This window comes from Kosakonia sp. PSU_27 (assembly GCF_039409795.1).
Taxonomy (GTDB): domain Bacteria; phylum Pseudomonadota; class Gammaproteobacteria; order Enterobacterales; family Enterobacteriaceae; genus Kosakonia.
The window spans coordinates 112872-169811 of record NZ_JBCIVK010000007.1 but is presented as its reverse complement, the minus strand read 5'-3'; the positions used below and the strand labels follow the sequence as shown (position 1 = coordinate 169811).

Sequence of the window (56940 nt, the reverse complement as noted above, 5' to 3'; positions counted from 1 at the left end):
CAGAAAATCGAAGATATCGATGAGGAGATCGCTCAGTTGCAGGAAAAACGTGCTCGCCTGGTGCAGCAACATCCAAAAATCAACGAGTAATGCCAATCCCGGATGGCGCGGTCATCCGGGATTTTTAGCATCCCGCCGCAATATAATCTCCGTTTGCACTCACCGGAATAACCGTTAAAAACAGCACCAGCGCGAACAGGATCAGCGCCACGCCACCGGCGATTTTCAGCACCGGAACGAACTTGTGTAATGTGCTTGCCTCACCGCCAAAAAACGCCGCCGTGCTGTTACGCGCATAGCGCACCGCCAGCGACAATCCGGCGATCGACAGTGCCGTGCCGACCGCCATGGTCATCACCGCCGCAATGCCCCAACTCACGATGCCGAGCGCATTGGCGAAGAGCAAAATCATGATCGCACCGCTGCACGGGCGTGCGCCAATAGCGAGGATCACACCAAGACGCGTTTTCCAGTCGCCTTGCGTGCTCATGCCAACGCCGTGATGGCCGCAGCCGCAATGATCGTCGTGCTGATGTGCGGGAGCCAGTGAGCGGATTGCCAGTTTTCGTGGCTGCAGGGTTTTGAGTGCATTCCAGACGACATACGCACCGAAACCGCCAATCATCACCGCGCTTATTTTCTCAACGTACCAGCGGCTTTCACTGAGATCGCCTGCGGCAAGGTTGAAACCGACCGCCAGAATAAAGACGAACAGAATAGCGCTGACGCCTTGCATCAGGCTGCCCAGCACGGGAACGACGCGCGCCGCAATCTGGCTTTCGTTGTTAGTGCTAAGCCAGGTGGTAACGATGAATTTGCCGTGGCCTGGGCCAATCGCGTGCAGCACGCCATAAAAGAACGCGCCGGTCAGCAGCCATAAGCCGCCGCTGTACTGGTGGTTGTTCAGTTGCAGCAAATACATCACCAGATAGCGGTGCAGGGTGATTTGCGTTGCCAGGCACCATTGCAAAAAGGCCGCCCAGTGCGCATGTAAAACGAAGGCAGCAGCCAGCACCACCGCCAGTAGGGCAACGGCGGCGGGTAAGCGCCAGTCACGGGTGAGAAGTTGCGTGGTCATAGGTGTGCGGGCGTTGGGGGGAATCTCCGGAGTATAGGCGGCGAATACCGTTGGCTCCAGTCTTCGCCGCGCTTTGTCTTACACGTTGAGCTGGCGTTTGTGCCAGCGCCCCAGAACCAGCACCGTAGTCAGCGCGCCAAGCAGGGCGCAGAACATATCCGACTGGGTATCCCACGGATCGCCCTGGGTGCCGAGAAACTCATCTGCGCCCTGGCCCATAGCCAGCGCCGCCCACCATTCAATTAATTCATAGGTGGCGCTAATCGCCAGCGCAATGCAGCAGACGATAAAGTCGAGCATCTTCCCGCCCCGCACATATTGCCCGCGCAGCAGTATTTCTCTGGCAGCAAGCGCCGGCACCAGCCCCTGAAAGAAGTGGCCGAGTTTGTCATACGGGTTACGGCTCAGCCCCAAAAGATGTTGCACATCAAAACCAACCGGGACTTTCGCGTAGGTATACATGCCGCCGACCATCAGAATAATGGCGTGGAAAAAGATCAGCACATACAGCAGCGATGTCAGCGGATAACGGCGCCAGGTGACGAGCAACAATGGCACGACAACCATTACCGGAACCACTTCCATCAGCCAGGTCACCCGGTCTTTGGCAAACCAGCCGGTATAGATAAGGATCACTAACAGCACCAGCGCCGCCGCAGACAGCGAGGCGCGATTCACGCTCTTAACCATAGGAATATCCGTTTCAGGAAAAACGACACTATTGACGCCATCGCATGGAAAAACAAGGTGCTGCGATTTTCAGTAGAACAATGTGGCGGGAAAGGAGAGAGCAATGAAAGGTCGGGTGCGCTGAAGAGGATTCCAGCGCGGCGAAGAGCCGCATGGTGCAGGGTCGGTTAACGAACATGCACGGCGAATAATCGAACGCAGTTTGATGAAGGGTCCGCATTTCCGAAAGCAAAAACCCGCCTTTGGGGCGAGTTCTTTAAAATAGTGGTGCCCGGACCCGGACTAACGCCGTCAGGCGTTGAACAGCGCGCTTGTCGCGCTGGCCCCGAAGGGGGGAGCCGCTTGCGGCGAATAATCGAACGCAGTTTGATGAAGGGTCCGCATTTCCAAAAGCAAAAACCCGCCTTTTGGGCGGGTTCTTTAAAATAGTGGTGCCCGGACCCGGACTAACGCCGTCAGGCGTTGAACAGCGCGCTTGTCGCGCTGGCCCCGAAGGGGGGAGCCGCTTGCGGCGAATAATCGAACGCAGTTCGATGGAGAGTCCATATCTCCAAAAGCAAAAACCCGCCTTTTGGGCGGGTTCTTTAAATAGTGGTGCCCGGACTCGGAATCGAACCAAGGACACGGGGATTTTCAATCCCCTGCTCTACCGACTGAGCTATCCGGGCAACGGGGCGCATTAAACCTTAATCGTCTTAAGGCGTCAACTTTATTTCCTTCAATTCTATCCAGTTGCTCAACTTTGCGGCAATCTGAGCAATTGCGCGGCACAAATCGACCATTGCACAAATCTTCCAGACTTTTACCTTAAAGATATGAATGCTAACTTCCGGTGGCACGTTGGAGGCGATATGGCGAAAGACTGGCTGGAACTGCGGCAACATGCGGACACGGGAATTGAAACCATCCGCGCGCATTTTGAAGGGCACGCTTACGATCCGCACTGGCACGATAGCTACCTGGTGGGCATTACGCTTTCCGGTACGCAGCAGTTTCACTGTCGGCGGGAGCGCCACCGCAGCACGCCGGGCGATGCCTTTCTACTGGAGCCGGGTGAGATCCACGATGGGGATGCCCCGGTAGAAGGCGGGTTTACCTATCTGACCTTTTACCTTGATGATCGCTGGCTCAGCGACACATTACGCGGCCTGTATGAATCGGTGCCGTCGAGCTATTCACTGCATTTTTCCCACACTATCGCCAGGGAACCGCAATTGATCCGCGCGATTGCCCGGACCTTTTACGCACTGCATTGCGAAGAGATGCGCATCATCCAGCAAAGCGCCATGGATGGGCTGCTCAGCCAGCTTACGCACCATTGCCAGTGGCGCAAACGGCTGCCGTCGCAATTGCAAAGCACAGCCATTGCCCACCGTGCGCGTGATTATCTGCATGCGCACATTGGCGATAACGTTGGCCTTTCGGATCTGGCGCGCGAAACGGGAACCGATCGCTTTACACTGACGCGCTGTTTTAAACGCGAGTTCCATTTAAGCCCGCACGCCTGGCTGATCCAACTGCGGCTCGCCACCGCACGTTCGCAGCTGGCGAAAGGGGAGACGCCAGCAAGCGTTGCTGCCGCGCTGGGATTTGCCGATCAAAGCCATCTTGGGCGCTGGTTTCAGCGCGCATATCGCCTCTCGCCCGCCCACTACCGCAGGCTGTGCACAAATCTTCCAGACGACGACAGCAAATAACGCGACAGTCTAAGGCTCATTAATAAGGAGCCTGCCTGTGAACCTGTTTTATAGCTATCTGCCGTTTTTACTCTTCGCGTTTGTGGCGTCGATTACTCCTGGCCCAACCAACATTTTGATCCTGACCAGCAGCCAGCGCTTTGGCATCAAAGCGACGTTGCCTGCGGTGGTGAGCGCCTGCGTGGCGGCCAGCCTGATTGTCTTTATCTCCGGCGCGGGCGCGGGTGAAGTGCTGCGCAGCTATCCGCTGGTACGTGAGGTGATGAGCTGGGCAGGGGCGTTGTGGTTAAGCTGGCTGAGCTGGCAATTATTTACCGCGCCCGCGGCCGATTTGCAGGGCGAAGTGCAGCGACCGTTTAGCGGCCGTGCGGCGGCGATGCTGCAACTGATTAACCCGAAAACCTGGATGATGGCGCTGGCGGTGGTAAGCCTGTTTGCCCCGCACGGCGCGCATCCTTTGCGCGAGGTGTCGTTACTGTCACTGTGGTTTTTGTTGATCTCTCTGCTGTGCCTGAGCGCGTGGACGCTGCTCGGCAAGGCGGTCAACCGGCTGTTTCGCACCACCACATCGCTACTCTGGTTTCAGCGTGTGATGGCACTGTGCCTGTTGCTTTCCGCCTGGGCGGGATTTCTGGGCGCTTAGGTCAGCGCACCGCCCTGGCGGCAGCGGGCAAAACGCAGAATATCTTCCGCCAGCCGCTGGGCCGTATCGACATCGGCCTGGCTGCGGTTAACCAGCATCCGGCTCAGACAGCCCTCCAGCACCAGCTCCATCTGCTTCGCCACCATCGCTGGATCGTCCACTTCTAACTGCGTCAGCAGCTGATGGGTGAAATCATGCGCGTCGCGCTTTTGCTGATCCGCAAGCTGGTGGATCGGGTGCGCCGGATCAGGGAAGAAGGTGCAGGCGGCAATAAACAAGCAACCCGGATAGCGGTTATTGCTCACACATTCGGTGAGCGCCCCGTAGCGCGCCAGCAGTTTTTGCTCATTGCTGAGCGTTTCGTCCAGCAGCAGTTGCCTGCGCCAGACATCTACCTGCTGGCTGAGATAACGCAGCGCGTCATACAGCAGCGCCTCTTTGTCTGGCCAGAAACGGCGGAACTCATCGATGGGATAGTCGATGCGCTCGGCAACCATTTCAAGAGTGGTGTCCGCAATCCCTCTTAATTCAAGTAATTGCAAAGTTTGACTCAAAACGTCTTCGCGTTGCACGGTGATATCCTCCGTTATCTGAAGCGAGTTCCCCCACACAGTGTTGTTTACGGGGCGCGATTGCGCAAATGCGCGGCGAACGCGGCGGCGTCCATAAACCCGGTCACCCGGGCTGCCGGTTGCTCACGGCCTTGCGCGTCGAAAAACAGGATCGTCGGCAGACCCAGCACATTGAGCTGGCGCAGCAGCGCAGCGTCCTGCGCGTTGTTGGCCGTTACGTTGGCCTGCAATAACACGGTATCTTTCAGCGCCGCCTGTACGCGGGCGTCGCTAAAGGTGTACTTCTCAAACTCTTTGCACGCCACGCACCAGTCGGCATAGAGATCCAGCATCACCGGGCGGCCGTTGGCCTGCGCCAGCGCCTGGTTCAGATCGTCGACGGTGGAAATGGACGTGAAGGCCAGCGGCGAGTGTGTCTGCGCGGCGGGGGTGCCAAACGCCCAATCCTGTAACGGACGCGCACAGACCAGCGCCGCGCCGAGCAGGGCGATTTGCAGCACGCGGACAAACGCACGCTTCGCACCCAGACTGGTGATAAATGCCCAGCCGAAAAACGCCACGCCGAGCAGCGACCACAGCCGCAGCCCCCAGGTTTCACCGAGCACGCGCTCCAGCAGAAAGATCGGCAGGGCGAGGATCACAAAACCAAAAGCGGTTTTGACCTGCTCCATCCACGGCCCGCTTTTGGGTAGCAGCCGGTTACCGAACACCGTCACGAGGATCAGCGGCAGGCCCATGCCCAGCGCGTAAAGATAGAGCGTACCGCCGCCGAGCCACAGGTTACCGCTTTGCGCAATATAGAGCAGGATGGCGCTTAACGGCGCGGTAGTGCAGGGCGAACAAATCAGCCCGGCTATCGCGCCCATGGCAAACACCCCGCCCACGGAGCCGCCCTGCTGGCGGTTGCTCCACAGGGTTAAGCGGGTCTGCAGTGCAGAAGGAAGCTGTAAGGTAAACAGGCCGAACATCGACAGCGCCAGCAGCGTGAACAGCACCGACAAGCCAATCAGCACATACGGGTGTTGCAGCGCCGCCTGGAATGATAACCCTGCCGCTGCGACCACCAGCCCCAGCGCCGTATAGGTGAGCGCCATTCCTTGCACGTAGATAAACGCCAGCAGCAGCGCGCGCGGCGTGGCAAGGCGCTGTTTCCCGCCAAGTACAATGCCGGAAATCAGCGGGTACATTGGCAGCACACAGGGCGTAAAGGCGATACCAATACCGATCAACAGCGCCCATAGTGCAGAGAAGGGGAGTTGTTTTTCCGTGGTGTCCTGCGTTGCGGCTGGCGGTGTATTCACCGGTGCCTGTGTCGTTGCCGCCGCGACTTCTATCAGCGGCACCACTTTGGTTTCAGGCGGGTAACAGAAGCCGGCATCGGCGCAGCCCTGGTAAGTGACGGTCAGCGTTGCGCCTTTTGCCGCCGCGTTGATATCGAGCGGCAGGTTCAGGCGCTGGCGGTAGATTTCCGTTTTGCCGTAGAACTCATCTTCATGCATCTCCCCTTTTGGCAGCGTTAACGCGCCAATAGTTGCTTGCGCCGGGGTGACGTGAATTTGCTGGCGATAAAGGTAGTAACCCTCTTTAACCTGCCAGTTGAGCGTTAAGTCATGCTGATGCTGCTGAAAATCAAAGATAAACGCCTGGTCGGCGGGCACAAAACTGGAGCGACCGGGCGCGTCGAATAAGCCCGCAAAAGCGGTTGTGCTGCACAGCAGCAGGATCAGCGTAAAGATGCGTTGAGCCATGAGAGGTAATCGTAATCTCCGTGGGTGACGGGTAAAGCCAGTAATTCCGGGGTTTGGTACGGATGGTGCGCTTTGATGCTGGCGAAGAGGTCTTCCAGATGTGCGACATCGGTTTTGAGCAGCAGTTGCACTTCATACTCTTGTTCGAGTTTGCCTTCCCAGTAATAGAGCGAGGTCGCGCCCGGCAAAATGGTGACACAGGCAGCGAGCTTATCTGCCAGCACTTTGGCCGCCAGATCCTGGGCGGTGGCTTCATCCGGGGCGGTGCAGAGTACAACAACGGCGTCAGGCGTGTTCATCGTCAACCTCGTAAGCGCGAAAGCCACGACTATACCACGCGAAGTGAGAGGATCGGGCCGCCGGGCGACCCGATTTTAAGACCTTTACAACAAGATACCGCCGAAGATAAAGCCCAGCATGACGCACAGGGCAATGGCGATCACGCCGGGAACGAGGAACGCGTGGTTAAAAACAAACTTGCCGATGCGCGTTGAGCCGGTGTCATCCATTTCGACCGCTGCCAGCAGAGTTGGGTACGTTGGCAGCACAAACAGCGCGGAAACGGCGGCAAACGACGCAATTGCCGTCAGCGGGGTGACACCGAGCAGCAGCGCAGCAGGCATCAGCGCTTTGGTGGTTGCGGCTTGCGAATAGAGCAGCGTTGCGGCGAAGAACAGCACCACCGCCAGCAGCCACGGGTAGCTATGGAGCAGATCGCCCGCCACCGTCTGGATATCTTCAATATGGTGTTTCACGAAGGTATCGCCGAGCCACGCCACGCCGAGCACACAAATACAGGCGCTCATACCAGATTTAAAAGTGCTGGCATTCAGGATTTCGCCGGTGTCGATTTTGCAGGTCAGGCAAATCAGCGTGGCGATGGTCAGCATAAACACCACGATCGCTTCGTTACGCGGTAGCACCGGGTTGGTGATTAAGCCAACGGTTGGGCTGATGGCGGTGGCGTAGAGCATCACGGCGACAATACCAATCAGGAACAGCAATACCGAGCGTTTGGCATGCGGCTTCATGGCAAAAACCTGGCTGCCGCGCAGCTTCACTTCGCCTTTCGCCAGGCGTTCCTGATAGACCGGATCATCTTTCAGCTCGCAACCGAGGAAGTTACAGACCACCGCCGTCAACATGACCGCAATCAGCGTCACCGGAATACAAATTGCCAACAGCGTTAGATAGCTCACGCCAAGTGGTTCAAGGATGCCAGCAAAAAAGACTACTGCCGCAGAGATGGGCGACGCGGTAATCGCAATTTGCGAGGCGACGACAGCAATCGACAGCGGACGCGACGGGCGAATACCTTGCTCTTTCGCCACTTCGGTAATTACCGGCAGCGTGGAAAACGCGGTGTGCCCGGTACCGGCGAGAATGGTCATAAACCAGGTGACCAGCGGCGCGAGAAAGGTGATGTACTTCGGATGGCGGCGCAGCATTTTTTCCGCCAGGCTCACCAGATAATCCATCCCGCCCGCTACCTGCATGGCGGCGATAGCGGCGATAACCGCCATAATAATTTCTATGACATCAAAGGGAATTGCCCCGGGTTTGATTTGAAAGAACAGGGTGAGAACCAGTACACCAAGGCCACCGGCAAAACCAATGCCGATGCTGCCTAATCTGGCGCCAAGGTAGATAGCAATCAGGACGAGGACAAGCTCTGCAGCAAACATAGTTGGCTTCCTTGTTTAACTAAGTGATATCGAATTGTTATAGTTTAGTAACCATCCAAAAGAAAAAGGCACGTCGCTCAGGACGTGCCTTTTGTCTTTCTAACCGTCGGAATTACTGTTCGCTTTCATCGGTATAACGCTTCGCTTTATAAGCCGGGTGCATCAGGTTTTGCGCCGAGAAGATGTCGTCCAGCTCCGCTTCCGTCAGCAGGCCGCGCTCCAGCACCACTTCACGCACGCTCTTACCGGTTTCGGCGCAAATCTTGCCAACGATGTCGCCGTTGTGGTGGCCGATGAACGGGTTGAGGTAAGTAACGATGCCGATGGAGTTATAGACATAGCCTTCGCACACTGCTTTGTTGGCGGTAATGCCGTTGATGCATTTTTCCAGCAGGTTGTAGCAGGCGTTGGTCAGAATATGCACCGACTCAAACATGGCCTGGCCAATCACCGGTTCCATCACGTTCAACTGCAACTGGCCCGCTTCGGACGCCATGGTGACGGTGGTGTCGTTGCCGATCACTTTAAAGCACACCTGGTTCACCACTTCCGGCACAACCGGGTTCACTTTTGCTGGCATGATGGACGAGCCCGCCTGCAACTCCGGCAGGTTGATCTCATTCAGCCCGGCTCGCGGCCCGGAGGAGAGCAGGCGCAAGTCGTTACAGATTTTAGAAAGTTTTACCGCCAGGCGTTTCAGCGAGCTGTGCACCATCACGTAGGCGCCGCAGTCGGAGGTCGCTTCAATCAGGTCTTCCGCCGGAACCACCGGCAGATTGCTCACTTCCGCCAGTTTTTGCACGGCCAGTTGTTGATAGCCGTCCGGGGTGTTGAGGCGCGTACCGATTGCCGTTGCACCAAGGTTCACTTCCAGCAGCAGTTCGGCGGTACGCAGCAGGTTTTTGGTTTCTTCATTCAGCAGCACGTTGAAAGCGTGGAACTCCTGACCGAGGGTCATCGGCACCGCGTCCTGCAACTGGGTGCGGCCCATTTTCAGGATATCCTTGAACTCCACGGCTTTGTTTTCGAAGCCTTCGCCGAGCTGTTTGATGGCATCAACCAGTTTGACGATGGAGGCGTACACCGCGATGCGGAACCCGGTCGGGTAGGCGTCGTTGGTGGACTGGCATTTGTTAACATGATCGTTCGGGTTGAGGAACTGATATTCACCTTTCTGATGGCCCATCAGCTCAAGACCGATGTTCGCCAGCACTTCGTTAGTGTTCATGTTCACGGAGGTGCCCGCACCGCCCTGATAGACGTCTACCGGGAACTGGTCCATGCATTTGCCATTGTTGAGGACCTCATCACATGCGGCAACGATAGCGTTGGCGATACTTTTCGGGATGGTTTGCAGCTCTTTGTTCGCCAGCGCTGCCGCCTTTTTCACCATCACCATGCCACGGACAAACTCAGGAATATCGCTGATTTTGCTGTTGCTGATATAAAAGTTTTCAATCGCTCTCAGAGTATGCACGCCGTAGTAGGCATCCGCTGGCACTTCCCTGGTACCTAACAAGTCTTCTTCGATACGAATGTTGTTTAACATGTGAACCTTCTTTTTCAAGCTACGAATGAATACACCAAACACACAAAATTAATGTGGTTATGTGTCTTTTTCGACCGACGATTATCCCCTTAATCGGCCGGATGACTGAAATTATATGCTGAAGGAAAGGAAATGCCGTAATCGGGATCACTTATTATCCCCGTCAATGCATCATAATTAATAATATGTGAAATAAGTCACCGCTTCGTAACAGACAAAAATTTACAACCGCCGCGAAATTGAATTTTCCGCATTTGCCACCATCTGATCAGGATGCGATTTGCAAACCCATTTCGACAGACGCTCTGACGCGGCTGTTCATTGACAGGAGAAGCCAGTGCGCTGGATACCGTTTATTGCAGTCTTTTTATACGTTTACATCGAGATCTCGATCTTTATTCAGGTCGCGCATGTTTTTGGCGTGCTGATGACACTGATTCTGGTGATCTTCACTTCGGTGATTGGCATGTCGCTGGTGCGCAACCAGGGATTTAAGAACTTTTTGCTGATGCAGCAGAAGATGGCGGCGGGCGAAAGCCCGGCGGCGGAGATGATCAAAAGCGTTTCGCTGATTATCGCTGGCTTGTTGCTGGTACTGCCGGGATTCTTTACCGACTTCCTTGGCCTGCTGTTGCTGTTGCCGCCGGTGCAAAAACACCTGACGCTGAAACTGATGCCGCATTTACGTTTTTCGCGGATGCCGGGCGGCGGGTTTGGCGCGGGCAGCGCTGACGGGCAGACATTTGAGGGCGAATATCAGCGCAAAGACAATCCGCGCGATCGTCTGGATAACAAAGACGATCGCTAATTTCTGACGCCCGGCAATGCCGGGCTTCTTTTTATGGCTGAGTGGAATGAATGGAGGTTGTGCGGCGCTTTGGCAGCAGCAACCACAATGCCAACAGCATGAAAACCGCGTAAAGACTCTTCCAGCCGGGGATCACCAACAGCAGCAAACATAGCGCGCTGCCGAGTACCGCCAGCGCCTTGAACCGCCCTTTCAACAAACGACAGCCCGCCAGCATGCACAGCAGATAAATCATGATGAAAATGCCGTTCGCGTAAATGATCAACGTATCAAGATTCACGCTGAAGGCGTAAATCGCGAGGGTGCAGAACATGCAGCAGATAATTACCGCGTTCAGCGCATTTAAGGGCAACTGGCGTCTGGAGAGCTTCGCCAGTGCGCTATCCGGCTTGTATGCCGCCTGCGACCATACCAGCCGGGCAAAACTCTGGATATAGATATTCAGGCTGGCGAAACAGGCCAGATAACCAATAATGCAGGCAATCCACAGCGCGTGTTTACCAAACAACTCAACGACAATCACCGGCAGCGACGCCGCTGCGCCCTGAGTTCGCCAGACATCGAAGTGCAGCACCACAACGGTACAGGCCCAGTAAACCGAGCCAGCCAGCAGCAGGCCAATCATCAGTGCGCGCGGGAAATCCCGCTCGGGGTTTTTGAATTCAGAGGCCAGATGGGCGAAAGCTTCAAGCCCGACGAAACACCAGAACATCACCGCCAGCGAAGCCGACATCGCCGAAACGTGCACTTCTGAGATTGGCGGAAAAGGGATATCGCTGAAACTTATGCCGCCGCGCCACCAGATCGCCACAATTAACGCCACAATCAGCCCGGCGATAATCGATTGCAGGTTCGCGCTGGAACCCGCGCCTCGTGTACCCAGCAGCCAAATCAGCGCCAGCGTACCCAACTCAGTCATCAACAATTGCGGCCCCTGCCAGCCAAACATGCCTTGCCAGAAACCCGCAGCAATGTGCAGCGCGGCGGGCAATCCAACCGGGATAACAGAGAGAAACAACCAGCCCGTTACGCGTTCAAGACGCGGGCCGAAGGCCATACCGACGAAATACGCTACGCCGCCCGCGCTGGGAAAGTGGCGGCCCAGCGCGGCAAAAACAATGGCGACCGGGAAGACGAGCACGATCAGTAATGGCCATGCCCACAGGCTGCTGTTACCCGCCGCCAGTGCGGCCAGCGCCGGAACGGCGAACACGCCGGTGCCCAGTAAAGAGGTGGAAAGTAACCCAATGCCCTGAGCCAACCCCAGCTCTTGTTTTAATCCGCTCATTGTCTTTTGTCTGCTTATCGTCAGGTGCGTCGATGTTATCACAATCAGTTTTGCTGATGGCTGCCGCAGCCCCTGCCAGCAATAGTGGTTTATCTACGGATAAATTTTCGCAAATTTTTTTTGCTGTTCCCCCTTGAAGGGGGAAAAAGCCAACCCCATCTCTCAGGTCACCAGCCGGATAACCGTTTGTGGCCCGGCGTCATCCATAACTGATAAAGACTTTCTCAAAGGAGAGCTATCAATGAGTATTCGTCCGTTACATGATCGTGTGATCGTCAAACGTAAAGAAGTTGAGTCTAAATCTGCTGGCGGTATCGTTCTGACCGGTTCTGCGGCAGGCAAATCAACTCGTGGCGAAATCATCGCTGTCGGTAAGGGCCGCATCCTGGAAAACGGTACTGTGCAACCGCTGGACGTGAAAGTGGGTGATATCGTGATTTTCAACGATGGTTACGGTGTGAAAGCTGAGAAGATCGACAACGAAGAAGTGTTGATCATGTCCGAAAGCGACATTCTGGCAATTGTGGAAGCGTAACAGCGCGCGCGAACGAACCTGAACGAATTTAAGGAATAAAGAAAATGGCAGCTAAAGACGTAAAATTCGGTAATGACGCTCGTGTAAAAATGCTGCGCGGCGTGAATGTTCTGGCAGATGCAGTGAAAGTTACCCTCGGTCCGAAAGGCCGTAATGTGGTTCTGGATAAATCTTTCGGTGCACCGACCATCACCAAAGATGGTGTTTCCGTAGCACGTGAAATCGAACTGGAAGATAAGTTCGAAAACATGGGCGCGCAGATGGTGAAAGAAGTGGCTTCCAAAGCGAACGACGCTGCGGGCGACGGTACCACCACTGCAACCGTACTGGCGCAGTCCATCATCACTGAAGGCCTGAAAGCTGTTGCTGCGGGCATGAACCCGATGGATCTGAAACGTGGTATCGACAAAGCTGTCTCTGCTGCGGTCGAAGAGCTGAAAGCCCTGTCTGTACCGTGCTCTGACTCTAAAGCGATTGCACAGGTTGGTACTATCTCCGCTAACTCCGACGAAACCGTAGGTAAACTGATCGCTGAAGCGATGGATAAAGTCGGTAAAGAAGGCGTGATCACCGTTGAAGACGGTACCGGTCTGCAGGACGAACTGGACGTGGTTGAAGGTATGCAGTTTGACCGCGGCTACCTCTCTCCTTATTTCATCAACAAGCCGGAAACTGGCGCAGTAGAACTGGAAAGCCCGTTCATCCTGCTGGCTGATAAAAAAGTTTCCAACATCCGCGAAATGCTGCCGGTTCTGGAAGCCGTTGCGAAAGCAGGCAAACCGCTGCTGATTATCGCTGAAGATGTTGAAGGCGAAGCGCTGGCAACGCTGGTGGTGAACACCATGCGCGGCATCGTGAAAGTGGCTGCGGTTAAAGCACCTGGCTTCGGCGACCGTCGTAAAGCCATGCTGCAGGACATCGCTACCCTGACCGGTGGTACCGTGATTTCTGAAGAAATCGGTATGGAACTGGAAAAAGCGACCCTGGAAGATCTGGGCCAGGCTAAACGTGTTGTGATCAACAAAGACACCACCACCATCATTGATGGTGTGGGCGAAGAAGCGGCAATTCAGGGTCGTGTGACTCAGATTCGTCAGCAGATCGAAGAAGCCACTTCCGATTACGACCGTGAAAAACTGCAGGAGCGCGTAGCGAAACTGGCTGGCGGCGTTGCCGTTATCAAAGTTGGCGCAGCAACTGAAGTTGAAATGAAAGAGAAAAAAGCCCGCGTTGAAGATGCGCTGCACGCGACCCGTGCTGCCGTTGAAGAAGGCGTTGTGGCTGGCGGCGGCGTTGCGCTGATCCGCGTAGCAAGCAAACTTGCCGAGCTGAAAGGCCAGAACGAAGACCAGAACGTGGGTATCAAAGTTGCGCTGCGCGCAATGGAAGCTCCGCTGCGTCAGATCGTGCTGAACTGCGGTGAAGAGCCGTCTGTTGTGGCTAACTCTGTGAAAGCAGGCGACGGTAACTACGGTTACAACGCGGCTACCGAAGAGTACGGCAACATGATCGACATGGGTATCCTGGATCCGACTAAAGTGACTCGTTCTGCTCTGCAGTACGCGGCCTCTGTAGCTGGCCTGATGATCACCACCGAGTGCATGGTGACTGACCTGCCGAAAGGCGATGCGCCGGACTTAGGTGCTGCTGGTGGTATGGGCGGCATGGGCGGTATGGGCGGCATGATGTAATCGCTGCCGGACGCGCGTTCAGGGCGACCTGGCGCGAGTTCAACGAAAAAGAGCGGGCTTCGGCCCGCTCTTTTTTTGTTAACTGAAAACCATGTTCTGCGGGTGCGCTCATTATCAGGTCGTGGCTCTGTCTTATTGTTTTGGCGTTAAACGCGACTGGCGGCGGCATCTTTTTAAGACGTTGGTACGCCTTTTCGCAGCGTAATCACTGCCGCTTTCTATGACGTCGGATGTTTATACTTCGCACCGTATCTTTTTTCATTATTTTCCCCAATTTGTGCGGCCTGAGATGGCGGCATTTTTCTTTTGGTCATCTTTTTAGTATAAGGTTTACACACGGGCGACATGCGTCCAGCTCATTGATTATGGGGAATAACATGTACGTAAAACATTTAGCAGGGATTATTGGCGCCTCGCTGTTGCTGGCAGGGTGTAGCAGCAATAATGAATTGACCGCCGGCGGGCAGAACGTTCGCTTTGTCGAGGAGAAACCGGCGGCAACCTGCCAGTACCTCGGTACCGCCACGGGTTCGCAGAGCAACTGGCTCTCAGGTCAGCATGGTGAGGAAGGCGGCTCGCTGCGCGGCGCAGCGAATGCATTGCGTAACCAGGCTGCAGCCATGGGCGGTAACGTGTTGTACAGCGTCTCAAGCCCGACGCAAGGCTTCTTATCCAGCTTCGTGCCGACCGCCAGCGAAATGAATGCGCAAGTGTATAAATGCCCGAACTGAGATATTTAATAGCGCCCCGCCAGTAATGGCGGGGCGCAACTATTTAAAATAACCTCTCTTTTATTTTTAACAGGTTGCTTCTGATTATTTAAGTATGAATAAGCGTGAATATAATTCCTCTGCTAATTAACCTTGCTATCTTCCTGAATATTAAGTTTTCTTAAGATTTATCTAGTGTGATTATATTCACAGCTTTGGATGAATTTTTCTCTAAAAAATGCGTTGGCGACTAAAGTAATATTACGACTTGCCGATACCTACCTCAGGACAAAAAACGAGGGACTGTATAATCTAACAATATATTTTATGCATGATGGTGTCGGGAGTTACGAATGAATATTACAAAGAGATTGTTACTTGCTTTCTCATTACTGATCTTAAGCCTCATCGGCACTAATGTTATCGCTATAATTTCACTGTCTAAAATTGGTGAGTCACAAAATTACTTTCAGGAAAACACCTTACCCAGCCTGGATGCAATGAATAAAGAGACACTGCAGATCTTAAAAGTTCGCGGGCAGCTCTTTTTACATGGTCTGACGGACGATCCCGCCGGGATGGCCGAAATAAAACAGAATGCAACAAAATTGTATGACGAACTCTACGCCATGCACCAGGGTTACCTTAAAGATCTTGTTTCTGACCAACATGATCAGGATTTATCTAATAAAACATTAAGTGATTTAGAAAAATTCCGTTCTGTAATGGACCAGTATTTTAAAGTCTCAGAAAGTAATGACCGCGTTGCCATTATTAAGTCAATGCAGAAAGGTGGGTTTGTCGCAGATAATATTGCGCTGTTAATTAATGATTTTGCTGAGCAAGTGGCGTACAACTCATCATTAGTGACCAAGGCTGTTCAGGACAGCGACAATTTAATTTCCCGGGCAATGATTCTCTCCTTAACGGCGACGATTGCCGCAACACTCATTCTGGGTTTGTTCGGATTGTTCACCGTGCTGAATATCAAACGTCGTCTGAACGGCATGAAAGACGGCATGGTCACAATTAGCGAAAAACTCGATCTCAGCCATGCGTTACCGACCGGACGTCTGGACGAAATCGGCCAGGCAGTAAGTGCCTTTAATAATCTTGTTGAGCGAGTGGCCGAATCGCTGGCCATGGTGCGTGCCGCTTCCGGTTCGGTGAACACTGCCGCGAATGAGATAGCGCTGGGCAACAACGAACTCTCTGCCCGTACTGAGCAGCAATCCGCCGCTGTGGTTGAAACCGCCGCCAGTATGGAAGAGCTAAGCTCCACGGTAAAACAGAACGCAGAGAACGCGCATCAGGCCAGCCAGCTAGCCCTTACCGCCTCTGATACCGCTTCTCAGGGCGGGAGCGTCGTCGGAGCTGCGGTCAGCCGCATGAAAGATATTATGGATAGTTCCAAACGTATTTCGGAAATTACGTCGGTTATCAACGGCATCGCTTTTCAGACTAACATTCTGGCGCTCAATGCGGCCGTTGAAGCCGCAAGAGCCGGGGATCAAGGGCGAGGTTTCGCCGTGGTGGCCGGTGAGGTGCGCTCATTAGCTCAGCGTAGTGCTCAGGCGGCAAAAGAGATTGAAGCGTTGATCAGTGAATCAGTCACGTTTGTTGAAGAGGGTTCACGGCAGGTTGACCTGGCGGGTGAAACCATGAGCGGTATCGTCAACTCGGTGCTGCAGGTGAAAGATTTGATGCAGGAAATTGCCGCTGCGTCCGACGAACAAAACCGCGGCATTTCGCAGATTGCCCAGGCGATGTCCGAGATGGATACCACCACTCAGCAGAACGCCGCGCTAGTTCAGGAATCGTCTGCGGCGGCCGGTAGCCTCGAAGATCAAGCCACCAAACTGCAACAGCTGGTTGATGTCTTCCGTTTGCCTGGTCAACAACCGGCTGTCGTGAGGTCTTCCGTGTTGCCAGTCAGACAGCCGCGCCCGGCAGTGGCGGGTGGCGGAGATGATGGATGGGAAACCTTTTAAGTTTTAGCGACGAGCCGCTGTAGGCTCGTCTGTTTCGCGGCTACGTTTGCTCTCATCGCGTAGCCGTTTTTTTTTAACTCTGACGAAGCTGCAAATCCAGCGGCGTTTTACTGGGTTCCCCACCAATCTCACGCGCCAGTTTCGGCACCATATAACCCGATACCAGCGTCAGCAGTTCGCGCATAATCGTGCGCGCCTCGTCATCACTGACCATAAAGTGCGCCGCACCCTGCACTTTATCCAGCACATGCAGGTAATAAGGCATTACACCCGCATCGAACAACGCATTACTTAAATCCGCCAGCGTTTGCGCATTATCATTCACGCCGCGCAGCAACACGCTCTGGTTCAGCAGCGTGACATTGGCCTGACGCAGTTGCGCCATGGCATGACGAAAATCATCACCGATTTCCTGGGCGTGGTTGATGTGGTTCACCAGCAAAATTTGCAGCGATGAGCGGGCAAAACGCGCGCTTAGCGTATCGGTGATCCGCGCCGGAATCACAATCGGCAGACGGCTGTGAATGCGCAGGCGTTTGATATGTGGGATTGCTTCCAGTTGGGCAAGCAGCCAGTCCAGCTCATGATCTTTTGCCATTAGCGGATCGCCGCCGGAAAAAATGATCTCATCCAGTTCCGGGTGCTCTGCAATATAGTCCAGCGCGCCTTGCCAGTTGCGTTTGTTGCCCTGGTTATCGGCATAAGGAAAGTGGCGACGGAAGCAATAACGACAATTTACCGCGCAGCCGCCTTTAACCAGCAGCAGCGCACGATTGCGATATTTGTGCAGTAAACCGGGTACCACGCTGCTCTGTTCGTCCAGCGGATCGGTGCTGAAACCTGGCGCGGCAATAAACTCTTCCTGTGAAGTAAGTACCTGACGCAGAAGCGGATCATGCGGATTTCCCGGCTGCATGCGCGCTGCGAATGCGCGGGGAACGCGTAGCGGGAACAAGCGCTTTGCCGCCCCGCCAGCGATTAAATTTTCATCTGTGTCTATCTTTAGAAGACGTAACAGTTCATCCGGATCGGTGATTACATCGGCAAGTTGTATTAACCAATCTTCTCTGGATGGGGTTTTTAGGGTTACAATATGCGCCATTTTGTGGCTTAGCTACCAGTTAACAATTTCAGAGGGCCTTATGGCGACTTACTATAGCAACGATTTTCGTGCCGGTCTTAAAATCATGATGGACGGCGAACCTTATGCGGTTGAAGCCAGCGAATTCGTTAAACCAGGCAAAGGCCAGGCTTTCGCACGCGTTAAACTGCGTCGTCTGCTGACCGGTACGCGTGTAGAAAAAACTTTCAAATCTACTGATTCCGCAGAAGGCGCGGACGTTGTCGATATGAACCTGACTTACCTGTACAACGACGGTGAGTTCTGGCACTTCATGAACAACGAAACCTTCGAACAGCTTTCCGCTGACGCAAAAGCGATTGGCGATAGCGAAAAATGGCTGCTGGATCAGGCTGAGTGCATCGTAACGCTGTGGAACGGCCAGCCGATCGCCGTTACCCCGCCGAACTTCGTTGAGCTGGAAGTTATTGAAACCGATCCAGGTCTGAAAGGTGACACCGCAGGTACCGGCGGTAAACCGGCTACCCTGAGCACTGGCGCAGTGGTTAAAGTTCCGCTGTTCGTGCAGATTGGTGAAGTGATTAAAGTAGATACTCGCTCTGGCGAATACGTATCTCGCGTGAAATAATCCTCACGACGTCGGCGTAGCGCCGTGCTACGCCGTCGAACTTTGCAGGCAGGGATGATATGAAACGTCTGACGAAATTCTTCTCTCTACTTCTTATCAGTTGCGCACTGCTTTCCGGTTGCAATACCGCCCGTGGCGTTGGCGAAGACATCCAAAGTCTGGGCCATGTCATTTCCCGCGCAGCGAACTAAAACTTCCTCTCTTCCTAAAAATGCTTCCGTTCCGCTAACCTTCCCGGATTTTGTCTATGCTTAAGTGGCTATACACAAACAATATTGGCTACAAAAGGAAGATATTATGGTTAAGAAGACAATTGCTGCGATCTTTTCTGTTCTGGTTCTTTCCTCAGTCCTGACGGCCTGTAACACCACGCGTGGTGTGGGAGAGGATATCTCCGATGGCGGTAACGCGATTTCTGGCGCGGCGTCAAAAGCGCAACAGTAATCACTGTCGGTACGGCGCTTGCCGTACCGTTAGTTTGAGTTTTCCGGCAGTGATAAGAACGGCGTAAAACGGTTTCCCATCCCCAGCTTCATTCTGATATTGCGCTTGTAGGTGTAAACGGTCTTACCGTTAATGCTGAGATTACTGGCAATCGCCTGGTTATTATTCCCTTCCATCCATAGCGTCAGCACTTTCTCTTCCTGCTTTGTCAGCAGCGGAGTGGCGATTTTCGGTATCGCACGGATCGGGCGCGCCAGCACCATTGCGTCGATAATTTTCGCCAGTTTTTCCAGCGGTTCTGTTTTCAACAGCGTCGCCTGAATAGCAAACTGCGCGCAAAATTCTGACAGTTGCGCATCTTCGCCAGACTCTAACAACATCACCTGCGTGGGGTCGCTACAAACAGAGAAAAAAGACGCAAGCTGTTGAATATGATGTATTTCATTCTTGAATCCGTGAAGGTCGGCAATCACCAGGTCCGGTTGCCACTGCACAATATGTTCTTTGGCGAGCATCAAGTTATGCAACGCGGTTACCAGGAAGGAAGCGGGGAACAAATCGGGTTGATTGAGCCAGGATTCCATCCCTGTGCGGGTGAAGTAACAGCGGTCAATCACGAGAATCTTGAACATATTTTTCTTCGCAGTCAGAGAGTGTCGCACAACGTCCTGAATTCAGGAGAGCGGATTTATCATAGGGGGTAGATATGGTGAATAAATGCCGGAATTCCGCTGCGAACAGTGGCTATTTCTCGCTTTAAAACGCCTAAAATTGAGCAAGAACAAAAATATTGAAATAACGAGCCTAAAACGTCAAAATTTCCCTCTCTAACACGCCAAACGGGACGACCCGTTTGCGCTCATTCACAATGGGGACGGCCCCACACTGGAGCCAAAAATGTCCTGGTTAATTCTTCTTATTGCAGGTCTTCTTGAAGTGGTTTGGGCTATCGGCCTGAAATATACCCACGGTTTTACCCGGTTAATGCCAAGCCTGATTACCGTGACGGCGATGGTCGCAAGCGTCGTGCTGCTGTCATGGGCAATGAAAACATTGCCGGTGGGAACGGCATACGCCATCTGGACCGGTATTGGTGCAGTCGGCGCCGCCGTCGCCGGCATTGTGCTGCTCGGCGAATCGGCAAGCGTGGCGCGGATCCTCAGCCTCTGTCTGATTGTCGCCGGGATTATCGGATTGAAACTGAGCGCCCATTAATGGGGCTGGTTAATCCATAGCAGTTTGTCCACGGCAAACCCCTGTCGGGCCGCGATGTCCAGCATCTGCTGTTTTACGTCTGCCGGCAGGGTGGGCGTGCGGGACAATATCCAGAGATAGTCGCGGTCCGGCCCGCAAACCAGCGCGTAGCGGTAATCTTTGTCCAGTGCAAGGATGTTATAGCCGCCATAGAAGGGGCCGAAAAAGGAGACTTTCAGCGCAGTGGTGCGTGGGTCACCGGTAAAATACGCGGTGCCGGTGGCTTGCTGCCACATGCCGCGTTCCGTGTTGTAACCGCGATTCACTACCGTCAAACCGCCATCGTCGCGCAGGCTATACGTGGCGGTGACCCTTTCCAGCCCGCGTTCAAATGCGTGGTCAAAGCGGGCAATTTCGTACCATTTACCCAGATAGCGTTGCGTATTGAAATCTTGCACGACGGTCACGCCGTCAGGAGGAGTGGGAGAACTACAGCCGGAGATGAACAGCGCAGCGATAGCAGTCATGATGAGAAGCATCAGGCGCATGAGATTTTCCTTCCAGATCTTTTCTTTAGGGTATAGACGCTGGCGGGAAATTTGCTCTCCTGCTTACGCAGGAGAGCGACTGCTATCAAAGAAATAAAACACCGATCAGGGTAACGACGGTGAGAATGGCCGCAAGACCATAAAACACCCATTTACCGCTGGGAACATGGATTTTTAAATCATGCATCATGTGGTGGATACGATGCAGACCGCACCACACCGGCAATACAATCATCAAAAAGATAAAGACGCGGCCAATAAAGCTTTGCGCAAACGCCAGCACGCGATCGTAACCGAGCGCGTCGCCGGGGTAGAACCCCAGCGGCAGCAGCACGCCAATCAACAGCACGATAACCGGTGTGACAATCGCGCCCCACATACCGCCAGCGCCAAATAATCCCCAGAAAACGGGTTCGTCAGAACGTTTTGGATTCGGGTTAATCACGTTGGCCTCCTTACCAGAACAGTGCGACAAACAGGATCACCACGGTGACCACTGCCGTTACCACCCAAAGCCCTTTAATAACCGGCTCTGGACCCATTTTTTCGCCCTTAACAATAATGAGCTGGGCTTTCGGTGCCAGATCAAACCAGGTTTTGGTGTGCAGCAGTGCCGCCGCCAGCGCGATCAGGTTGAGGATCAGCACAATCGGGTTTTGCAGAAAATGTACAAACCCTGCCCAGCTTTCCGGCCCATGTTTCAGCGAAAAAAGACCGAAGATCAGTTCGAGGCTGAACCAGACCGCCGCGACCGCCGTTCCTTCACGCAGCATATAGAAGCGATAAAACGGCAGGGTTTTCCACCAGGTTGATGGCATGGGACGAACCCAGGCTTTGCGTTTAGTCGTCATAATGCACTCCTTAGCGTGGTTTCAGGGTGGCGATAAGAAAGTCTTTCGAGCTTTCTACCTTGCCCTGCTGAATAGCGGCGGCCGGATCGACATGCTTCGGACAGACTTCCGAGCAGTAACCGACAAACGTACAGCTCCACACGCCGTTCTGGCTGTTGAGTTGCCCCATGCGCTCTTTCTTACCGTTGTCGCGGCTATCGAGGTTATAGCGATGCGCCAGCGTGATCGCTGCCGGGCCGATAAATTCCGGGTTCAGACCGAATTGCGGGCAAGCGGCATAACACAAACCACAGTTGATACAGCCGGAGAACTGGTGATACTTCGCCATCTGCGCCGGGGTTTGCTTGTTAGGCCCCTGATCCGGCGTGCGCGCGTTACCAATAATGTAGGGCTTAATCGCTTCAAGGCTTTCGATAAAGTGGGTCATATCGACCACCAAATCGCGCTCGATCGGGAAGTTAGCCAGCGCTTCGACTTTCAGCCCTTTCTCGTAATCGCGCAGAAAGGTTTTGCAGGCGAGTTTCGGCACTTTGTTAACCATCATGCCGCAGGAGCCGCAAATCGCCATACGGCACGACCAGCGATAGCTCAGGTCCGGCGCGAGGTTATCTTTGATATAGTTCAGCGCATCGAGCAGCGAAGTGGCTTCATCGTAGGGCACATCGTAAAAAGCGCTGTGCGGCGCGTTGTCCACTTCCGGGTTGTAACGGACAATCTCGATTTTCAGATTCTTCATCTCAGCCATTGTTCGTCTCCTTCTTCTCGGTCGCTTCAGCTTCAGCACCGTAGACGCGTTTTGCTGGCGGCAGCGTGGTGATCTTCACGTCGCTGTACTCCAGACGGGTTGCGCCATCGGCATCACGGAAAGCCAGCGTGTGCTTGAGGAAGTTAACGTCATCGCGCTCGGTACAGCCTTCATCCAGACGCTGATGCGCACCGCGAGACTCTTTACGTGCCAGCGCGGAGTGCGCCATACATTCGGCGACGTTCAGGCCGTGGCCAAGTTCAATGGTGTAAAGGACATCGGTATTAAAGACGCTGGACGTGTCGGTGATGCGTACGCGTTTAAAGCGCTCCTGCAACTCCGCCAGCTTATCCACGGTTTTCTGCATCAGTTCCGGCGTACGGTAGATGCCGCAACCTTCTTCCATGGATTCACCCATTTCATCGCGGATTTTCGCCCAGCTTTCAGTGCCGTCCTGGTTCACCAGCGCTTTCAGGCGTTTTTCCACGTCGGCGGCTTGTGCGTTCAGCGCACTGTCATTGGCCTCGGTTGCGGTTGCGGCGCGTTCCATAGCGCGTTCACCGGCAAGGCGACCAAACACCACCAGCTCCGCCAGCGAGTTCGAGCCAAGACGGTTTGCGCCATGCAGGCCGACAGACGAGCACTCACCCACGGCAAACAGACCCTTGATACGGGATTCGCAGTTTTGATCGGTTTCGATACCGCCCATGGTGTAGTGCGCGGTTGGACGTACCGGAATCGGCTCTTTGACCGGATCGACGCCAACATAGGCTTTCGCCAGCTCGCAGATAAACGGCAAACGTTCGTTGATTTTCTTCGCGCCAAGATGACGCAAATCGAGGTGTACCACATCGCCACGCGGTGTGGAGATGGTGTTGCCTTTGCGCCACTCGTGCCAGAACGCCTGCGACACTTTGTCGCGCGGGCCAAGCTCCATATATTTGTTTTTCGGCTCGCCGAGCGGGGTTTCCGGGCCCATGCCGTAATCCTGCAAATAGCGGTAGCCGTTCTTGTTGACGAGGATCCCACCTTCACCGCGGCAACCTTCGGTCATCAGAATGCCGGAGCCGGGCAGGCCGGTCGGGTGGTACTGCACAAACTCCATGTCGCGCAGCGGCACGCCGTGTGCCAGCGCCATGCCCATACCGTCGCCGGTGACAATGCCGCCGTTGGTGTTGTAACGGTAAACGCGACCCGCGCCGCCCGTTGCCATCACCACCGCATTGGCGCGGATCTGCACCAGCGTACCTTCCATCATATTCATGGCCACCAGCCCGCGGGCATGGTTGTCATCGACCAGGATATCCAGTACGAAATGCTCGTCGAAACGTTGGATTTGTGGGAACTGAAGGGATGTCTGGAACAGGGTATGCAGCATGTGGAAGCCGGTTTTATCGGCGGCGAACCAGGTACGTTCGATTTTCATCCCGCCGAAGCGGCGCACATTGACCGTTCCATCAGGACGGCGGCTCCACGGACAGCCCCACTGTTCAAGCTGGGTCATCTCTGTCGGGCAATGATGCACAAAATAGTCAACGACATCCTGTTCGCAGAGCCAGTCACCGCCAGCAACGGTATCGTGGAAATGGTACTCGAAGCTGTCATGATCCTGGGCGACGGCGGCAGAGCCGCCTTCCGCAGCAACGGTGTGGCTGCGCATGGGATAGACTTTTGAAATCAGTGCGATTTTGGCGTTGGGGTGGGCTTGCGCCGCAGCGATCGCGGTGCGTAATCCCGCTCCGCCTGCGCCAATCACAGCGATATCGGCTTGAAAGGTATGCACGACATTCCTCCAGATTATTGTTGTTCCGCAACGATAAGCCTGAAGCGCTCAAGGTAGTTGCGGATATGTTCCACTGCTCCTTTTTGGGTAAGGGCAGTATAACCGTAGAGATTCGGGGGAAATTTGATGCGTTCGATTTTTTTGCTGTTCTATGCGGTGATATGTCATCGATCTTGATTGATATCACCATTAAATGTTTACCCATCTAGTTATAGACGACATTAATGAAATTATTTTGCGCAAAATTTGTCTCTGCGGATCGATGCGGGTAGACTTCGTGCCCTTGTCTGAAATCGGAGAAAGTACCATGAGCGAGACGGCAACCTGGCAGCCGAGCGCATCCATCCCCAACCTGTTGAAACGCGCGGCAATTATGGCGGAAATTCGCCGTTTCTTTGCCGATCGCGGTGTGCTTGAGGTGGAAACGCCCTGTATGAGCCAGGCGACGGTGACAGATATTCACCTGTTCCCGTTCGAAACCCGTTTTGTTGGCCCAGGCCACTCTCAGGGGCTCAATCTTTATCTGATGACCAGCCCGGAATATCACATGAAACGCCTGCTGGCTGCGGGATGTGGCCCGGTATTCCAGCTGTGCAGAAGTTTTCGTAACGAAGAGATGGGCCGTCATCACAACCCTGAATTCACCATGCTCGAGTGGTATCGCCCGCACTACGACATGTATCGTCTGATGAATGAAGTGGATGATTTGCTGCAACAGGTGCTGGAGTGCCCGGCGGCGGAGTCACTCTCTTACCAGCAGGCTTTCCAGCGTTATCTGGAAATCGACCCACTCTCCGCTGATAAAACCCAACTGCGTGAAGCGGCGGCGAAGCTTGATCTGAGCAATATCGCCGATACGGAAGAAGACCGGGACACGTTGCTGCAACTGCTGTTCACCATGGGCGTGGAACCGCAGATCGGTAAAGATCGTCCGGCTTTTGTGTATCACTTTCCGGCAAGCCAGGCGGCGCTGGCGCAGATCAGTACCGAAGATCACCGCGTTGCAGAGCGTTTTGAGGTTTATTTCAAAGGCATTGAGCTGGCGAACGGTTTCCATGAGCTGACCGATGCCCGCGAACAGCAGCAGCGTTTCGAGCAGGATAATCGCAAACGTGCCGCGCGCGGTTTGCCGCAGCAACCGGTGGATGTAAACCTGCTGGAAGCACTCAAAGCCGGTCTGCCGGATTGCTCCGGCGTCGCGCTGGGCGTTGACCGTCTGGTGATGCTGGCGTTGCAGGCTGAAAGCCTGGCGGATGTAATTGCGTTTACCGTCGACCGGGCCTGATGACCTATTGAGTACACAGTAAAAAAGGCGCCTGAGGCGCCTTTATTGTTGGCTTACAAACTGCCCGCCGGGCGGCTGCTTTTGCCGGAGGACGTCAGCGTCCTTGCCGTGCGTTTGCCGTCGAGACTCTCCAGACGCATCTGGAACGGCGGGAACGGCAAATCGATACCGTGTTCGCGGAAGCCCGCCAGAATCAGCTGGTGGATTTCGTGGCGCAGCGGCATGCGATGCCCCATTTCCGCCGCATAAATGCGTAGCTCAAACAGTTGCAAACCTTGCTGCAAATCGACGAGAAACACTTCCGGCGCCGGGTTATCAATCACCAGCGAACAGCGTTCGGCCGCGGTGTAAAGAATTTGCGTTACCTCTTCGCTGTTGGCATCGGCGGGTGCCGGTACCGTCAGCACCACGCGCGTGACCGAATCCGACAACGACCAGTTAATAAACTGTTCGGTGATAAACGCCTTGTTCGGCACGATGATCTCTTTGCGATCCCAGTCGCTGATGGTCGTCGCGCGCGTATTGATCTTGGTGACGCTACCGGTCAGATCGCGGATCGTCACCGTATCGCCAATGCGGATTGGTTTTTCAAACAGGATAATCAGGCCAGAGATAAAGTTGGCGAAAATCTCCTGCAAGCCAAAACCCAGCCCAACGCCGAGTGCCGCGACCAGCCACTGTAATTTGGCCCACTCAATACCAATCATCGAGAAGCCTACCAATCCGCCAAACAGCATTAACAGATATTTGGTGATCGTGGTGATGGCATAACCCGTGCCCGGTGCCAGATCCAGATGTTGCAGTAGCGCCAGCTCCAGCAAGGCGGGGAGGTTGCGCACCAGTTGGGTGGTGATAATAAACACCAGGATGGCGATCAGCACCGCGCCGAGGGTGATGGGCTCCAGGCTTTCCACGCCTTGTACCGTTGAGGTGACATCCCATAGCGGGATATTTTCCAGAAAGCCAAAGGCGGAATGGATTTCGGACCACAGCACAATCACCGACAGCAGGGCGATCAGCATCAGGATCGAACGCACCAGGCGCAATGACTGTACGCTGATAGCATCAAGATCGACTTCCGGCTCATCCACCTCGGCAGTGCCTTCAGTACTGGTGTGATGGGGAACATCTTCTTCACCACGGGCGCGTTGGGCGAGGATCTCCGCGCGGCGGTGGCGGGCGCGTTCAAAGGCCAGACGGCGGCGCTGGATCAGCATCCAGCGGCGGATGATGTGATAGACCACCAGCAACAGGAACCAGATGGCGACCGAGGTTTCCAGACGCGCCAGCAGCGCCTGCGCCGTAGCCAGATAACCCACGCAGGCAGCCAGAATCGCCGCCAGAGGCGCGCTGAGCAACAGGTTCCACAGCAGGTGGTTGGGCATATTTTCACTGCTGCCAGCTTTATCAACATACAACGGGATCCCGGCACGCTTCAGGCTTAGCGTCACAATCGCCAGCGCCCCGCAAATCAGAATAAAACAGAGCCGCCCCAGCGACGCCGAAAACTCACGATCGTTAAGGTTATCAAACATGATCAGCGCCATGATCAGCGGCACAATAAAACCGATGCTCATCAGGTAATAACGCATCCCTCTTGCCACACGATTACGCGGCCAGCCGAAGTGGGCGACAAATAAGCCGGTCGGGCGGGCGAATGTGGCGCAGATCATCACCACCCACAGCAGCGGCACGGTGGCGGTTACGCCGTCGCCAATCGCCACTGCCAGCGGGTAGGGCCAGGCTTCCTGCAAACCGTAGCCGAGCGTTTTCCACAATACCGGCAGCGGCGATGCAACCAGAATCGACCAGAACACCGTACGCATGGTGAGCCAGAAGTGATCCTGCGTCACTTTGCCCACGCGCGCGCTGGAACGCTCCAAAAAGCGCGTAAAGTGACGACGGGAGTAAATGCTAAAGCCCACCAGCAGCAACGCGCCAAACAGCGGAAATAACGTCTCTTTGCTGGTGAGCATCATGGCGCTGGCTTTGCCCAACTGGTTGATGGTATCGAGCGAAAGCAAGCGACGCAGATCCTGCACGATCTCAATCGGCCAGGCGAAGGAGATAGGGCTGACATCCGCCGTCCAGAACAGATAGCGGTGCGTAGCTTCATTCACTTCTTTTAGCGCGTCTTCCAACTGGCTATTGGAAACTTTGAGCTTGGTGAGTTCAAGGATTAGCGTATCGCCGCCCTGCAATAGCGAATTCAGCAGTTCGCGCTGGGTGCGCAGTTGTGCTTCCAGAATGCGGTTTTGCTCAGCCGTCAGCGCCTGACCATCCGCCTGGCGGATTTGTCGCAGTTGCGGCTGCTTGTTCAGCAGATCTTCATAGCGCATGCGATGCACACGCAACTGCGCCATTTCGGTATCAAGCTGCTGCGGTTTTGGCATCTCTGGCAGACGAGCGACCTGTGCGCGTAACGCTTCACCGAGCATATTGGACGCGCCAAGCCATTGCGATTGTTCACGCAGGGTATTCAGCGCCTGACGAACCTGCAATGTCTGCCCGGTGGCCTGGCGCTGCTGTGATGCCACCAGATCCATACGCTGCGCCTGCTGGTTCAGCGCCTGTGACAACTCGCGGTTAATGCGGAACTGCTCGACAATTCCCGCCGGTAAGTTGGCGCTGTTTTCGGCCAGTAATTCGGTGCTTTCCAACGCCTGTTCCGCTTCGCGCTGGCGCTGACTGTTGAGTTGATTACGCAACGCTTGTAAATACGCGTCTAATTGCTGGCTCTGTTTTTGTGCCAGCTCGGAGCGCATGCGCGCCAGCTCCTGGCGGTTATTTGCTGATAGCTGTGCCAGCTCCAGTTCGTCAACCAGTGCTTTCAGCTTCGCGGATTCCGCCTGCGCGCCAAAGTTTTGTGCTTGTGCCAGCGGGGTATTGCTGTTTTGCGCGCCGAGGCGGCGTTCAACTTCGGTGACCTGGCGGCGTGCGTCGGTTTGCTGCTGCGGTAGCTGACTTAGCGAGTCGCTAATTTCCCGCGCGCGCTCCTGCTCCTGCTGCGCTAAACGGGTTTTCTCCAGCAACTGGCTGCTGACTTGCAGGATCTCCTGATTCAGCGCGTCGCTGCTCATGCCCGCCGGAACGGGTTTCGGTTCATCACGCAGGTTATCGAGCTGCGCGCGCAACGTTCTGGAGAGTTTGGGGAAGTTATCAATGACTTCTTGATATTGTTTGGCGCGCTCGAGTGAACCTTTACGTTCTTCGAGCGCGTTTAGCGCGGCCTGGAGCACCTCGACGGTTTCGGCCTGATCTGGCGTGTTTTTCGCCGCTTTGGCTTGCTCCAGCTCCTGGGCGATTTGCCGGGCATCGGGGGCCGTTGCGGCGATAGCCCCCAGGCTGAGGCACCAGGCCATCAGAAAAACGATAATCAGGCGCACATCAGTCTCCAGAATGGTTAAGGCTTAGCTTTCGTCTTGCTTGTCGTCTACCAGCGGGCTGGCGTCATGCTCTGCTTTGATTTCCGCTTCCGGAAGCGGTGCCGGTTGTGCATCAACAGGCGCGAAGGTTTCGGCGGAAATCGCCAGCGGCTGGCCAATTTTGGTCACTGACAGGCTCTGTAACTGCTCGACTAAATTCACTTTGCCCGGCGCAAACAGGTTAATTACGGTAGAACCGAGTTTGAAACGGCCCATCTCCTGGCCTTTCAGCAGGGCAACTGCGCCTTCGCTTTCACCGGCAGGCCAGGTCCAGCGTTTGATGATGCCTTCGCGCGGTGGAGTGATGGTGCCCGCCCATACGGTTTCGATGCTGCCGACAATCGTCGCGCCGACAAGGATTTGCGCCATCGGACCAAACTCGGTATCGAACAGGCAGATCACGCGTTCGTTACGGGCAAACAGGTTCGGCACGTTCTGCGCCGTCAAATGGTTCACGGAGAAAAGATCGCCCGGCACGTAAATCATCTCGCGCAGGATGCCGTTGCACGGCATGTGCACGCGGTGATAGTCGCGCGGCGAGAGATAGGTGGTGACAAAGCTACCGTTACGGAACAGATCCGCCATCAGGTAGTTGCCCGCCAGCAGCGCTTCCAGGGTGTAGTTGTGCCCTTTGGCCTGCAGAATTTTGTCGTTGTCGATAGCGCCAAGTTGGCTAATCACACCGTCCGCAGGCATCACCAGCACGTTCGGGTCAGTATCGAGCGGGCGCACTTCGTCACGCAGTGGGCGGACGAAAAAGTCGTTAAAAGTGCGGTAGCTGGCGGTGTCCGGCTTCTGCGCTTCTTTCATATCGACCTTGTAGTATTTCACGAACAGATCGATAACCAGTTTGGTCAGCCAGCCTGCACGTTTGCTCGCGCCCCAGCCCGCCAGGCGAGTGAGCCACAGTTTAGGCAGAATGTATTGAAGCGAAAGTTTAAATGAGTTTAACAAGGTAGCCTCCAGGCTATTGTTTTTGTCGTTCCTGACCCGGCGCGTAAGCGCCGAAGCCTTTAAAAAGGGGACGATTTTAGCGACGCTAAGCGTAGTTGTCAGTCATCAGATTCAGAAAAGCTTTTACGCGTTTTTACTTGCGACATGCTCTCAAGAATGCGGTGGTAGTTTTCAAACCGACTTTCGGCGATTTCGCCTTTCTCTACCGCTTCGCGGATGGCGCAACCTGGGTCGGTATCGTGCTTGCAGTCGCGGTATTTGCAATGACCAAGATAGTCATGGAATTCGACAAAGCCGTTGGTGATTTGTTCCGGTTCGAGATGCCAGAGGCCAAACTCGCGAACGCCCGGTGAATCAATCACATCGCCGCCATGTGGGAAATGATACAGCCGCGCCGCAGTCGTGGTGTGCTGGCCAAGACCAGAGACGTCGGAAACGTCGTTGGTGAGGATTTGATCTTCCTGAAAATCGAGCAACGCATTGAGCAGGCTCGATTTCCCCACCCCGGACTGACCCGCAAAAATGCTTATGCGGTCGGTCAAGGCTTCAACAAGCGGTCCCAGCCCGTCTTGCGTATGGCTTGAAACCATCAGCACCTTGTAGCCAATCCCACGATAGATATCCATCTGCTCGTTAACGAAGCGCAAGCTGTCGTCATCCAGCAGATCAATTTTGTTCAGCACAATTAACGGCTCGACCTGCAGGGTTTCACACGCCACGAGATAGCGGTCGATGATATTGAGCGATAACTCCGGCAGGATGGCGGAAACCACGACGATCTGGTCGATGTTTGCCGCGATCGGTTTGACGCCATCGTAAAAGTCAGGGCGCGTCAGCACCGAGGTGCGTTCATGGACCGCTTCTACGATGCCTTTCACGCTGACGCCTTCTGCCGCCTCTTTACCCGGACGCCATACCACGCGATCGCCGGTCACCAGCGAGCGGATAGTGCGGCGTATGTTGCAGCGATGCACTTCGCCATCGGCGGATTCCACATCGGCGTGCATGCCAAAGCGGCTGATCACCACCCCTTCGGACGGATCGCCGAACAGGTTGTCATCGTAGTCAGCTTTCTCCGCAGACGTTTTTAGTCGGCGCTGATGGTTCGCATTGACGCGGCGCTGCTGCCCTTTGGAGAGTTTATTTTTACTCAATCGTGCTGGCTCCTGGTCGCCCCGGATGGGCAAAACGACTATGATACACGCAATTTTAGATGAATATAGTTACGCGAGAAGGGTGGAAAATAGCATGAGCGCAAATGAAAACAACCTCATTTGGATCGATCTTGAAATGACGGGGTTAGATCCCGAGCGCGATCGCATTATTGAAATCGCGACGCTGGTGACCGATGCAAACCTCAACATTCTGGCGGAAGGTCCGGTAATTGCCGTTCACCAATCCGACGCGCAGTTAGCGCTGATGGATGACTGGAACGTACGTACGCACACCGGTAGCGGCCTGGTGGATCGCGTCAAGGCCAGCCAACTGGATGACCGTGCGGCAGAACTGGCGACTATAGCGTTCCTGAAAGAGTGGGTACCTGCGGGGAAATCGCCGATTTGCGGTAACAGTATCGGCCAGGATCGCCGCTTTCTGTTTAAGTACATGCCGGAGCTCGAAGCCTATTTCCACTATCGCTACCTGGATGTCAGCACGTTGAAAGAGCTGGCGCGCCGCTGGAAACCGGAAGTGCTTGAAGGGTTGAAAAAGCAGAACACGCATCAGGCGCTGGATGATATTCGCGAATCGGTGGCGGAACTTGCTTACTATCGCGAGCATTTTATTAAGCTGTAATACAAAAGCGGCGCGGAGCCGGAAATTTTAGCTTCGGCTCTGTAAGCCACTAACCGCGCGACTTTGCTGGAAAAATGCGCGTTTTGTCGATTAAATCGGCACTTGAACAAAAAAAGCGAAAATTTGCTTTCGGGGGCTTGCAGCAGGAAGGATTTCTCGTATAATGCGCCTCCCGTGAAGACACAGAAATGTGCAACACGGCATCACGAAATTTTAGTGAAAAGCGTAAGCAACTTACTGAAAAATCGATGATAAGCGGGAATAGCTCAGTTGGTAGAGCACGACCTTGCCAAGGTCGGGGTCGCGAGTTCGAGTCTCGTTTCCCGCTCCAAAATTTGAAATGCACCATCCAGATTTACTGGCTTCGGCATTGACGTTGAATCCAGATAAATATGCGGGAATAGCTCAGTTGGTAGAGCACGACCTTGCCAAGGTCGGGGTCGCGAGTTCGAGTCTCGTTTCCCGCTCCAAATTTGAAATGCCGAAAGGCACGCACCATCCAGATTTACTGGTGACGGCAAGCAAGCCAAACCAGATAAGTATGCGGGAATAGCTCAGTTGGTAGAGCACGACCTTGCCAAGGTCGGGGTCGCGAGTTCGAGTCTCGTTTCCCGCTCCAAATTTTCAAATCCAATAAATTATCCACAGCGGGTTTCCTCGTTGGGGACGTTTTTTATTGTCTTCGCTAAACGTTTGTGAACAGACTTATCCACAGGCGAGCCTTTCATTCGCAACACAACGATTACTTCGATAAGCAAACCATTTTCTTTTAATGCGTTGAAAATAAATAAGAAAATAACATTTCAAACTGTTAACGCGATCGCTTGACGATTTTGTGAACGTTGAATCGTAATGTGTTTTTAATTTTATTCACAAGCTGTGGATGGCTCAGGCATCGCGTGGTAACCCTTTTTCAACCACCCGAACCAGCCGTTGTTTTTTCGACGTCTGGACTTCCACCACGCAGGCGTTACGCTTCTCAATTTGCTGCGCAATCGCCCACTGTATGTGTTCGTCGAGAAGTGGGTGCTCACCCAGACGTTGTTCCAGTGCCTGAATATTGGCAACGTCCCACGGCGCATTCCCCAGCGCGACGGCAATATTCCGCAGCCAGCGCAGATGACCAATACGGCGTATGGCCGAACCCTCAGTAATTTTCAAAAAATACGCCTCGGTCCAGCCGAACAGTTCAATCAACTCTGGAGCGTGCAGCGCTTTACGCGGGCTGAAATCCTCTTCTTCGGTTAACTGAGAGAAACGGTTCCACGGGCAGATCAACTGACAATCGTCACAGCCGTAGATACGGTTACCTATCAGCGGACGAAATTCTTCTGGGATAGCCCCTTCCAGCTCAATAGTGAGGTAAGAAATGCAGCGCCGGGCATCGACCGTATAGGGTTCGACAATTGCGCCGGTCGGGCAGATGGTCATGCAGGCCACACAGCGGCCACAGCCTTCTTCCACCGGTTGGTCGACGGGAAGCGGTAAATCGATCAATAACTCGCCAAGGAAAAAGAACGAGCCAGCGTCACGGCTTAAGATAAGTGAGTGCTTACCTGTCCAGCCAAGCCCCGCTTTTTCCGCCAGCGGGCGCTCGAGAATGGGCGCAGAATCGACAAAAGGTCTAAAATTCAGCGAAGCACATTGCTGCTGGATCAGCTCGCCGAGCTTTTTTAACCGGTTGCGCAGCAGCTTATGGTAATCACGGCCCAGCGCATAACGACTGACATAGCCAAGCGTCGGGTTTTTCAACGTGCTGGCGAAGGCCGCTTGTGCGGGAAGGTAGTTCATTCGCACGCTGATAACGCGTAGCGTGCCGGGGAGAAGCTCGTGGGGGCGGGCGCGCATCATACCGTGACGCGCCATCCACTCCATCTCGCCGTGATATTGTTTATCCAGCCATGCCTGTAACGCAGGTTCGCTGGCGCTGAGATCGGTATCGGTAATACCGACCTGCTGAAAACCCAGTTCAGTGCCCCACTGTTTGATTTGTTGCGCTAAGTGATTGAGATCGAGGGGTTCTGACATGACGGACCATACAATGAAGAAAATCGCAGCAAGTATACCACACTCTGTCTGGCCTGCTGAGGACCTCAGACGCGCTGAAAAAGAGGCGGCGGATAGCCTTGGCATTACGCTTTATGAACTGATGCAGCGCGCGGGGGAAGCGGCGTTCAACATTGCGCGGGAACACTTTCCTGATGCGCGTTGCTGGCTTGTGCTTTGTGGCCACGGTAATAACGGTGGCGACGGCTATGTGGTGGCGCGTTTAGCCGCAGCGGCGGGGCTTTCCGTGACGCTGTTGGCGCTGGAAAGCAACAAACCGCTGCCGGAAGAGGCCGCGCAGGCGCGCGAGGCGTGGCTCAACGCGGGTGGCGAGATCCATGCGGCTGACGTTCTGTGGCCGGAACAGGTTGATCTCATAATTGATGGGCTGCTTGGCACCGGCCTGACCAGTGCGCCGCGCGATGATGTGGCGGCGCTGATTGATCATGCCAATGCGCACCCGGCTCCCGTGCTGGCGCTGGATATTCCCTCTGGCCTAAATGCGCAAACCGGCGCGGCAGCTGGTGCGGTGATGCAGGCGCGTCATACGGTGACGTTTATCGCCCTTAAACCTGGTTTGCTAACGGGCAAAGCGCGCGATGTGGTTGGTCAATTACATCACCATGCGTTGGGGCTTGACGCCTGGCTTTCAGGCCAGCAAACATCAATTTCCCGTTTTGATGCCACCCTGCTTACCCAATGGTTTACGCCACGGCGACCCACTTCGCATAAAGGTGATTTCGGGCGGCTGGTGATTATCGGTGGCGATCACGGAACGGCTGGCGCGGTGCGCATGGCGGGAGAAGCTGCGTTGCGCACAGGCGCTGGCCTGGTGCGGGTACTGACACGTAGCGAGAATATTGCGCCCATTATTACCGCGCGCCCGGAATTGATGGTGCACGAACTCACCGCCGAGTCGCTGGATGAGAGCCTTGAATGGGCAGATGTGGTGGTCATTGGCCCCGGTCTTGGGCAACTGGAGTGGGGTAAAAAGGCGCTCCAGAAAGTGGAAAATTTTCGCAAACCGATGTTATGGGATGCGGATGCGCTGAACCTTCTGGCAATCAATCCCGATAAACGTCACAATCGCGTTCTGACGCCGCACCCCGGCGAAGCCGCTCGCTTGCTTAACTGTAGCGTGGCAGAAATTGAAAGCGACCGCTTACTTTCCGCGCGGCGTCTGGTAAAACGTTACGCAGGTGTTGTCGTGCTGAAAGGTGCGGGGACGGTTATCGCGAGCGACGATGGCGAAACGGGCATTATTGATGCCGGTAACGCCGGGATGGCAAGTGGCGGAATGGGCGATGTGCTGTCGGGCATTATCGGTTCGCTACTGGGGCAAAAATTGAGCCTGTATCACGCGGCCTGCGCCGGGTGTGTCGCACACGGCGCGGCGGCGGATCGCCTGGCGGTGCAGTACGGCCAGCGAGGCATGCTGGCAACCGATCTTTTTAGCACGCTGTTGCGTGTTGTTAACCCGGATGTAATTGAAACAGAAGATGATTAATCGAGTTATTCCTTTACCTGACGAGCAATCAACACTGGATCTCGGCAAGCGTGTGGCGCAGGCCTGCGACGGCGCGACAGTGATTTATTTATATGGCGATCTTGGTGCAGGTAAAACCACCTTTAGCCGGGGATTTCTGCAGGCTTTAGGCCATAACGGTAATGTCAAAAGCCCGACTTACACACTGGTTGAACCTTACACCCTCGATAAATTAATGGTGTATCACTTCGATTTGTACCGCCTTGCGGACCCGGAGGAGCTGGAATTTATGGGGATCCGTGATTATTTTGCCAACGATGCGATTTGTCTGGTCGAGTGGCCGCAACAAGGTGCGGGTGTACTGCCTGACCCGGATGTCGAAATCCATTTAGATTACCAGGCGCAGGGGCGTGAGGCGCGCATTAGCGCTGTATCCTCATCTGGCGATTCGTTACTGGCACGTATGGCCGGTTAACCGGAAGGATGACGGAATGATCTGTCGCGTGAAAAGTTGGTTGGCGCTCGCGTTGTTACTGCTGTGTACGCAGGTGAGTGCGGCGAGTTTAGCGGATATTCAGGTGTCGAATGGCGATAGCCAGGCGCGTATTACCTTCAGTTTTATGGGCGATCCTGACTATTCGTTTTCGCAGCAGGGCAAGCGCAGCGTTGCGCTGGACATCAAGCAGACCGGCGTGATTCAGGGGCTGCCGCTGCAGTTCAGTGGCAATAATCTGGTGAGAAGCATTCGTGCCGGTACCGCACAGGACAACCAGTCGATTCGGCTGGTGGTGGATCTGACGCAGAACGGCAAAACCCGCGCGGTGAAACAGCAAAGCGGAGCGGGCTACACTGTCGTCTTTACCATTGATGCTGATGTTCCTCCGCCGCCACCGCCGCCAAAAGTGGTAGTGAAACGCGCAGAAACCCCGGCGGTTATGCCGCAACAAACGGCACCGGGACGCAACCCGTTTAAAGGCGAAAACGATCGCATCACCAGCGTCACCAGCAGTAATACCATCACGCGGCCTGCGATGCAGTCGCGCGCGGTTTCTGGCGATAAAGTAGTGATTGCCATCGATGCCGGGCACGGCGGTCAGGACCCCGGCGCGATTGGCGCAGGGGGAACGCAGGAGAAAAACGTCACTATCTCTATCGCGCGGAAACTGCGGACGTTACTGAATGGTGATCCCATGTTCAAACCGGTGATGACTCGCGATGGCGATTACTTTATTTCGGTGATGGGCCGCTCCGACGTGGCGCGTAAGCAGAATGCAAACTTTCTGGTTTCGATCCATGCCGATGCCGCGCCTAACCGCGATGCAACCGGCGCTTCGGTATGGGTGCTGTCTAACCGCCGTGCAAACAGTGAAATGGCGGGCTGGCTGGAGCAGCATGAGAAACAGTCCGAGCTGCTTGGCGGCGCGGGCGATGTGCTGGCAAATAGCCAGTCTGACCCTTATTTGAGCCAGGCGGTGCTGGATTTACAGTTCGGCCATTCGCAGCGCGTAGGCTATGATGTCGCCACCAGTATGCTCAGCCAGCTTCAGCGTATCGGTGCATTACATAAACGCCGCCCGGAACACGCCAGCCTTGGCGTTCTGCGCTCGCCGGATATTCCGTCGGTGCTGGTCGAAACGGGCTTTATCAGTAACAGCAGCGAAGAGCGGCTACTGGGAAGCGATGCCTACCAGCAACAAATTGCCGAAGCGATTTACGGTGGGCTGCGTAACTATTTCCTCGCACATCCGTTGCAATCCTCGCCGCAGAGCGGCGGGCAAACCGCCAGTGCGGGCTCATCTGCTAACGGGCTGCTTAACTAAGGATTTATTTCATGCCGATACAGGTTCTACCGCCACAGCTTGCGAACCAGATCGCCGCGGGCGAAGTGGTTGAACGCCCTGCGTCGGTGGTGAAAGAGTTAGTGGAAAACAGCCTTGATGCTGGCGCAACGCGCATTGATATTGATATCGAGCGCGGCGGCGCGAAGTTGATTCGCATCCGTGATAACGGTGTCGGCATCAAAAAAGAGGAGCTGGCGCTGGCGCTGGCACGTCATGCCACCAGTAAAATTGCCTCTCTGGATGACCTGGAAGCGATTATCAGTCTTGGTTTTCGCGGCGAAGCGCTGGCGAGTATCAGCTCGGTTTCCCGTTTAACGTTGACTTCCCGTACAGCCGAACAGCAAGAAGCCTGGCAGGCTTATGCCGAAGGGCGCGAGATGGCGGTGACGGTGAAACCCGCTGCGCACCCGGTGGGCACGACGCTCGAAGTGCTGGATCTGTTTTACAACACGCCGGCGCGGCGCAAATTTATGCGCACGGAAAAAACCGAGTTCGGCCATATCGATGAAGTGATCCGCCGTATCGCACTGGCGCGTTTTGATGTCACCATTAACCTCAATCACAACGGTAAACTGGTGCGTCAGTACCGCGCGGTTGCTGAAGGGGGGCAGAAAGAGCGCCGCCTTGGCGCGATTTGCGGTACGGCATTTTTAGAGCAGGCGCTGGCCATTGAATGGCAGCATGGTGACCTAGCCCTGCGCGGCTGGGTGGCCGATCCCAAAAGTACCTCCAGCGCTTTCGCTGAAATCCAGTATTGCTATGTAAATGGCCGCATGATGCGCGACCGGCTGATAAACCACGCCATTCGCCAGGCATGTGAAGATAAGCTGGGCGCGGATCAGCAGCCTGCGTTTGTGCTTTATCTGGAAATCGATCCGCATCAAGTGGATGTGAATGTCCATCCGGCAAAACATGAAGTGCGCTTTCATCAGTCGCGCCTGGTACATGATTTTATCTACCAGGGCGTGTTAAGTGTGCTGCAACAGCAGATAGAAACACCGTTACCGCTTTCTGAAGAACCCGCGCCAAGAGCGCTGCCGGAAAACCGGGTCGCGGCAGGGCGTAACCAGTTTGCTGAACCGCTGATCGCTCGCGAGCCGCCAGCACCGCGTGTTTCCACTCCTTCTTCTGGGGGAGCGCGTAGCAATACCGCAGGTGCTCAACCGTGGCCTAACGCTCAGCCGGGTTATCAGAAACAGCAGGGGGCGCTCTATCGGCAATTGCTGGAAACCCCGGTTGTCGAACGTAAAAATGAAAACGCGGCGCCTGTCGCTCCGGCACTGGACGGGCACAGCCAGAGTTTTGGTCGCGTATTAACGCTTATTGCGCCGCATTTTGCGCTACTTGAGCGGGACGGAAAACTGGCACTACTGGCGCTGCCGGTTGCTGAACGCTGGTTGCGCCATGCGCAACTGTCGCCAGATCACTCGCCTGCCTGCGGTCAACCGTTATTGATTCCGGTGCGTTTCAAAATCTCTGCGCAAGAGAGCGCCGTCTTGAAGCGTGCCCAGGCAGTGCTTGCGGAAATGGGCATCGAATTTGTTCCCGATGGACAACACGTGACCATTCGCGCAGTGCCTTTACCCTTGCGCCAACAAAATTTACAAATCTTGATTCCCGCTCTGATAGGCTACCTGGCGCAGCAGACAAGCATTGATGCGGTGAATATTGCTCACTGGCTGGCGCGCCAGCTGGCGAGTGAGCATCCACAATGGAGTGTGGCGCAGGCGATAACCCTGCTTGCCGACGTTGAACGGCTTTGTCCGCATCTGGTGAAGACCCCGCCGGATGGTTTATTACAACCTGTTGATTTACAAAAGGCGATGAACGCCCTGAAAAATGAGTGAAGTGAGTAAGGCTGGCCTGCCGAAGGCTATTTTTTTGATGGGGCCCACGGCCTCCGGCAAAACCGCATTAGCCATTGAGCTTCGTAAAGTTTTGCCAGTAGAGTTGATAAGCGTAGATTCAGCCCTTATCTATCGGGGAATGGATATTGGTACCGCCAAGCCGAGCGCGGAAGAGTTACAGGCTGCGCCGCACCGGTTGTTGGATATTCTCGATCCGGCGGTAGCCTATTCCGCCGCTGATTTTCGCCGCGATGCGCTGGCGGAGATGAAAGAGATAACCGATGCAGGGCGAATTCCTCTGCTGGTGGGCGGTACGATGCTCTACTTTAAGGCGTTGCTGGAAGGGTTATCGCCTCTTCCGTCGGCAGACGCGCAAGTGCGAGCAGACATTGAAAAACAGGCGGCAGAGCGTGGATGGGAAGCGTTGCATCAGCAGTTGCGGGAGATCGATCCCGTTGCCGCAGCGCGGATTCATCCAAATGATCCGCAAAGGCTTTCCCGGGCACTGGAAGTTTTTTTCATTTCGGGTAAAACTTTAACGGATCTGACGCAAACGTCAGGAGACGCTCTGCCTTACCAGGTGCATCAGTTCGCCATCGCCCCGGCGAGCCGTGAACTGCTCCATCAACGAATCGAGCAGCGTTTTCATCAGATGTTGGCTTCAGGTTTTGAAGCAGAAGTGCGGGCGCTTTTTGCTCGTGGTGATTTGCATATGGATATGCCTTCCGTTCGTTGTGTGGGATACCGCCAGATGTGGTCATACATTGAAGGCGAAATTTCATACGATGAAATGGTTTATCGAGGTATTTGCGCGACGAGGCAGTTAGCCAAGCGGCAGATAACCTGGTTGCGGGGCTGGGATGGCGTTCACTGGTTAGAGAGTGAAAAGCCGGAAAAGTCTTACCGTGACGTGCTACAGGTTGTTAGTGCTATCGCAGGGTGAATGTGTACAATTAAGTCGTATGGCGCGCAAATTTTTACGCAGTTTTCAGAACTTACGAGTTCTAAGTACAAAACAAGCATATAAGGAAAAGATAGAATGGCTAAGGGGCAATCTTTACAAGATCCGTTCCTGAACGCACTGCGTCGGGAACGTGTTCCAGTTTCAATTTATTTGGTGAATGGTATTAAGCTGCAAGGGCAAATTGAGTCTTTCGATCAGTTCGTGATCCTGTTGAAAAACACGGTCAGTCAGATGGTCTATAAGCACGCGATTTCAACTGTTGTTCCATCTCGTCCGGTTTCTCATCACAGCAACAATGCCGGCGGCGGTACCAGCAGTAACTACCATCACGGTAGCAACGCGCAGGGCTCTGCACAGCAGGAAGGCGAAGAGACCGAATAAGGTTGACGGCTGATTTTCCAGATCGGGGAGCCAGTAAAGCTGTGTTCCCCGCTGGTATTTTATGAGGGTTTACGCTTGTTTGACCGTTATGACGCCGGTGAGCAGGCGGTACTGGTACACATCTATTTTTCGCAAGACAAAGATATGGAAGACCTCCAGGAATTTGAATCTCTGGTCTCTTCCGCCGGTGTCGAAGCAATGCAGGTGATTACCGGTAGCCGTAAAGCACCGCATCCAAAATATTTTGTTGGTGAAGGTAAAGCAGTTGAAATTGCGGATGCCGTAAAATCTGCGGGCGCTTCTGTTGTGCTCTTTGATCATGCGCTAACCCCAGCCCAGGAACGTAACCTGGAGAGACTGTGCGAATGTCGAGTCATCGATCGCACCGGTCTGATATTAGATATTTTTGCCCAGCGTGCGCGTACGCATGAGGGGAAATTGCAAGTTGAGCTGGCGCAGTTGCGCCATCTGGCGACACGCCTTGTGCGTGGCTGGACCCACCTTGAACGACAAAAGGGCGGCATTGGTTTGCGCGGTCCGGGTGAAACCCAGCTCGAAACCGACCGTCGTTTGTTGCGTAATCGTATTACTCAGATCCTCTCGCGCCTCGAAAAGGTTGAAAAGCAGCGTGAACAGGGGCGTCGTTCCCGCACGAAAGCCGATATTCCAACGGTCTCGCTGGTGGGGTATACCAACGCCGGTAAATCCACGCTGTTTAACCAGATAACGGAAGCGCAGGTCTACGCGGCCGATCAGCTATTCGCCACCCTCGATCCGACGTTGCGTCGTATTGATGTCGCGGATGTCGGTGAAACGGTGCTGGCAGACACGGTAGGGTTTATTCGCCACTTGCCGCACGATTTGGTTGCCGCGTTTAAAGCAACCTTGCAGGAGACGCGCCAGGCGACGTTGTTACTGCATGTGATTGACGCCGCCGATGTGCGAGTACAGGAAAACATCGATGCAGTGAACACCGTGCTGGAAGAGATTGAGGCACACGATATCCCGACGCTGCTGGTGATGAACAAAATCGATATGCTGGACGATTTCGAACCGCGTATTGACCGGGATGAAGAGAACAAACCGATCCGTGTCTGGCTCTCCGCGCAGACAGGGGTTGGCGTACCACTGTTATTCCAGGCTTTGACTGAGCGTCTTGCGGGCGAAGTGGCGCAGCACACGCTGCGATTACCGCCGCAGGAAGGGCGTCTGAGAAGTCGGTTTCACCAGCTTCAGGCAATAGAAAAAGAGTGGATGGAAGACGATGGCAGCGTAGGTATGCAGGTGCGTATGCCGATCGTCGACTGGCGTCGACTCTGTAAACAAGAACCGGCACTCGAAGAGTACGTCGTTTGACCGGCAGCCTGAAGATTTTTCCCCTTTGGGGGTGCCCGCCAAAGGCCGGGTATACACCGCAAATAAATATGGAGCACATACATGGCGTGGAATCAGCCCGGTAACAACGGACAAGACCGCGACCCGTGGGGAAGCAGCAAACCAGGCGGCAACTCTGAGGGAAATGGAAACAAAGGCGGTCGCGATCAGGGACCACCTGATCTGGATGATATTTTCCGTAAACTGAGTAAAAAACTCGGTGGTCTGGGCGGTGGTAAAAGCACCGGCGGCGGTAATCCGGGTTCTTCTGGCCCACGCGGTCAGGCGAGCGGGCGTATTGTGGGTATCGTTGCCGCAGCGGTCGTTATTATCTGGGCTGCAACCGGGTTCTACACCATTAAAGAAGCCGAACGTGGCGTGGTGACCCGTTTGGGCAAGTTCAGCCATTTGGTTGAACCGGGTTTGAACTGGAAACCGAACTTTATCGATGAAGTGACGCCAGTAAACGTGGAATCCGTGCGTGAACTGGCGGCATCTGGCGTGATGCTGACGTCTGATGAAAACGTCGTGCGCGTTGAAATGAACGTGCAGTATCGCATTACCGATCCTGAGCGCTATCTGTTTAGCGTTACCAGCGCCGATGACAGCCTGCGTCAGGCAACGGACAGCGCGCTGCGTGGCGTCATCGGTAAATACACCATGGATCGTATTCTGACCGAAGGCCGTACCGTTATTCGTAGCGATACCCAGCGCGAACTGGAAGAAACCATTCGCCCGTATAACATGGGGATTACCCTGCTGGACGTTAACTTCCAGGCCGCTCGTCCGCCGGAAGAGGTGAAAGCCGCGTTTGATGATGCGATTGCCGCCCGTGAAAACGAGCAGCAGTACATCCGTGAAGCCGAAGCTTACACCAACGAAGTTCAGCCGCGTGCGAACGGTCAGGCGCAGCGTATCCTCGAAGAGGCGCGCGCGTATAAAACGCAAACCATCCTGGAAGCACAGGGTGAAGTGGCGCGCTTCGCTAAGATCCTGCCGGAATATAAAGCCGCGCCGGAAATTACCCGCGAGCGTCTGTATATCGAAACCATGGAAAAAGTGCTGAGCCATACCCGCAAAGTGCTGGTTAACGATAAAGGCGGCAACTTGATGGTGCTGCCGCTGGATCAGATGCTGAAAGGGGGTAACGCCGCTCCTGCGGCAAAGAGTGACAACAGTGGCGCGAACAACTTGCTGCGTCTGCCGCCAGCGTCAAGCTCCAGTAGCAGCGCTAACAGCGCCCCCGCAACGTCTGCGGGAGATATCATGGACCAACGCCGCGTTAACGCGCAGCGTAACGACTATCAGCGTCAGGGGGAATAACGATGCGTAAGTCAGTTATCGCGATCATCATCATCGTGCTGGTAGTGCTCTACACCTCTATTTTTGTGGTGAAAGAAGGCGAGCGTGGTATCTCGCTGCGCTTTGGTAAAGTGCTGCGTGATGATGAAAACAAGCCGTTGGTTTATGCGCCGGGCCTGCATTTTAAACTGCCGTTTATTGAGTCGGTTAAGCTGCTTGATGCACGTATCCAGACCATGGATAACCAGGCAGATCGCTTTGTGACCAAAGAGAAAAAAGATCTGATCGTCGACTCCTACATCAAGTGGCGTATCAGCGATTTCAGCCGTTACTATCTGGCGACCGGCGGCGGTGACGTCTCCCAGGCAGAGGTGCTGCTGAAACGTAAGTTCTCTGACCGTCTGCGTTCTGAAATCGGTCGTCTGGACGTGAAAGACATCGTTACCGATTCTCGTGGCCGTTTGACGCTCGAAGTGCGCGATGCGCTGAACTCGGGTTCTGCCGGTACAGAAGACGAAGTGTCGACGCCTGCTGCCGATGATGCCATCGCGAAAGCGGCTGAGCGCGTTCAGGCTGAAACCAACGGTAAAGTGCCGGTTATCAACCCGAACAGTATGGCGGCGTTGGGTATTGAAGTGGTTGATGTGCGCATTAAGCAAATCAACCTGCCGACTGAAGTGTCGGATGCGATTTACAACCGTATGCGCGCCGAGCGTGAAGCGGTTGCCCGTCGTCATCGTTCACAGGGTCAGGAAGAAGCGGAAAAACTGCGTGCCGCAGCGGATTACGAAGTGACCAAAACGCTGGCAGAATCTGAGCGTCAGGGGCGTATCCTGCGCGGTGAGGGTGATGCTGAAGCGGCGAAGCTGTTTGCTGATGCATTCAGTCAGGATCCGGACTTCTATGCCTTTATCCGTAGCCTGCGTGCCTATGAAAGCAGCTTCCAGAGCAACCAGGATGTGATGGTGCTTAGCCCGGACAGCGATTTCTTCCGTTATATGAAGACGCCGACTTCCGCGACTCGTTAAGATAACCTGCGATTTTCATCGTAAAAACCACCGCCTTCTCCGGCGGTGGTTTTGTGTTTATAAGGATCAGCAATGAATTCGACAATCTGGCTCGCTCTGGCGCTGGTGTTGGTACTGGAAGGGCTTGGGCCGATGCTTTATCCGCGAGCATGGCGGCGTATGATTGCTTCTCTGAGCCTGCTACCGGACCATCTTTTGCGTCGATTTGGCGGTGGGCTTGTGGTCGCGGGAGTGGTTATCTACTACATGTTGAGGAAAACGATTGGCTGACGAAATTGAGGCGTTCTTTGGGCATTTTTGCACAGAAAAAGTGCTGAATCTGAAAAAAAGCGGTGGTAGAATCCATTTTTAAGCAAACGGTGATTTTGAAAAAATGGGTAACAACGTCGTCGTACTGGGCACCCAATGGGGTGACGAAGGTAAAGGGAAGATTGTTGATCTTCTGACTGAACGGGCTAAATATGTTGTACGCTACCAGGGCGGTCACAACGCAGGCCATACTCTCGTAATCAACGGTGAAAAAACCGTCCTCCATCTTATTCCATCAGGCATTCTTCGCGAAAACGTCACCAGCATCATCGGTAACGGCGTTGTGCTGTCTCCCGCTGCGCTGATGAAAGAGATGAAAGAACTGGAAGACCGTGGTATCCCGGTTCGCGAACGTCTGCTGCTCTCTGAAGCATGTCCGTTAATCCTTGATTATCATGTGGCGCTGGACGTGGCGCGTGAAAAAGCGCGCGGCGCGAAAGCTATCGGTACTACCGGTCGCGGTATCGGCCCGGCGTACGAAGATAAAGTCGCTCGTCGCGGTCTGCGCGTCGGCGATCTGTTCGATAAAGCCACTTTCGCCGACAAACTGAAAGAAGTGATGGAGTATCACAACTTCCAGCTGGTGAATTTCTACAAAGTGGAAGCGGTTGACTACCAGAAAGTGCTGGACGATGTGATGGCGATTGCCGACATCCTGACCGCAATGGTGGTGGACGTTTCCGATCTGCTGGATCAGGCGCGTAAACGCGGCGACTTCGTGATGTTCGAAGGCGCGCAGGGAACGTTGCTGGATATCGACCACGGCACCTATCCGTACGTGACCTCCTCCAATACCACCGCTGGTGGTGTAGCGACGGGTTCCGGCCTTGGCCCGCGTTACGTGGATTACGTGCTCGGCATCATTAAAGCTTACTCTACGCGTGTAGGCGCGGGTCCGTTCCCGACCGAGCTGTTCGACGATATCGGTGAGTTCCTGTGCAAGCAGGGTAACGAATATGGCGCCACTACGGGTCGCCGTCGTCGTACCGGCTGGCTGGACGCGGTTGCTGTACGTCGCGCAGTGCAGATCAACTCCCTGTCTGGCTTCTGCCTGACCAAGCTGGACGTGCTGGATGGTCTGAAAGAGGTGAAAATCTGCGTTGCTTACCGCATGCCGGATGGCCGCGAAGTCACCACTACGCCGCTGGCGGCTGACAACTGGGAAGGTATCGAGCCGATTTACGAAACCATGCCTGGCTGGTCTGAATCGACCTTTGGTGTCAAAGATCGCAGCGGTCTGCCGCAGGCTGCGCTGAATTACATCAAACGCATTGAAGAACTTACCGGCGTGCCGATCGACATCATCTCCACCGGTCCGGATCGTACTGAAACCATGATTCTGCGCGATCCGTTCGACGCATAATGTGGTTTAAGGGCGCGTAAATCGCGCCCTTTTTCTTCGCTTTTTTCACCCTTCCGTTCAAATAAATTAGCGACCTGACAGGTGGCTGGTTTATCATCAATAGTGTCAATACCTGCGGGTATCTCATCTTTTTCCCTTTTATGAGGTTGATGTGCAGTTAACAAGCTTTACCGATTACGGTTTGCGCGCCCTGATTTACATGGCGTCGCTGCCGGCAGGACAAATGACCAGCATTACTGAAGTTACAGAAACGTATGGCGTGTCCCGTAATCATATGGTCAAGATAATCAATCAGCTGAGCCGTGAAGGCTACGTCGCGGCCGTCCGTGGGAAAAACGGTGGGATCCGGCTGGGGAAACCCGCGCAGGATATTCGTATTGGTGATGTTGTCCGCTCGCTGGAGCCGCTGGCGCTGGTCAATTGCAGCAGCGAGTTTTGCCATATTACCAGTGCCTGTCGCCTGAAAAAGGCGCTTGCCAAAGCTGTGCAAAGTTTTCTTAAGGAGCTGGATAACTACACGCTGGCCGATTTGGTTGAAGAGAATCAACCGCTTTACAAATTATTGCTGGTGGAATGACGAAAATTTCCACCAGAGCTGACAACGGAGGAACCGCAATGTCACAAGATCCTTTCCTCGAACGCGAATCTGAAAAATATACCAACCCCATTCCCAGCCGCGAATTCATCCTCGATCACTTAGCCAAACGCGAAAAACCAGCCAGCCGGGATGAACTGGCCATCGAACTCAATATCGAAGGTGAAGAGCAACAAGAAGCGCTGCGCCGCCGTCTGCGCGCTATGGAGCGCGACGGGCAATTAGTCTTTACCCGCCGTCAGTGCTACGCCTTACCGGAACGTCTCGATCTGCTCAAAGGCGTAGTGATTGGTCACCGCGACGGCTATGGTTTTCTGCGCGTTGAAGGCCGCAAAGACGATCTTTATCTCTCCAGCGAGCAGATGAAAATGTGTATTCACGGCGATCAGGTGCTGGCGCAACCGCTGGGAGCGGATCGTAAAGGCCGCCGCGAAGCGCGTATCGTACGCGTGCTGGTGCCGAAAACCGGGCAGATCGTTGGCCGCTACTTTACCGACGCAGGTGTCGGTTTTGTCGTGCCGGATGATAGCCGCATGAGTTTCGACATTCTTATCCCGCCTGAAGAGATTATGGGCGCGCGCATGGGCTTTGTGGTGGTCGTTGAGCTGACGCAGCGTCCAACCCGCCGCACGAAAGCGATTGGTAAAATTGTCGAAGTGCTCGGCGACAACATGGGTACCGGCATGGCGGTCGACATGGCGCTGCGCACCCATGAAATTCCGTACCAGTGGCCGCCAGAAGTAGAAAAACAGGTCGCCGGGCTGAAAGAGCAAGTACCGGAAGAGGCCAAAGTCGGGCGTGTAGATTTACGCGATCTGCCGCTGGTGACCATTGATGGCGAAGATGCCCGCGACTTCGATGATGCCGTTTACTGCGAGAAGAAACGCGGCGGTGGCTGGCGCTTGTGGGTAGCGATTGCCGATGTGAGCTATTACGTGCGTCACGGCACCGCGCTTGATAACGAAGCCCGTAACCGTGGCACATCGGTTTACTTTCCATCGCAAGTAGTGCCGATGCTGCCGGAAGTGCTGTCAAACGGTCTGTGCTCGCTGAATCCGCAAGTGGATCGCCTGTGCATGGTCTGTGAAATGACCGTCTCCTCAAAAGGACGCTTAACCGGCTTTAAATTCTACGAAGCGGTGATGAGCTCCCACGCACGTCTGACCTACACCAAAGTGTGGCATATGCTGCAAGGCGATCAGGAACTGCGAGAGCAGTACGCGCCGCTGGTGAAACACATCGAAGAGCTGCATAACCTGTATAAAGTGCTCGATCAGGCGCGCGCTGAGCGCGGCGGCATCTCGTTTGAGAGCGAAGAAGCGAAGTTTATCTTCAACGCCGAGCGCCGCATTGAGCGTATTGAGCAGACTCAGCGTAACGATGCGCACAAACTGATTGAAGAGTGCATGATCCTCGCCAACATCTCCGCAGCACGTTTTGTGGAGAAAGCCGACGAGCCGGCGCTGTTCCGTATTCACGATAAACCGACCAACGATGCGATCACCGCGTTCCGCTCCGTGCTTGCCGAGCTGGGTCTGGAGCTGCCGGGCGGCAATAAACCGGAGCCGCGCGATTACGCCGAGCTGCTGGAATCGATTGCCGATCGCCCGGATCACGAAATGCTGCAAACCATGCTGCTGCGCTCGATGAAACAGGCGATCTACGATCCGGAAAACCGCGGTCACTTCGGCCTGGCGCTGCAATCTTATGCGCACTTCACTTCACCGATTCGCCGCTACCCGGATTTATCACTGCACCGCGCCATTAAATATTTACTGGCGAAAGAGCAGGGGCTGAAGGGCAACAGCACCGAAACTGGCGGCTGGCACTACAGCATGGAAGAGGTGCTGCAACTGGGTCAGCACTGTTCGATGACCGAACGCCGCGCCGATGAAGCCACTCGTGATGTTTCGGACTGGCTGAAATGCGACTTTATGCAGGATCAGGTCGGCAACACCTTCCCGGGCGTTATCGCCAGCGTTACCGGCTTCGGTTTCTTCGTGCGGCTCGACGATCTGTTTATTGATGGGCTGGTGCATGTCTCTTCGCTGGACAACGACTACTACCGCTTCGATCAGATCGGTCAGCGCCTGATTGGTGAATCCGGCGGACAGACGTATCGCCTCGGCGATCGGGTGCAGGTAAAAGTCGAAGCGGTCAATATGGATGAGCGCAAGATCGACTTCTCGCTGATCTCCAGTGAGCGCAGCCCGCGTAACGTGGGGAAAACCGAGCGTGAAAGAGCGAAAAAAGGTTCGGCAGGCAAAAACGGCTCTGCGAAAAAGCCGCCGCGTCGCCAGATGGGTAAAAAAGTAAATTTCGAGCCAGACAGCGCCTTCCGGGGTGAAGGTGGAAAAGGCAAAGCGAAAAAAGCCAAAAAACCGTCGGCGAAAACGCAGAAAATCGCCGCCGCGACCAAAGCGAAACGCGCGGCGAAAAAGAAAGCTGCCCAGTAATACCAGCAAAGCCCTTCCCGTGAAGGGCTTTTTTCTGCGTCACTTATTCAATACTCCACGGGTTGTTATCTTTTCTGAGCGGTTTCCACCGATATTGGTGCGTATAAAACAGCCCTGCAAAATCGCCGCATTAGCTCAGTACGATTATCTGCCAGCCTGTTTTATCTCATTCGTCCTCCGGCATTTACCCGCTGCGTCATTAACTGAAGTGATGCATCACATCGCCACTCAACCTTTCGTGGTTTCCGGGAAACGCTGTTCAACAGTTACCGGGCAAAAGCGAAACCATTCCCTTTGCGCGGGCGAAACATCACGGTGCAGCGAAATTCCGTACTCCATACCACGTTCGGCAAAGCGGCAACTGAGCCCGCGGAGGTACTTTCTGCGGCGCGTGTCGGTTATAATGAGCGCAAGTGATGAGTGTCACGGCCCACATAACGCGGCGAAACCGCCCCAAATGAGTACCATCAATGAGTGAAATGATTTACGGCATCCATGCGGTGCAGGCCCTGCTGGAGCGCGCCCCGGAGCGTTTTCAGGAAGTGTTTATTCTGAAAGGCCGCGAGGACAAACGTCTGCTGCCGCTGATCCACGCGCTGGAAGCGCAGGGCGTGGTGATCCAGGTGGCAAATCGCCAGTATCTGGATGAAAAAAGCGAAGGCGCGGTGCACCAGGGGATCATTGCACGCGTGAAACCGGGGCGTCAGTACCAGGAAAACGATCTGCCGGATCTGATCGCCAGCCTCGAGCAACCCTTCTTTTTGATCCTCGATGGCGTCACCGATCCGCACAACCTGGGGGCCTGTTTGCGTAGCGCAGACGCGGCGGGTGTGCATGCGGTTATCGTGCCGAAGGATAAATCCGCGCAGCTGAATGCCACGGCAAAAAAAGTCGCCTGCGGCGCGGCAGAGAGCGTACCGTTGATCCGCGTGACCAACCTGGCGCGCACCATGCGCCTGTTGCAGGAAGAGAATATCTGGATTGTCGGCACAGCGGGCGAAGCCGATCACACCCTGTTCCAGAGCAAAATGACCGGGCGCATGGCGCTGGTAATGGGCGCGGAAGGTGAAGGTATGCGCCGCCTGACGCGTGAGCACTGTGATGAGCTGATCAGTATTCCGATGGCGGGCAGCGTGTCGTCGCTCAACGTCTCGGTCGCCACCGGCATCTGCTTGTTTGAAGCGGTGCGCCAGCGCGCGCTTTAAACTTCCAGCGCACGGTAAAACCACCCTTATTCGGGTGGTTTTTTTTGCCCTGAACACTGGTAGAATTTGCCGGCAGATATTTTCTCTTTTTACTTTTATTGCGATGGAATAATCAGGGTATAAATGATGGCATGGACTGTAGAGACACTTGGCGCGGCATTATTGCAATCATCGACGCTTACGTTAAATATCCAACACGAAGCTGATGCGTTAATTATTAAACTGGATGACTACGGCGATTTGCAATTAAATCTGTTGCTCACTTCACGGCAGATAATTATTGAAACCTATATTTGTCCTTTAAGTGAAATTAAACAACAGGACGCATTTAACGCCTTCCTGCTGCGCAATCAAAAACTTTTACCTTTATCGTCTGTTGGCATCTCGCCTGTCGGCGGGGAAGAGTATTATGTCGCCTTCGGCGCGCTGTCGCTTAACTCCTCGCTCGACGATATCCTGCTGGAAATCTCCACGCTTGCGCAAAACGCGCTGGATCTTGCTGAACTAACCGATGATTTTACCCAATAACATTGTCAGGGAGTGGTTGTATGGGAATTTTAAAAAGCCTGTTTACGCTGGGTAAATCCTTTATTGCTCAGGCGGAAGAGTCGATTGAAGAGACGCAGGGTGTGCGCATGCTGGAGCAACACATTCGCGACGCGCGCGCTGAGCTGGATAAAGCGGGTAAATCCCGCGTCGACCTGCTGGCGCGCGTTAAGTTGAGCAACGATAAACTCAACGATTTGCGTGAGCGCAAAGCCAGCCTTGAAGCCCGGGCGCTGGAAGCGATGGCGAAAAATGTGGATGCCGGTTTGCTGAATGAAGTCGCCAGCGAAATCGCCCGTCTGGAAAATACCATTGCGGCGGAAGAACAAGTGCTGGCGAATCTTGAAACGTCGCGCGATGCCGTTGAAAAAGCGGTGACTGCCACGGCGCAACGTATTGAGCAGTTTGAGCAGCAACTGGAAGTGATTAAAGCCACCGATGCGATGCAGCGCGCGCAACAGGCTGTCACTACCTCCACCGTGGGCGCGTCCAACAATGTGGCCACGGCGGCAGAGTCCCTGAAACGCCTGCAGGCACGTCAGGCTGAACGCCAGGCCCGACTGGATGCGGCAACGCAGCTTGAAAAAGTGGCTGACGGACGCGATCTCGACGAAAAACTGGCGCAGGCCGGTATTGGCGGCAGCGATAAAACTTCGGCGCAGGATGTGCTGGCGCGTCTGCAACAGCAACAGAAACCGTGATGCTCTCTTTTCTGAAAAACCTGCTGGGGCGGCCTGATGCGGCGGCTCCGGTAAGAGGTCCGCTTGGGTTGCATCTGCACGCGGGTTTCACCATTGATACGCTGCTGTTTCGCCTGTGCGAAGACGATTTGCTGGTTCAGCTTCCCGGCGAAGAGTACACCATTGGTGCGTGCGGGTCGTTCGATCTCGGCGCCGGATGCATGATTCATCGCTACTACACAACGGGCGATGAGTTCCTGCAAATCAGCACTTCGGGCGGTCTGGAAACGCACAATATCGATGACATCAAACTGTTTGTGTATGAAGAGAGCGCGGGGGTTTCCGGCGAAAAAGCCTGGCGCGATATGCTGAGCGCAAACGCGATGGGCAAACCCGTGCTCCGCTGGCGGGATTGCCAGTGGCAGCGCGTGTTTAACGCGGAAGAGCGGGGCGATATCGAACCGGTCTATACGCTGGAAACCGTCAACAACCACGCTGGCGCAAGCTGGGAAGTGCACAACTTTATGATGGCGTACCAGCGCGAAGTCACCGCTGACGTGTTCGAATATTTGCTGTTAAACGGCGAAGAGACCTTTAATGCGCAAAACCAGCCGGAGTGGATCTACTCGCGCGCGCTGGGCGTGGATATTCCGCTGACATCATTAAAGGTCATTGGTTAATTATGGGATTAGACATGCATATTCTCGGATCGCTGCTGGCGTTTTGCTCTTATTTTTTTATTGGCATTGCGATGGTGCTCTGTTTTCTTTTCGTTTATACGCGTATTACCCCGCACGATGAATGGCGATTAATTAAAGAGAATAATGTCGCCGCATCGTTAGCGTTTAGTGGTTCCCTGCTGGGCTATATTATTCCGCTTTCCAGCGCGGCGATTAACTCGGTGAGTATTCCGGATTATTTAATCTGGGGGGTTATTGCGCTGGTGGTGCAGTTACTTGTTTACGGCGGTGTGCGTCTGTATATGCCGAAACTGAGCGACAAAATAATTAACAGCAATACTGCCGCCGGGTTATTTATGGGGGCAGCGGCACTGGCGGGTGGGATTTTTAATGCCGCCTGCATGACGTGGTAATGGAACATCATGGCCAGAAAGCGATCAAATCGGCAAAGAAACCCTATTCTTTCGCCTGCGCAGAGCCGCGCCCAGCGGCCCATTTTCACCCAGCCGAAAGAGCGTAAAAGCGGGCAATACCTGACGCTGGCGATTATGGGCGGCGCCGCCTTTTTTGCTTTAAAAGGCTGCAACGATCATAAAGACGATAACGACGGTGACGGGGTCTATTACACCTCGCAGCAGGATTGCGTTGACGACGGTAACGCTGCGCAGGTGTGTAACGATGCGTGGAACAATGCTCGCATGAACTTCGAGCAAGAGATCCCGCGCAATATGTCGCAGCCGTATTGCGTGCAGCAATACGATAATTGCTACTACGACAATATTGGCCAGCGCTGGATGCCAGTGCTCAGCGGTTTTCTGTTAAGCCAGGCCGTGCGCAAAGACCGGGATGAGCAATACAGCTACAGCAGCGGCGGCAGTTACTACGCTTCCCGCCCGGTGTGGCGCAACCGCGACGGAGATTACAGCTGGCGCTCCGGTGGGAGCAGCAGCGCGAGCAACCATTACGGTTACACCACCAAAAAGGCGACCACTTCATCACGTGGCGGTTTCGGGCGCTCTTCCAGCGCGCGCGGAAGCTGGGGAGGCTAACGATGCTGCGTCATGATGTTGCTGTGCGCCCGGATCTTGAGCGGATTGCCCGCGACCACGGCTTTGACTTCCATATCATTGATAACGAAGTTTACTGGGATGAGAGCCGTGCTTACCGTTTTACGCTGCGCCAGATTGAAGAGCAGATTGAAAAGCCGACCGCCGAACTGCATCAAATGTGCCTTGAGGTAGTGGATCGCGCCGTGGCGGACGAGGCGATCCTTCGCCAGCTGGCGATCCCGCCGTTGTACTGGGATGCGATTGCCGCAAGCTGGCGCAACCGCGATCCGTCGCTCTACGGGCGAATGGATTTTGTCTGGTGCGGCAAAGACCCGGTGAAGTTGCTCGAATATAACGCTGATACGCCAACCTCGCTGTACGAATCAGCCTACTTCCAGTGGCTGTGGATGGAGGATGCGCGGCGTAACGGTACGCTCCCACGCGATGCCGATCAGTACAACGCGATTCAGGACAAGTTGATTGCCCGTTTCGCCGAGATCCAGAGTCGTCACCCGCTCTATTTTTGCTGCTGCAAAGGAACCGAGGAAGATCGCGGCACGGTGCTCTACCTGGAGGATTGCGCCCGCCAGGCCGGACTCGATACGCGGTTTATTTATATCGAAGACGTTGGGCTGGGGCTGGGCGGTGTATTGACGGATCTGGATGATAATGTCATTCGCCAGGCGTTTAAGCTCTATCCGCTTGAGTGGATGATGCGCGACGAAAACGGCCCCTTGTTGTGTAAACGCCGCGAGCAGTGGCTGGAACCGTTGTGGAAAAGCGTGCTCAGCAATAAGGGGCTACTGCCGCTGCTGTGGCGTTTCTTCCCCCATCATCCGAACCTGCTGCCCGCCTGGTTTGACGGGGAAAAACCGCAAATCGCGGCGGGTGCCAGCTACGTGCGCAAGCCGCTGTTTTCCCGCGAAGGGGGCAATGTCACCCTTTTCGACGGGGCGCACAACGTGATTGACCATGAAGAGGGCGACTACGGTGAAGAACCGATGATCTACCAGGCTTTTCAGCCGCTGCCGCGCTTTGGCGACAGCTACACGCTGATTGGCAGTTGGGTGGTAGACGATGAAGCGGTCGGCATGGGCATCCGCGAAGATTGCACCTTGATTACCAAAGATACCTCGCGGTTTGTACCGCACTACATCGCCGGGTAAGGCACCGCCCGGCAAGCGCAACGCGGCCGGGCAACGAACGTTACTCCTCAAGCGAGCGCAAATGGTCATCTTTTTTGAGCGTCATCAGCGCCACAATGCTGGCTAACGCCGTTGCCATCACGTAATAGGCCGGGATATCGACATTTCCTGTCTCTTTGATAAGACCGGTGATGATTAACCCCGCGCAGCCGGAAAACAGCGCGTTCGACAGCGAATACGCCAGACCCAGCCCGGTATAACGCACGCGGGTTGGAAACATCTCCGCAAGCATCGCCGGGCCAGGTCCTGCCAGCATACCGACCAGACCGCCCGCTACCAGTACCACCACGGCTTTTATCGCCAGCGTGCTTGATTCCGCCTGCAGGATTTTCAGCAGCGGCAGCGCCAGGATCAGCAGCAGCGCGGTGGCAATCACCATCACCGTACGACGCCCGATGCGATCGCTCAGGATGCCGGAGGGAATGATCGTCACCGCAAAGCCGATATTGGATATCACAGCAATGAGCAGCGCCTGGTTAAAGCCAGTATGCAGCGCCGACTGTAAATACGCAGGCATGATCACAAGGTAGGTATAACCAGCGGCGGACCACACCATCACCCGGCCGATCCCCATGATGATGGCTTTGAACGTGTCGCTCAGCCGGGCGCGTTCGGTAACAGGATGCGCCTGCTGTTGCACAAAACTTGGCGTCTCCTCCATGCTCACCCGCAACCACAGCGCGACAACGCCCATTGGCAGCGCAAGGAAGAAGGGGATGCGCCAGCCCCAGTCATGCAACGCCTCTGGCGTCAGCAACACGGAAAGCAGCGCCACAATACCGGCACCTGCCAGCAGCCCCAGCGCCACGGTAAAAGATTGCCATGCGCCATACAGCCCGCGTTTGCCGCGCGGCGCGAACTCCGTCATTAGCGATACCGCGCCACCGTATTCGCCCCCGGCAAACAGCCCCTGCAAAATGCGCAAACCGGTAATAATGAGCGGTGCGGCGATGCCAATGCTGGCATACACCGGGACAAGACCAATGGCGGCGGTAGCGAGTGTCATCATCACCAGCACGATAATCAGCGTCGGCTTGCGGCCAATCCGGTCACCGATACGCCCGAACACCATTGCGCCAAGTGGGCGGAAGAAAAAGGCGACGGCAAAGGAGGCATAAGTCAGGATCAGACTGGTGAGCCCGGTTTCGCCCGCGAGTTGAAAGAAGTTTTTCGCAATTACGGTGGCGAGAAAGCCGTAGACCGCGAATTCGTACCACTCGATAAAGTTGCCGATCGAGCCGGCAATCAAAGCGCGTTTATGCGCATTCGGTGCGTGTTGGGAAGCTGGCATCAGGATTCTCTTTGGCAAGGTGAGAATAAATTATTCATCAGTAATCGCATTCGTGAAATATATTATTCTTATATTGTGTGAGCCGTTTCACGAATGATTACCGTCAAATTGCGGCCTTGTGAGCCTACTCCCATGCAGCGTTAGCGCGGGCTGTCCATACTTATCTTCATTGCCATTGAAGGAGGGAGACACGATGCACTGGCAGACGCATACCGTTTTTAACCAACCCATTCCGTTAAAAAACAGCAACCTTTTTCTTTCCGATCGCCCTTTGTGCGAGGCGGTGATGCGCGAAGGCGCGGCGTGGGACGCCGAGCTGCTCGCCAGCATTGGCCAACAATTGGGCGCGGCGGAATCGCTGGAGCTGGGAAGATTAGCTAACGCCAATCCCCCGGAGCTGCTGCGTTATGACACCACCGGCGAGCGGCTGGATGATGTCCGTTTTCACCCGGCGTGGCATCTGTTGATGCAGGGGCTGTGCGCCAACCGGGTACATAACCTGGCCTGGGAAGAAGAGGCGCGAGTCGGTTCTTTTGTCGCGCGGGCGGCGCGGTTTGTGCTGCACGCCCAGGTTGAATCCGGCACCTTGTGCCCCATCACCATGACTTTCGCGGCCACGCCGCTGCTGCAACAGGCCTTGCCGATGCCTTTTCATGACTGGTTAAAACCGCTGTTGAGTGACCGTTACGATCCTCATTTAGCGCCGGGTAATCAGAAACGCGGCCTGCTGATTGGTATGGGAATGACCGAAAAACAGGGCGGAACGGATGTACTGAGCAATACCACCCGAGCGGAAAAAAGCGGGGATGAATACCGGCTGGTGGGGCATAAATGGTTCTTTTCCGTACCGCAAAGTGATGCGCATCTGGTGCTGGCACAGGCCAAAGGCGGGCTCTCCTGCTTTTTTGTACCGCGCTTTCTGCCTGGCGGTCAGCGTAACGGCGTGCGGCTTGAGCGTCTGAAAGAGAAACTCGGCAACCGTTCTAATGCCAGTAGCGAAGCGGAGTTTTGCGATGCCAGCGGCTGGCTGCTTGGCGAAGAGGGCGACGGCGTGCGGCAGATCCTCAAAATGGGTGGGCTGACGCGCTTTGATTGCGCGCTGGGAAGCCATGGGCTGATGCGCCGTGCCTTTTCGGTGGCGCTCTATCACGCACACCGGCGTCAGGCGTTTGGTAAAAACCTGGTCGATCAGCCGCTGATGCGTCACGTACTGAGCAGGATGGCGCTGGAACTGGAGGGGCAAACCACCATGCTGTTTCGCCTCGCCCGCGCATGGGACAGCCGCCGCAATGAGCAAGACGCGCTCTTTGCGCGTCTGTTTACTCCGGTGGCGAAATTTGCGGTCTGTAAGGGTGGGATCCCGTTTGTCGCCGAAGCGATGGAAGTGCTTGGCGGTATCGGCTATTGCGAGGAGAGCGAGTTACCGCGCTTGTATCGCGAAATGCCGGTCAATAGCATCTGGGAAGGTTCCGGCAACGTCATGTGCCTGGATGTGCTGCGCGTGCTGGGTAAACAGCCGGGGATAGTGGATTTGCTCAGTGATGATTTTGCGACGGTGAAAGGGCAGGATCGCCATTTTGATCGCGCATGGCGACAGCTACAACAGCGGCTACGCAGACCGGATGAAGCGCAGGGAAGGGAGATAACGCAACTGCTTTGGCGGCTGGGAACAGGAGCGCAAATGCTGCGCCACGCATCGCCGCCGATCGCGCAGGCGTGGTGCCAGATGATGCTGGATACCCGTGGCACGTCGCCGATTGGCGAACAGGTGCAAAATGACCTGCTGCTACGCGCCACGGGGGCGGCAAATTAATCCATCTTCAGGCGGAACAGGCTTACCAGCTCGCTCAGGTGCGCGCCTTTTTCCCGCAACGT

The 56940-nt window shown here is 54.9% G+C and carries 56 protein-coding genes and 4 tRNA genes (2 of these 60 running past the window's edge); 38 read left to right on the top strand and 22 right to left on the bottom strand.

Annotated features, from left to right (window positions below; genetic code table 11):
* Window positions 1-90: the end of a glycine betaine/L-proline transporter ProP gene (proP, locus tag AAIG26_RS18735; RefSeq protein ID WP_020456197.1), read on the top strand. Its footprint begins 1413 nt before the window's first position; only the last 90 of its 1503 coding nucleotides appear in the window; the start codon falls outside the window, past its left edge; its stop codon occupies window positions 88-90.
* Window positions 91-124: 34 nt separating this feature from the next.
* On the opposite strand, the gene AAIG26_RS18730 is transcribed toward proP, so the two are convergent.
* From AAIG26_RS18730 to AAIG26_RS18720, 3 genes are all read right to left on the bottom strand, one after another.
* The gene (locus AAIG26_RS18730; protein WP_313627300.1) at window positions 125-1078 is read right to left on the bottom strand and encodes a nickel/cobalt transporter; all 954 of its coding nucleotides are present in this window, start codon (window positions 1076-1078) and stop codon (window positions 125-127) included.
* A gap of 78 nt (window positions 1079-1156) precedes the next feature.
* Window positions 1157-1768, bottom strand: a complete 612-nt coding sequence (locus AAIG26_RS18725) for a DUF2238 domain-containing protein (protein WP_020456199.1) — start codon at window positions 1766-1768, stop codon at window positions 1157-1159.
* Window positions 1769-2360: 592 nt separating this feature from the next.
* Window positions 2361-2436 (bottom strand) — tRNA-Phe (locus tag AAIG26_RS18720).
* Window positions 2437-2619: 183 nt separating this feature from the next.
* Between AAIG26_RS18720 and AAIG26_RS18715 the strand changes: the two genes are divergently transcribed.
* A complete protein-coding gene (locus AAIG26_RS18715) occupies window positions 2620-3465 on the top strand; it encodes an AraC family transcriptional regulator (protein ID WP_343181208.1) in 846 nt (281 codons plus the stop codon).
* A gap of 37 nt (window positions 3466-3502) precedes the next feature.
* Complete coding sequence (locus tag AAIG26_RS18710) at window positions 3503-4108, top strand: LysE family translocator (protein WP_343181207.1); 606 nt, start codon at window positions 3503-3505, stop codon at window positions 4106-4108.
* Here AAIG26_RS18710 and AAIG26_RS18705 read toward each other — a convergent pair.
* The 5 genes from AAIG26_RS18705 to aspA all read right to left on the bottom strand — a co-directional run bounded on the left by AAIG26_RS18705 (window position 4105) and on the right by aspA (window position 9662).
* Entirely contained in the window at window positions 4105-4680 is a 576-nt protein-coding gene (locus tag AAIG26_RS18705) for a transcriptional regulator (protein ID WP_017459204.1), read from the bottom strand. The genes AAIG26_RS18710 and AAIG26_RS18705 overlap by 4 nt on opposite strands.
* Window positions 4681-4727: 47 nt before the next feature.
* On the bottom strand, window positions 4728-6428 hold the full coding sequence (locus AAIG26_RS18700; RefSeq protein WP_343181206.1) for a protein-disulfide reductase DsbD: 1701 nt from the start codon (window positions 6426-6428) through the stop codon (window positions 4728-4730).
* A complete protein-coding gene (gene cutA, locus AAIG26_RS18695) occupies window positions 6404-6727 on the bottom strand; it encodes a divalent cation tolerance protein CutA (RefSeq protein ID WP_017459202.1) in 324 nt (107 codons plus the stop codon). The genes AAIG26_RS18700 and cutA overlap by 25 nt, the downstream gene beginning before the upstream one ends.
* Window positions 6728-6811: 84 nt before the next feature.
* The gene (locus tag AAIG26_RS18690; RefSeq protein WP_045514340.1) at window positions 6812-8113 is read right to left on the bottom strand and encodes an anaerobic C4-dicarboxylate transporter; all 1302 of its coding nucleotides are present in this window, start codon (window positions 8111-8113) and stop codon (window positions 6812-6814) included.
* A gap of 112 nt (window positions 8114-8225) precedes the next feature.
* The gene (gene aspA, locus AAIG26_RS18685) at window positions 8226-9662 is read right to left on the bottom strand and encodes an aspartate ammonia-lyase (protein ID WP_020456206.1); all 1437 of its coding nucleotides are present in this window, start codon (window positions 9660-9662) and stop codon (window positions 8226-8228) included.
* A 337-nt stretch (window positions 9663-9999) separates the two neighbouring features.
* On the opposite strand from aspA, the gene AAIG26_RS18680 reads away from it, so the two are divergent.
* Complete coding sequence (locus AAIG26_RS18680; protein WP_343181205.1) at window positions 10000-10470, top strand: FxsA family protein; 471 nt, start codon at window positions 10000-10002, stop codon at window positions 10468-10470.
* A 31-nt stretch (window positions 10471-10501) separates the two neighbouring features.
* On the opposite strand, the gene yjeH is transcribed toward AAIG26_RS18680, so the two are convergent.
* Window positions 10502-11758, bottom strand: a complete 1257-nt coding sequence (gene yjeH, locus AAIG26_RS18675; protein WP_343181203.1) for an L-methionine/branched-chain amino acid transporter — start codon at window positions 11756-11758, stop codon at window positions 10502-10504.
* A 241-nt stretch (window positions 11759-11999) separates the two neighbouring features.
* Between yjeH and AAIG26_RS18670 the strand changes: the two genes are divergently transcribed.
* From AAIG26_RS18670 to AAIG26_RS18655, 4 genes are all read left to right on the top strand, one after another.
* Window positions 12000-12293, top strand: coding sequence for a co-chaperone GroES (locus AAIG26_RS18670; RefSeq protein ID WP_007372708.1), 294 nt, complete (start codon window positions 12000-12002; stop codon window positions 12291-12293).
* Between the two features lie 44 nt (window positions 12294-12337).
* Complete coding sequence (gene groL, locus AAIG26_RS18665) at window positions 12338-13984, top strand: chaperonin GroEL (protein ID WP_020456209.1); 1647 nt, start codon at window positions 12338-12340, stop codon at window positions 13982-13984.
* A 377-nt stretch (window positions 13985-14361) separates the two neighbouring features.
* The gene (locus AAIG26_RS18660) at window positions 14362-14715 is read left to right on the top strand and encodes a DUF4156 domain-containing protein (protein WP_020456210.1); all 354 of its coding nucleotides are present in this window, start codon (window positions 14362-14364) and stop codon (window positions 14713-14715) included.
* A gap of 332 nt (window positions 14716-15047) precedes the next feature.
* Window positions 15048-16685, top strand: a complete 1638-nt coding sequence (locus tag AAIG26_RS18655; RefSeq protein WP_045514347.1) for a methyl-accepting chemotaxis protein — start codon at window positions 15048-15050, stop codon at window positions 16683-16685.
* Between the two features lie 73 nt (window positions 16686-16758).
* Here the strand turns inward: AAIG26_RS18655 and epmB are convergent, their stop codons facing one another.
* Complete coding sequence (gene epmB, locus AAIG26_RS18650; protein ID WP_269232381.1) at window positions 16759-17787, bottom strand: EF-P beta-lysylation protein EpmB; 1029 nt, start codon at window positions 17785-17787, stop codon at window positions 16759-16761.
* 40 nt (window positions 17788-17827) lie between these two features.
* Between epmB and efp the strand changes: the two genes are divergently transcribed.
* From efp to ecnB, 3 genes are all read left to right on the top strand, one after another.
* Window positions 17828-18394 (top strand): elongation factor P, encoded by a 567-nt coding sequence (efp, locus tag AAIG26_RS18645; protein ID WP_017459193.1) that lies wholly within the window; start codon window positions 17828-17830, stop codon window positions 18392-18394.
* Between the two features lie 59 nt (window positions 18395-18453).
* Entirely contained in the window at window positions 18454-18585 is a 132-nt protein-coding gene (locus tag AAIG26_RS18640; RefSeq protein ID WP_071925253.1) for an entericidin A/B family lipoprotein, read from the top strand.
* 106 nt (window positions 18586-18691) lie between these two features.
* Complete coding sequence (gene ecnB / locus AAIG26_RS18635; protein ID WP_020456213.1) at window positions 18692-18838, top strand: lipoprotein toxin entericidin B; 147 nt, start codon at window positions 18692-18694, stop codon at window positions 18836-18838.
* A gap of 29 nt (window positions 18839-18867) precedes the next feature.
* On the opposite strand, the gene AAIG26_RS18630 is transcribed toward ecnB, so the two are convergent.
* A complete protein-coding gene (locus AAIG26_RS18630; RefSeq protein ID WP_020456214.1) occupies window positions 18868-19470 on the bottom strand; it encodes a LuxR C-terminal-related transcriptional regulator in 603 nt (200 codons plus the stop codon).
* 265 nt (window positions 19471-19735) lie between these two features.
* On the opposite strand from AAIG26_RS18630, the gene sugE reads away from it, so the two are divergent.
* The gene (gene sugE, locus AAIG26_RS18625) at window positions 19736-20053 is read left to right on the top strand and encodes a quaternary ammonium compound efflux SMR transporter SugE (RefSeq protein WP_020456215.1); all 318 of its coding nucleotides are present in this window, start codon (window positions 19736-19738) and stop codon (window positions 20051-20053) included.
* Here the strand turns inward: sugE and blc are convergent.
* From blc to frdA, 5 genes are all read right to left on the bottom strand, one after another.
* Window positions 20050-20580 (bottom strand): outer membrane lipoprotein Blc, encoded by a 531-nt coding sequence (gene blc, locus AAIG26_RS18620; RefSeq protein WP_343181202.1) that lies wholly within the window; start codon window positions 20578-20580, stop codon window positions 20050-20052. The genes sugE and blc overlap by 4 nt on opposite strands.
* A gap of 85 nt (window positions 20581-20665) precedes the next feature.
* Complete coding sequence (gene frdD / locus AAIG26_RS18615; RefSeq protein WP_017459187.1) at window positions 20666-21025, bottom strand: fumarate reductase subunit FrdD; 360 nt, start codon at window positions 21023-21025, stop codon at window positions 20666-20668.
* A gap of 10 nt (window positions 21026-21035) precedes the next feature.
* Window positions 21036-21431: a fumarate reductase subunit FrdC gene (frdC, locus tag AAIG26_RS18610; RefSeq protein WP_020456217.1), complete on the bottom strand. Its 396-nt coding sequence runs from the start codon at window positions 21429-21431 to the stop codon at window positions 21036-21038.
* A 10-nt stretch (window positions 21432-21441) separates the two neighbouring features.
* Complete coding sequence (locus AAIG26_RS18605; protein WP_020456218.1) at window positions 21442-22176, bottom strand: succinate dehydrogenase/fumarate reductase iron-sulfur subunit; 735 nt, start codon at window positions 22174-22176, stop codon at window positions 21442-21444.
* On the bottom strand, window positions 22169-23959 hold the full coding sequence (gene frdA, locus AAIG26_RS18600) for a fumarate reductase (quinol) flavoprotein subunit (protein WP_020456219.1): 1791 nt from the start codon (window positions 23957-23959) through the stop codon (window positions 22169-22171). Before frdA ends, AAIG26_RS18605 begins: the two co-directional genes overlap by 8 nt.
* A gap of 307 nt (window positions 23960-24266) precedes the next feature.
* On the opposite strand from frdA, the gene epmA reads away from it, so the two are divergent.
* Entirely contained in the window at window positions 24267-25244 is a 978-nt protein-coding gene (epmA, locus tag AAIG26_RS18595) for an elongation factor P--(R)-beta-lysine ligase (RefSeq protein WP_200552105.1), read from the top strand.
* A 53-nt stretch (window positions 25245-25297) separates the two neighbouring features.
* On the opposite strand, the gene mscM is transcribed toward epmA, so the two are convergent.
* The 3 genes from mscM to rsgA all read right to left on the bottom strand — a co-directional run bounded on the left by mscM (window position 25298) and on the right by rsgA (window position 30777).
* Window positions 25298-28630, bottom strand: coding sequence for a miniconductance mechanosensitive channel MscM (gene mscM / locus AAIG26_RS18590; RefSeq protein WP_020456221.1), 3333 nt, complete (start codon window positions 28628-28630; stop codon window positions 25298-25300).
* Window positions 28631-28654: 24 nt separating this feature from the next.
* Complete coding sequence (asd, locus tag AAIG26_RS18585) at window positions 28655-29623, bottom strand: archaetidylserine decarboxylase (RefSeq protein WP_020456222.1); 969 nt, start codon at window positions 29621-29623, stop codon at window positions 28655-28657.
* A gap of 98 nt (window positions 29624-29721) precedes the next feature.
* Window positions 29722-30777, bottom strand: a complete 1056-nt coding sequence (rsgA, locus tag AAIG26_RS18580; RefSeq protein ID WP_343181201.1) for a small ribosomal subunit biogenesis GTPase RsgA — start codon at window positions 30775-30777, stop codon at window positions 29722-29724.
* Between the two features lie 94 nt (window positions 30778-30871).
* On the opposite strand from rsgA, the gene orn reads away from it, so the two are divergent.
* The 4 genes from orn to AAIG26_RS18560 all read left to right on the top strand — a co-directional run bounded on the left by orn (window position 30872) and on the right by AAIG26_RS18560 (window position 32036).
* Window positions 30872-31417, top strand: a complete 546-nt coding sequence (orn, locus tag AAIG26_RS18575; protein ID WP_020456224.1) for an oligoribonuclease — start codon at window positions 30872-30874, stop codon at window positions 31415-31417.
* A 255-nt stretch (window positions 31418-31672) separates the two neighbouring features.
* Window positions 31673-31748, top strand: a tRNA-Gly gene (locus AAIG26_RS18570).
* A gap of 63 nt (window positions 31749-31811) precedes the next feature.
* Window positions 31812-31887, top strand: a tRNA-Gly gene (locus AAIG26_RS18565).
* A 73-nt stretch (window positions 31888-31960) separates the two neighbouring features.
* Window positions 31961-32036 (top strand) — tRNA-Gly (locus AAIG26_RS18560).
* Between the two features lie 269 nt (window positions 32037-32305).
* Here the strand turns inward: AAIG26_RS18560 and queG are convergent.
* On the bottom strand, window positions 32306-33445 hold the full coding sequence (queG, locus tag AAIG26_RS18555; RefSeq protein ID WP_097406604.1) for a tRNA epoxyqueuosine(34) reductase QueG: 1140 nt from the start codon (window positions 33443-33445) through the stop codon (window positions 32306-32308).
* Here queG and nnr point away from each other — a divergent pair.
* From nnr to AAIG26_RS18455, 20 genes are all read left to right on the top strand, one after another.
* Window positions 33444-34970 (top strand): bifunctional ADP-dependent NAD(P)H-hydrate dehydratase/NAD(P)H-hydrate epimerase, encoded by a 1527-nt coding sequence (gene nnr / locus AAIG26_RS18550; RefSeq protein WP_343181200.1) that lies wholly within the window; start codon window positions 33444-33446, stop codon window positions 34968-34970. The genes queG and nnr overlap by 2 nt on opposite strands.
* Window positions 34963-35424 (top strand): tRNA (adenosine(37)-N6)-threonylcarbamoyltransferase complex ATPase subunit type 1 TsaE, encoded by a 462-nt coding sequence (gene tsaE / locus AAIG26_RS18545; protein ID WP_017459175.1) that lies wholly within the window; start codon window positions 34963-34965, stop codon window positions 35422-35424. The genes nnr and tsaE overlap by 8 nt, the downstream gene beginning before the upstream one ends.
* 16 nt (window positions 35425-35440) lie before the next feature.
* Window positions 35441-36769 (top strand): N-acetylmuramoyl-L-alanine amidase AmiB, encoded by a 1329-nt coding sequence (gene amiB, locus AAIG26_RS18540; RefSeq protein ID WP_020456227.1) that lies wholly within the window; start codon window positions 35441-35443, stop codon window positions 36767-36769.
* A gap of 11 nt (window positions 36770-36780) precedes the next feature.
* Entirely contained in the window at window positions 36781-38637 is a 1857-nt protein-coding gene (mutL, locus tag AAIG26_RS18535; protein ID WP_343181199.1) for a DNA mismatch repair endonuclease MutL, read from the top strand.
* Window positions 38630-39580: a tRNA (adenosine(37)-N6)-dimethylallyltransferase MiaA gene (gene miaA, locus AAIG26_RS18530; RefSeq protein WP_343181198.1), complete on the top strand. Its 951-nt coding sequence runs from the start codon at window positions 38630-38632 to the stop codon at window positions 39578-39580. Before mutL ends, miaA begins: the two co-directional genes overlap by 8 nt.
* Before the next feature lie 96 nt (window positions 39581-39676).
* Window positions 39677-39982: an RNA chaperone Hfq gene (hfq, locus tag AAIG26_RS18525; protein ID WP_017459171.1), complete on the top strand. Its 306-nt coding sequence runs from the start codon at window positions 39677-39679 to the stop codon at window positions 39980-39982.
* A 75-nt stretch (window positions 39983-40057) separates the two neighbouring features.
* The gene (gene hflX, locus AAIG26_RS18520) at window positions 40058-41338 is read left to right on the top strand and encodes a ribosome rescue GTPase HflX (protein WP_020456230.1); all 1281 of its coding nucleotides are present in this window, start codon (window positions 40058-40060) and stop codon (window positions 41336-41338) included.
* 81 nt (window positions 41339-41419) lie between these two features.
* The gene (gene hflK, locus AAIG26_RS18515; RefSeq protein ID WP_020456231.1) at window positions 41420-42679 is read left to right on the top strand and encodes an FtsH protease activity modulator HflK; all 1260 of its coding nucleotides are present in this window, start codon (window positions 41420-41422) and stop codon (window positions 42677-42679) included.
* 2 nt (window positions 42680-42681) lie between these two features.
* Window positions 42682-43686, top strand: a complete 1005-nt coding sequence (gene hflC, locus AAIG26_RS18510; protein WP_020456232.1) for a protease modulator HflC — start codon at window positions 42682-42684, stop codon at window positions 43684-43686.
* Window positions 43687-43758: 72 nt separating this feature from the next.
* On the top strand, window positions 43759-43956 hold the full coding sequence (locus AAIG26_RS18505) for a DUF2065 family protein (protein ID WP_017459167.1): 198 nt from the start codon (window positions 43759-43761) through the stop codon (window positions 43954-43956).
* Between the two features lie 103 nt (window positions 43957-44059).
* Window positions 44060-45358, top strand: coding sequence for an adenylosuccinate synthase (gene purA / locus AAIG26_RS18500; RefSeq protein ID WP_017459166.1), 1299 nt, complete (start codon window positions 44060-44062; stop codon window positions 45356-45358).
* Between the two features lie 151 nt (window positions 45359-45509).
* A complete protein-coding gene (nsrR, locus tag AAIG26_RS18495; RefSeq protein WP_020456234.1) occupies window positions 45510-45935 on the top strand; it encodes a nitric oxide-sensing transcriptional repressor NsrR in 426 nt (141 codons plus the stop codon).
* A 38-nt stretch (window positions 45936-45973) separates the two neighbouring features.
* Entirely contained in the window at window positions 45974-48409 is a 2436-nt protein-coding gene (gene rnr, locus AAIG26_RS18490) for a ribonuclease R (RefSeq protein WP_020456235.1), read from the top strand.
* A 470-nt stretch (window positions 48410-48879) separates the two neighbouring features.
* Complete coding sequence (gene rlmB, locus AAIG26_RS18485; RefSeq protein WP_045513728.1) at window positions 48880-49614, top strand: 23S rRNA (guanosine(2251)-2'-O)-methyltransferase RlmB; 735 nt, start codon at window positions 48880-48882, stop codon at window positions 49612-49614.
* Window positions 49615-49740: 126 nt separating this feature from the next.
* Window positions 49741-50142 carry a DUF2170 family protein gene (locus AAIG26_RS18480; RefSeq protein ID WP_045513726.1) on the top strand — a complete coding sequence of 134 codons (402 nt, stop codon included), beginning with the start codon at window positions 49741-49743 and terminating at the stop codon, window positions 50140-50142.
* A gap of 20 nt (window positions 50143-50162) precedes the next feature.
* A complete protein-coding gene (locus tag AAIG26_RS18475; protein WP_020456238.1) occupies window positions 50163-50861 on the top strand; it encodes a PspA/IM30 family protein in 699 nt (232 codons plus the stop codon).
* Entirely contained in the window at window positions 50861-51520 is a 660-nt protein-coding gene (locus tag AAIG26_RS18470; RefSeq protein ID WP_343181196.1) for a DUF2491 family protein, read from the top strand. Before AAIG26_RS18475 ends, AAIG26_RS18470 begins: the two co-directional genes overlap by 1 nt.
* Window positions 51521-51534: 14 nt before the next feature.
* A complete protein-coding gene (locus AAIG26_RS18465) occupies window positions 51535-51933 on the top strand; it encodes a DUF350 domain-containing protein (protein ID WP_020456240.1) in 399 nt (132 codons plus the stop codon).
* Between the two features lie 9 nt (window positions 51934-51942).
* Window positions 51943-52569: a DUF1190 domain-containing protein gene (locus tag AAIG26_RS18460; protein WP_343181195.1), complete on the top strand. Its 627-nt coding sequence runs from the start codon at window positions 51943-51945 to the stop codon at window positions 52567-52569.
* 2 nt (window positions 52570-52571) lie between these two features.
* Window positions 52572-53735 (top strand): glutathionylspermidine synthase family protein, encoded by a 1164-nt coding sequence (locus AAIG26_RS18455; RefSeq protein ID WP_020456242.1) that lies wholly within the window; start codon window positions 52572-52574, stop codon window positions 53733-53735.
* Between the two features lie 40 nt (window positions 53736-53775).
* On the opposite strand, the gene AAIG26_RS18450 is transcribed toward AAIG26_RS18455, so the two are convergent.
* Window positions 53776-55065, bottom strand: coding sequence for an MFS transporter (locus tag AAIG26_RS18450; RefSeq protein WP_343181194.1), 1290 nt, complete (start codon window positions 55063-55065; stop codon window positions 53776-53778).
* A gap of 193 nt (window positions 55066-55258) precedes the next feature.
* On the opposite strand from AAIG26_RS18450, the gene AAIG26_RS18445 reads away from it, so the two are divergent.
* Window positions 55259-56878: an isovaleryl-CoA dehydrogenase gene (locus AAIG26_RS18445; RefSeq protein WP_269232391.1), complete on the top strand. Its 1620-nt coding sequence runs from the start codon at window positions 55259-55261 to the stop codon at window positions 56876-56878.
* On the opposite strand, the gene AAIG26_RS18440 is transcribed toward AAIG26_RS18445, so the two are convergent.
* Window positions 56875-56940, bottom strand: the 3' end of a protein-coding gene (locus AAIG26_RS18440) for a Cache 3/Cache 2 fusion domain-containing protein (RefSeq protein WP_343181192.1). It continues 1869 nt past the right edge of the window; the window shows 66 of its 1935 coding nt (coding positions 1870-1935); the start codon falls outside the window, past its right edge; its stop codon occupies window positions 56875-56877. The genes AAIG26_RS18445 and AAIG26_RS18440 overlap by 4 nt on opposite strands.

Excerpts from the sequence above, each read along its gene's own strand:
- AAIG26_RS18730 (WP_313627300.1), bottom strand. The coding sequence starts at position 1,078 with ATGACCACGCAACTTCTCACCCGTGACTGGCGCTTACCCGCCGCCGTT.
- AAIG26_RS18725 (WP_020456199.1), bottom strand. The coding sequence starts at position 1,768 with ATGGTTAAGAGCGTGAATCGCGCCTCGCTGTCTGCGGCGGCGCTGGTG.
- AAIG26_RS18715 (WP_343181208.1), top strand. The coding sequence starts at position 2,620 with ATGGCGAAAGACTGGCTGGAACTGCGGCAACATGCGGACACGGGAATT.
- AAIG26_RS18700 (WP_343181206.1), bottom strand. The coding sequence starts at position 6,428 with ATGGCTCAACGCATCTTTACGCTGATCCTGCTGCTGTGCAGCACAACC.
- cutA (WP_017459202.1), bottom strand. The coding sequence starts at position 6,727 with ATGAACACGCCTGACGCCGTTGTTGTACTCTGCACCGCCCCGGATGAA.
- AAIG26_RS18690 (WP_045514340.1), bottom strand. The coding sequence starts at position 8,113 with ATGTTTGCTGCAGAGCTTGTCCTCGTCCTGATTGCTATCTACCTTGGC.
- aspA (WP_020456206.1), bottom strand. The coding sequence starts at position 9,662 with ATGTTAAACAACATTCGTATCGAAGAAGACTTGTTAGGTACCAGGGAA.
- yjeH (WP_343181203.1), bottom strand. The coding sequence starts at position 11,758 with ATGAGCGGATTAAAACAAGAGCTGGGGTTGGCTCAGGGCATTGGGTTA.
- AAIG26_RS18670 (WP_007372708.1), top strand. The coding sequence starts at position 12,000 with ATGAGTATTCGTCCGTTACATGATCGTGTGATCGTCAAACGTAAAGAA.
- groL (WP_020456209.1), top strand. The coding sequence starts at position 12,338 with ATGGCAGCTAAAGACGTAAAATTCGGTAATGACGCTCGTGTAAAAATG.
- AAIG26_RS18660 (WP_020456210.1), top strand. The coding sequence starts at position 14,362 with ATGTACGTAAAACATTTAGCAGGGATTATTGGCGCCTCGCTGTTGCTG.
- AAIG26_RS18655 (WP_045514347.1), top strand. The coding sequence starts at position 15,048 with ATGAATATTACAAAGAGATTGTTACTTGCTTTCTCATTACTGATCTTA.
- epmB (WP_269232381.1), bottom strand. The coding sequence starts at position 17,787 with ATGGCGCATATTGTAACCCTAAAAACCCCATCCAGAGAAGATTGGTTA.
- efp (WP_017459193.1), top strand. The coding sequence starts at position 17,828 with ATGGCGACTTACTATAGCAACGATTTTCGTGCCGGTCTTAAAATCATG.
- AAIG26_RS18640 (WP_071925253.1), top strand. The coding sequence starts at position 18,454 with ATGAAACGTCTGACGAAATTCTTCTCTCTACTTCTTATCAGTTGCGCA.
- ecnB (WP_020456213.1), top strand. The coding sequence starts at position 18,692 with ATGGTTAAGAAGACAATTGCTGCGATCTTTTCTGTTCTGGTTCTTTCC.
- AAIG26_RS18630 (WP_020456214.1), bottom strand. The coding sequence starts at position 19,470 with ATGTTCAAGATTCTCGTGATTGACCGCTGTTACTTCACCCGCACAGGG.
- sugE (WP_020456215.1), top strand. The coding sequence starts at position 19,736 with ATGTCCTGGTTAATTCTTCTTATTGCAGGTCTTCTTGAAGTGGTTTGG.
- blc (WP_343181202.1), bottom strand. The coding sequence starts at position 20,580 with ATGCGCCTGATGCTTCTCATCATGACTGCTATCGCTGCGCTGTTCATC.
- frdC (WP_020456217.1), bottom strand. The coding sequence starts at position 21,431 with ATGACGACTAAACGCAAAGCCTGGGTTCGTCCCATGCCATCAACCTGG.
- AAIG26_RS18605 (WP_020456218.1), bottom strand. The coding sequence starts at position 22,176 with ATGGCTGAGATGAAGAATCTGAAAATCGAGATTGTCCGTTACAACCCG.
- epmA (WP_200552105.1), top strand. The coding sequence starts at position 24,267 with ATGAGCGAGACGGCAACCTGGCAGCCGAGCGCATCCATCCCCAACCTG.
- orn (WP_020456224.1), top strand. The coding sequence starts at position 30,872 with ATGAGCGCAAATGAAAACAACCTCATTTGGATCGATCTTGAAATGACG.
- nnr (WP_343181200.1), top strand. The coding sequence starts at position 33,444 with ATGACGGACCATACAATGAAGAAAATCGCAGCAAGTATACCACACTCT.
- queG (WP_097406604.1), bottom strand. The coding sequence starts at position 33,445 with ATGTCAGAACCCCTCGATCTCAATCACTTAGCGCAACAAATCAAACAG.
- tsaE (WP_017459175.1), top strand. The coding sequence starts at position 34,963 with ATGATTAATCGAGTTATTCCTTTACCTGACGAGCAATCAACACTGGAT.
- amiB (WP_020456227.1), top strand. The coding sequence starts at position 35,441 with ATGATCTGTCGCGTGAAAAGTTGGTTGGCGCTCGCGTTGTTACTGCTG.
- mutL (WP_343181199.1), top strand. The coding sequence starts at position 36,781 with ATGCCGATACAGGTTCTACCGCCACAGCTTGCGAACCAGATCGCCGCG.
- miaA (WP_343181198.1), top strand. The coding sequence starts at position 38,630 with ATGAGTGAAGTGAGTAAGGCTGGCCTGCCGAAGGCTATTTTTTTGATG.
- hfq (WP_017459171.1), top strand. The coding sequence starts at position 39,677 with ATGGCTAAGGGGCAATCTTTACAAGATCCGTTCCTGAACGCACTGCGT.
- hflK (WP_020456231.1), top strand. The coding sequence starts at position 41,420 with ATGGCGTGGAATCAGCCCGGTAACAACGGACAAGACCGCGACCCGTGG.
- hflC (WP_020456232.1), top strand. The coding sequence starts at position 42,682 with ATGCGTAAGTCAGTTATCGCGATCATCATCATCGTGCTGGTAGTGCTC.
- AAIG26_RS18505 (WP_017459167.1), top strand. The coding sequence starts at position 43,759 with ATGAATTCGACAATCTGGCTCGCTCTGGCGCTGGTGTTGGTACTGGAA.
- purA (WP_017459166.1), top strand. The coding sequence starts at position 44,060 with ATGGGTAACAACGTCGTCGTACTGGGCACCCAATGGGGTGACGAAGGT.
- rnr (WP_020456235.1), top strand. The coding sequence starts at position 45,974 with ATGTCACAAGATCCTTTCCTCGAACGCGAATCTGAAAAATATACCAAC.
- rlmB (WP_045513728.1), top strand. The coding sequence starts at position 48,880 with ATGAGTGAAATGATTTACGGCATCCATGCGGTGCAGGCCCTGCTGGAG.
- AAIG26_RS18480 (WP_045513726.1), top strand. The coding sequence starts at position 49,741 with ATGGCATGGACTGTAGAGACACTTGGCGCGGCATTATTGCAATCATCG.
- AAIG26_RS18475 (WP_020456238.1), top strand. The coding sequence starts at position 50,163 with ATGGGAATTTTAAAAAGCCTGTTTACGCTGGGTAAATCCTTTATTGCT.
- AAIG26_RS18470 (WP_343181196.1), top strand. The coding sequence starts at position 50,861 with ATGCTCTCTTTTCTGAAAAACCTGCTGGGGCGGCCTGATGCGGCGGCT.
- AAIG26_RS18465 (WP_020456240.1), top strand. The coding sequence starts at position 51,535 with ATGCATATTCTCGGATCGCTGCTGGCGTTTTGCTCTTATTTTTTTATT.
- AAIG26_RS18460 (WP_343181195.1), top strand. The coding sequence starts at position 51,943 with ATGGCCAGAAAGCGATCAAATCGGCAAAGAAACCCTATTCTTTCGCCT.
- AAIG26_RS18455 (WP_020456242.1), top strand. The coding sequence starts at position 52,572 with ATGCTGCGTCATGATGTTGCTGTGCGCCCGGATCTTGAGCGGATTGCC.
- AAIG26_RS18450 (WP_343181194.1), bottom strand. The coding sequence starts at position 55,065 with ATGCCAGCTTCCCAACACGCACCGAATGCGCATAAACGCGCTTTGATT.
- AAIG26_RS18445 (WP_269232391.1), top strand. The coding sequence starts at position 55,259 with ATGCACTGGCAGACGCATACCGTTTTTAACCAACCCATTCCGTTAAAA.